The organism is Fulvivirga sp. (assembly GCF_040218215.1).
Classification (GTDB): Bacteria; Bacteroidota; Bacteroidia; order Cytophagales; family Cyclobacteriaceae; genus Fulvivirga.
Genome location: NZ_JAVJQL010000024.1, coordinates 1 through 57671, shown reverse-complemented (window position 1 = coordinate 57671; position 57671 = coordinate 1). Strand labels below are relative to the sequence as shown.

The following is a 57671-nucleotide window of genomic DNA, read 5'->3' as shown; positions in this document are numbered from 1 at the left end:
AAAACAAAGAATCAAATGCTCATTATTTTTGGAGCATCGGGCGATTTGACTGCCAGAAAGTTAATTCCAGCCATCTTTCAGCTTTATAAGGACAGGGACCTTCCTGAGAACTATGTCATTCTAGGGACCAGCCGAAGTGAGATGTCAGACGGGCAATTTAGGAATAACGTTTGTCTGGAGAGTGAGCATTTTAATGATGAAGATAAAGGGCTAATCCAGTCTTTTGCCGATAAAATATTTTATCAGTCTATTGAGGGGTATGAGGATGATTACTCTGCATTAAGTGACCGAATTCACAAATTGAATATTAAATATAGAACAGAATGCAATTATATTTTCTATCTGTCAACCCCGCCAAAAGTTTATAAAAATATAGCCCAGAAGCTAGGTCAGGCTGGCCTCAATGATGAGAGTGAGGGTTTTACAAGACTTATAGTAGAAAAACCTTTTGGCTATGACCTAAAAACTGCGCGGGCACTTAACAAAGACCTGCAGGAGTATTTTAAAGAATCTCAGATTTATAGAATAGATCACTATTTGGGTAAAGAGACTGTCCAGAACTTATTGGTGACAAGGTTTTCTAATAGCATTTTTGAACCGCTATGGAATAGAAACTATATCCGTCATGTGGAGATTACCAATGCAGAGAGTATTGGCGTGGAAAAACGTGGGGGCTATTATGACAAGTCTGGAGCCCTGCGCGATATGTTTCAAAATCACCTGTTGCAGGTGGTGTCTCTTGTGGCTATGGAACCTCCTTTGGAAGCCACTGCTGAAGAGATCAGAAATGAAAAAGTTAAGGCTTTGAAGGCCTTGCGCATCATGAATGATGAACAAACCCTTTATGATAATACCATTAGAGGTCAGTATGGCGCTGCTGAAATTAATGGAGAGAAGATAAAGGGTTACCGTGAAGAGGAGGGGGTAGATCCTGAATCATTGACGGAGACTTTTGCAGCCATCAAATTTTACATTGACAATTGGCGCTGGAAGGGTGTGCCATTTTATGTGCGCACCGCTAAAAGAATGCCCACCAAGGTTACGGAAGTGGTGATACATTTTAAATCTACACCGCATAGTCTTTTTTTAGGAGCAAATAGAGATAATAAACTTATCATCAGAATTCACCCTGATGAAGGTATTATGATGAAATTCGGGGTGAAAGTACCTGGTCAGGGTTTTATTGTTGAAGAGGCCAATATGGATTTTTATTATTCTCAGCTGACCCGAAACAGGGTAATGGGTGCCTATGAGAGGTTATTGCTTGATGCTATGCAGGGTGATGCCACACTTTACGCCAGAGGCGATGAAGTTGAGGCAGCATGGCGTTTTGTTGATCCTATTTTGGATTATTGGCAAAATGGCAAAGATGTGAGAATGTATGGCTATGCAGCAGGAGTCTGGGGGCCTGAAAATTCTGACGAGTTAATTGAAGGAGAGTATATTTGGCGAAACCCAGGCCCTAATTTGGCCGATGATCCCGGGTTCTGTGTATTGTGTTAGATTATGGAGATAAGAGCATATAAAGATAAGCAAGAGGTAGCCCGGGAGTTTTCTGAATTCCTGGTAGAAAGGATAGCCTCTCACAAAAACTATAATGTTGCACTCTCAGGTGGCAGCACCCCTAAAATTGTGTTCGACTATCTGGCACAGCATTATGCAGATATTCCTTGGGGCAATGTCCATTTTTATTGGGGCGATGAGCGCTGTGTGTCTCCAACAGATGCTGATAGTAACTATAAGATGACGCTTGATCATCTACTCAGCAAGATTTCAATTCCTAAAGAGAATATTCACCGTGTATTAGGCGAGAATGATCCTGAAGGTGAAGCTAAAAGATATGGACAGCTATTGGTTGAAAAATTGAAAACCGCAAATGGTATACCTCAATTTGATCTCGTTATTTTAGGTATGGGCAGTGATGGTCATACTGCATCAATCTTTCCTCATGAAATTGAGCTATGGGATTCAGAAAAAAATTGTGTTGTAGCCATTCATCCTGACTCAGGTCAAAGGAGGGTTTCTTTAACAGGGCGGGTGATCAATAATGCTAAGGAAGTGGCCTTTTTAGTTACTGGTGCAGATAAAAAGGAAAAAGTTACTTCCATATTGGCTAAAGATGGGGCAAGTAAAAACTACCCAGCTTCATTAGTTGATCCAAAATCGGGCAAGCTCTATTGGTTTATGGATGAGGCTGCCAAAGGTGCTTAAAAGAGATTGCGGATAATTTTCTTGAGCATGATAAAGCCCTAAAGAAAATTTCCGCAATAACAGTATTTGTGTGTTGCACCAAGAATCAATATCCTACTGCGGCACCTTCACCACTCGAAGAATCAGAGGCGCCTTTAAAGATGCCATCTTCATAGATAATGCCCATAAGCTGGCCTAGCCGGGAAATGCCCCTAAGATCGTGTCCCATGCTTTTAAGGGCTTCTCTGGTGTCAGGAGACATCAATAGTTCTTCATACATTATTCTATCAGGCAGCCATTGGTGATGGATTTTCATTGCTTCAATCGCATTGTCTATTTCCATTTCAAATTCCAATACATTTAGCACAGTTTGAAACACGGTGTTGATGATAGTTCGGCCCCCAGGGCTACCGATTACTAAATATGGTTTTCCATCTTTTGCCACAATAACCGGAGTCATGCTTGAAAGCATGCGCTTCTCTGGTTCAATTAAATTAGGCTTAGTGCCTATCTGTCCAGAGGAGGAGGTGATGCCAGGTTTCGGGTTGAAATCCCCCATTTCATTGTTGAAGATGAAGCCCAATTCTTTATCTACCATGCCAGACCCATAAGCGTATTCTAAAGTATAAGTCAATGAAACTGCATTTCCATCTTTGTCCATTACAGACAGGTGTGTGGTGTTATCCCCTTCAGGCATTTGCCCAAAATTGGAAGAATCACTTTTGGTGGCTTTTGTCATATCAATGTCAGCCACTAGTTCTTTTGCCAGTGCTTTATCTAATAAAAAATCTATTGGCATATAAGGGTTAAAATCAGGATCGCCCAAGTGTTTTGCCCTGTTAGCATAGGCCCTACGCATGGACTCGGCCACAAAATGTACATAAGGTGTAGAGTTAAACTCAAGCGTGTCAAAGTTCACCTGCTCCATCATATTCATCATAGAAATGAGTGTAACACCACCCGAACTTGGTGGGGGCATGGCGCAGATTTGATAATCTTTATAAGTACCAACAACTGGTTTTCTTTCTATGGCTTCATATTTTGCCAAATCCTTTTCTGTAATAATGCCGCCATTTTCTTTCATGAAAGCCGCTATTTTCTTTGCCACTTCACCTTTATAAAAACCATTATGCCCTTTATCCCTTATAATCGATAATGTTTTGCCTAATTCTGGCTGTCTCCACACTCCACCTGGCTCAACTATGGCATCACTATGATTATTAAAAAAATCTTGCATCATTGGGTATTCTGTGGGCTTGGATTCAAAATATTTGGCAGCATTGTATAATGACCAATTCATTATAAAACCATTTGTTGCTAAATCTATAGCAGGCTGAACAACTTCCTTCCACGGCAGTTTACCGTATTTTGAATGTGCCTTATATAAGCCTGCTACTGTGCCAGGCACTCCTATGGCCTTGGCTGAAAAATGATTTGAGTTCTCAATCAAATCGCCATTTTCATCCAGAAACATATCATTAGTAGCCTTTAGTGGCGCCTTTTCCCTAAAATCAAAGGTTGTTGCTTCTCCATTGGCATCCATATAGACTAAGAAACCACCACCTCCAATGTTGCCTGCAGATGGGTGGGTTACTGCCAGCGCAAAGGCTGTGGCGACCGCACCATCTACGGCATTTCCGCCTTTTTTCAGAATGTCCCTTCCAGTTTCAGAGGCAACGCTACTCGTGGATACAACCATCCCATTTCTGCCGTAAGTCTGTGCTGTTGAGAATTTGGCAGTAGAAAATAGACAGAGTAATAATAACAAGGAAGAAAGTCTGAGGCTCATATTAAATTGTAATTAGTTCTGAATTAATGATTTACTAAAATGCAGTATTATGGTTAGAAAACATTGATACCAGAAGGAAATTGGAATGAGATTCGGATAATATAAGTCATTTATGAACGATTCTGATATCTTTGGTTTAGATAAAATTATAAAACATCTAGTTTTACCCAATGCACACATTAAGATTGAATCGCACAGCTCAAATAATAGTAGTATTGTTAATAACGGCATTTGTTTGGGGATGTAAATCAAAGGAAAGTGATAAAGAAAAGGCTTTGGTAATTCCTCCATTGAACGCTGAGGTGGTGGAGTACAATCCAGCTACAATTGATGATAATTATGTGTTTGCCGTTGAAGGTGGAGGGCAAGCAGCTTATTTGCTTGATAAATCTGGAAATAAAGTTCATGAATGGAGGTTTGATTTAAAGCTTGGTAACGATGCTCAACTTTTGCCAACAGGTCAGGTTCTGGGAATATTTAAATCTGAAACTGCTACTATTAAGTTTGGCGGAGGTTATGCTGGTGTAATCAGACTAATCAATGCCGATAGTTCTGTTGAGTGGGAATATGTGTATGAGTCTCCGGAATACCTTTCTCATCATGACGCGGAGTTGCTTCCAAATGGAAATCTTATATTTTTAGCTTGGGAGAAAATACCTGTTGAAACAGGACAGGCAGCTGGTGTTAATGCTGATTATGATATATATCCTGAGAAAATATTGGAGGTTGACCTTCAGTCAAAGGAAGTAGTTTGGGAATGGCATAGTTGGGATCATATTGTGCAAGATGTTAAAGAAGGTGTTGGTACTTATGGTAATGTAAATGAAAATCCGAATAAGATTAACATCAACTACAACCTTAGAAAAGATGGTGATATTATGCATGCCAATGGTCTTACTTATGACCAGACCAATGACTTACTTTATGTTAGTGTTAACTTTTACAGTGAGGTTTGGGTAATTGACCATAGTACTACCACAGAGGAAGCAGCAACCAATCAAGGAGGAAAATATAATAAAGGTGGAGATTTAATATACAGATTTGGCAACCCCGAAACTTATAACAATACCGCAGGCAAGAAGATTTTTGACCATGTGCATTTTCCCAATCTGCTTGGCGAGGGAGTTCCAGGCACAGGCAATATTTTGGTATTTAATAATGGATTAAAGGCTAAACAATCAGAAGTGTTTGAGTTAAAGATGCCATCAGAGTTTAAACTAACTCCTGATATGAATAATGAGCCTGAGATTGTATGGAGTTACACAAACCCTGAATTATCTTATGGTAGAATTTCAGGTGCTGACAGGTTAAGCAATGGCAATACACTAGTATGCGAGGGGGACTATGGTTTCTGGGAAGTTACCCCTAAAGGTGAGATTGCCTGGAAATATAAAAACCAAACCACAACCTATTGGAGAGGGTATGGTTTTAATCAGGATGCTGATGCCATTAAAAGCCTTAATCTGAAAAATTAAAGCAGCACCTTACACTTCACCTCAGGTATTTTCATCATTTCCTCAATCATGTTATTGCTTGGGTTTACCTTATATTTTCTGGACATCATTTCGATGGCTATTTTTTCTTCCTGATCGATAAGGTTAAGGTGTACCGCTAGGTCTCCTTTATGAGCATTACAAATTTCTTCAATTTGATCGATGACATTGGCATTGACTTCTTCAGCATTAATGTTGATCATAATGCCTTTGGTTTTCTTGTCCCGAAGCTCGCTTAGTAACTCAATACTATTGAGTTTTAACTCCAACCTTTGATCTCCCCATTTTTGTTGCACAACACGTCCCTGCATGAACAGAAACCAGCCCTGCATCATGTACTCCTTGAATTTGATGTAATCATCACCAAAGAAGAAAAAGGTGAAGTTGCCATTGTAATCTTCAACAGTAAGTGTCCCAAAGGGTTTTCCGCCTTTTGTAGTCCTATGGGCAAATGAGGATACAATACCAGCCATTCTTAAATCCTTATTTTGCAATGCCTCAACTTCGTTTAACTGGCTTAGCTCTACATTGCAAAAGTTATCAATCTCAAACCTGTAATCATCGAGTGGGTGTCCTGAGATATAAAGCCCAACAACCTCCTTTTCAATATTCAGTTTTTCAAACTCACCGAAAGGCTCAATGGGGTCAATTTTAGGCCTGGGTGTTTCTACTCCCGTATCGCCTCCAAACAAACTGGCTTGAGCGCTATCTGCCTCAAGCTGCATTTTGTTGGCATACTTAATGATCTTCTCTATTAAAGGCTGATCGCCTTCAGAGGCATGCAAGTATTGTCTTCTGTGATATTCTTCAAAACAGTCAAAGGCACCTGACATGGCAAGACATTCGAAGGTCTTTTTGTTGACTGTACGTAGATTCACGCGCTCAGCGAAATCGAAGATATCTTTAAATGGCCCGTTGGCCTTTCTTTCTTCAATAATAGCTTCTACAGCGGCATCACCACTCCCCTTAATGGCAGCCAATCCAAAACGAATTTCACCATCTTTATTTACAGCAAAGTTTTTAAAGGACTCGTTAATATGAGGCCCTAATACCTTAATGCCAAGACTACGGCATTCTTCCATAAAGAATGTTACTTTTTCAATTTGGCTCTGGTTATGGGTAAGTACTGCCGCCATGTATTCAGCAGGGTAGTGGGCCTTAATATATGCCGTTTGATAGGCTACTAAAGAGTAGCAGGTAGAGTGGGATTTGTTAAACGCATAGGCAGCAAATGCTTCCCAGTCTTTCCACACCTTTTCTAATACATTAGGATCATGGCCATTGTTTTTGCCACCCTCAATAAATTTAGGCTTGAGTTTTTCCAGCAAGGCAAATATCTTCTTACCCATGGCCTTACGAAGCACATCGGCATCACCCTTAGAGAACCCTGCCAGTTTCTGTGAAAGTAACATCACTTGCTCTTGGTAGACCGTAATTCCATAGGTCTCAGCAAGGTTTTCTTCCATGTCAGCGATGTCATAGGTGATGGGTTCTTCACCATGCTTTCTGGCAATAAAGTTTGGAATGTATTCCATCGGCCCTGGTCTGTAAAGAGCGTTCATGGCAATTAGGTCAGCAAATTTATCTGGCTTTAAAGCACGCAAATGCTTCTGCATACCCGGAGACTCAAACTGGAATGTGCCGTTGGTTTGACCACTCTGGTATAGTTTGTAAGTCTTTTCGTCATCAAGCGGAATGGTATCTATATCTATATCTAGCCCATGCCTTGCCTTTATGATTTTAAGCGCAGACTTTATGATCGTCAAAGTCTTTAGACCTAAGAAGTCCATTTTAAGCATCCCCGCATTTTCCACCACACTGTTGTCAAACTGGGTGATGAGCATTTCTGAATCCTTGGCGGTAGAAACAGGAATGAATTTAGTTAAATCATCAGGGGTTATGATCACTCCGCAGGCATGCGTACCTGTATTTCTTACTGCACCTTCCAGTACTTTGGCCTGATTTAGCACACGTGCTTTTAAGTCAGAGCCTTGTCTGAAGGCCTCAAGTTCTTTTACTTCTTTAAAAGCTTTGTCCAAGCTAGTGCCGGGTCGTTCCGGAACAAGTTTAGCCAGATCATTAGCTTCATTTAACGGTAGTTCCATTACCCTGGCAGCATCCCGAATAGAGGATTTGGCGGCCATGGTACCATATGTAATAATTTGTGCTACCTGGTTTTTGCCGTACTTATCTATTACATACTGAATTACTTTATCCCGGCCCTCATCATCAAAGTCAATATCAATATCGGGAAGTGATACCCTGTCAGGATTTAGAAAACGCTCAAAAAGTAGGTCATATGCTATTGGGTCGACATTGGTAATGCCTATACAATAAGCAACAGCCGAACCTGCTGCCGAACCCCTTCCCGGGCCAACAGAAACACCCATCTCACGGGCCTTTCTGGTAAAGTCCTGAACAATCAGGAAGTATCCCGGGTAACCGGTATTCCTGATAGTGTCTAACTCAAAATCGAGACGTTCTGTTATTTCTGGGGTAAGTACGTCATAACGTTTTTGTGCACCTTCATAAGTCAGATGCCTGAGGTAGGCATTTTCCCCACGTTTACCACCGTCTTTTTCATCTTCAGCATCTTTGAACTCTTCAGGAATATCAAAGGCAGGAAGTAAAACATCCCGATCCAATTTAAAGCCTTCTATTTTATTAACCAGCTCAGCGAGGTTTTCGATAGCCTCAGGAATGTCGCTAAAAAGCACTTTCATCTCATCCTGACTCTTGAAATAGTATTGGTCATTCGGAAAACCAAACCTAAATCCTCTACCTCGGCCAATAGGAGTGGACTTCATCTCGCCCTCTTTTACACATAATAATACATCATGTGCTTCACTGTCCTCCTGATTCAGGTAATAGACATCATTAGCGGCAATTACTTTTACATCATATTTTTTTGCAAACTGTAGGAGAACTTCATTAACTCGATTCTCTTCTTCAAGATTGTGCCTGATCAGTTCTACATAAAAGTCTTCTTTAAATAGATTATGATACCAGACAAAGGCTTCTTCAGCTTGGTGCTCACCTACATTAAGAATAAGGGAAGGGATTTCAGAATATAATCCACCGGTAAGCGCTATAACATCTTCTGAATATTGTTCAATGAGCTGCTTATCAATACGCGGATAAATACCGTAAAGACCTTCAACAAAGGCCAGTGAACTTAATTTGGCCAGGTTATGATAACCATTTTTATTTTTGGCTATCAATACCTGATTGTACCTTTTGTCGGGATTATCTTTAGTGAATTTTAGCGTCAATCGCTCTTCAGCTACAAAGAATTCACAACCTACAATAGGCTTTATTTCGTTGTTGTTTGCCTCGCGTACAAATTTGAACGCACCAAACATGTTGCCCAAGTCAGTAAGACCAACCGCAGGCATGCCATATTCCTTTGCTTTAGCTACAATGCCTTTAACGTTAGGCACGGCCTGAAGTACTGAGTACTGACTATGAACATGAAGGTGAACAAAAGGGGCATCTATTTCCTCAGCAGCTTCTGTGTCACCACCAAAATCAGCAGTGCTTTTATCATCCTTTTTAGCAAAGTTGGCGTCATCTAGCTTTGGAGGTTCATAAGTTATGTCAGCAACTGCAATCCCGCCAAGTGGCTCCACAACATTTTCTTTGATAAGCCCGAAGAAACATTTGGCTGTAGCATCAACATCATAGGCGGCATCATGGGCATCGCCAAAGCCAACACCAAAAAGTTTTTCATGCAGCTCTATAAGTTTTGGAGATTTGAATTTACCTCCAATCCCACCCGGTAGCTGACAAAATTCTTTGGATACTAATGAGGTGTCAACCTGTGCGTGATCTACCAGGGACTGGCCAATTTTTTCCTGTTCTAATCTGAAAAATTCGGCTCCTACTATTTTGTTATCAAAATCTACATTATGGCCTACAACTACCTCAGCCTTATCAAGGTCAACTTTAAACTTCTCTAATACTTTACCTAAATCATGGCCTTCTTCAAGTGCGCGTTTGGTTGATATACCATGTATTTTTTCTGAGTTAAAGGGGATGGTAAACCCTTCTGGTTTGATAATGAAGTTACCATTACTGAGTAGCTTACCGTGATTATCATGCAGTTGCCATGCTAGCTGGACAAGCCTTGGCCAATTTTCAGAATCTGATATTGGGGCGCTATAGCTATGCGGTAAACCTGTGGTTTCAGTATCAAAAATAATATACATCTGGTAGTGGTTGTAGTGGTTTGTCAGGTAAGATTTTAAAGAAATGATCTGTACCCTGACGGAAAATCAAATATCGGAAAAGTAGCTGGTTTAGCTTGTATGATTTGATGGAAAATGGAGATTAATTTTCAGCTATGTCAGTCAACATCAATATCCTCTTAAACCAATATCTGAACATATCTTTTGAGTTAATTCTGTATAGATTATTTATACTCTTAAAACGTAAAAGTCACAAAAGGTGATAAATATTGGATTGTTCAATTGCTCAAACTGAACCAGCCATAAAAATATTGGTAAGATATTGATTGCGAATATTTCTATAGATGTAAAAATCAGAGTCAATACTCGCTATTTCTTTGTAGTTCATCACTTCCGAAACAACAATAAGTGAAGCATCGGCCAAGTCCATAGGCACATCATCAAATCTGGCAATTAGCTCTGTGAAGCGGTAGAGGTGTGAGTGGTCTAAATCAAATAATTTAAGCCCACCTCGTTCTATCCAGGTTAGAAAGTTAAGTTGCACTCTGATGTTAAAGTCCAACATGTGGCTTACTTCAGTTACCACTGGCCAGGTTGTCCATAACTCCCCTTCAAACTCCTTAATGAACTGCATGGCTTTTAGGTGGTATTTGTCACTCCTGTCAAACAGGGCTATCAGTGGGCCCGCATCAATGAGAATGCTTTTCATTGAGCTTTTTCTTTATTTTGGTTTTATAGGTGGTTGATGCTGTAGTATCACCACTTCCATCTATGCCGAACAAGTCTTTGCCTAGCTCGTATGGCGAGTCGTCATTTTGATGTTTGCTCAAATAGGCAACAAGGGCCTCCTTTACAATAGAAGACTTTGTAATATTTTTTTGTTGACTATATGTGTTTAGCATCTTTTCAATTTCTTTATCCAGTCGAACATTAAGCATGATCTTACTCCTATTATTGTATTACAAATGTATTACAATTTTACTTTGCTAGCAAGTGTTTAGCGAAATTTGTGCAACCACAATCAGTAAATTGCCTATGATACTGCGCTAGAAACCGGAGTTCGATTAATAAAGCGACCATCATACCGGAAAATAAAGGGGTACATTTTAAAAACCTTTATTTATCCGGCCGGCCTGCTGGCAAAGGCAGGTATCTCTTGACAATTAGGAAGAGATCATGGACAATATTCTTCATTTGAAAAAAGAAATGAATCCCGAAAATTATCGGGACGAGGTGATGTTTCAAGGGAAATAGCATGTGGATTATTAATCAAACTCAGGCCAGAATGTGAACAAAAACGGCTAACCGGTTACAACCGATAGAGTAGGTAGATTGGTTGAAAATTAATGGATTAATTTTCCTCTATTTCATCAATATTCAAGTGTTTGAACCAATAGATGAGTGCAGTGACTGAAGGGACAAAGAAAAGCCACAGGTACCATCTCCATCTGGCTCCCCGGCTGAGGGTTTCATTTCTGGATATTTGGTAGGCAAAGATGATGAATGTGGTGATTGTGAAGAAGAAGAGGTGCCTGACATCAGTTAATTCCGGATCATTAAACCCAGTATAAAAAATGATAAAAATGAGGGTAGAAGGTAATCCTAATAATAGATATCTAACCATTATTTGACGGCAACGTAAACCACTTTTTTAGTTTCGAAAAATTCTTCAGAGAAATAATCTGACAGTTCAAAAATCTTGGTTTTTAACTTGGCCTCTCTTAGCTCATCTTGTAAATCACCACCTTTTAAATATAGGATACCATTGGATATTCGGTGATTTCTCTCCTTTTTGAACTTGTTTCTTACCCAGCGATAAAATGGCTGTAGGCGCGTTACCGCTCGACTAACGACAAAATCGTACTTGTCTTTAATTTTCTCTGCGCGTATAACTTCAACCTTCACATTTTGCAACTCCAACGCCTCAGCAATGGCACTTACCACTTTAATTTTCTTCCCAATAGAGTCAATTAAATGAAAGTTGCAATCAGGAAAAAGAATGGCCAGAGGAATACCGGGGAAACCCCCACCGGTGCCCACGTCAAGTATGTCAGTGCCAGGCTTAAATTTAATCACTTTGGCAATGGCCATTGAGTGTAGAATGTGCTTCAGATATAGCTCATCAATATCTTTTCTGCTGATCACATTGATTTGAGCATTCCATTCCTCATAAAGACCTTTCAGTGCTTCGAATTTGGATTGTTGATCAATAGTAAGATCAGGGAAGTATTTTAGGAGTAGGGCAGTGTTAGACATAGTTGGTTGCAAAGCTAGTAATAACCAACCATTTACCCTTACAGATTAAATATGCTCTTTCTTGTTTTTTACAAGGTCGTACATCAATTCACGGGCCCGGTGCAGCTGAGCTTTTACTGTTCCGAGAGGAGCATCTAGTTCTGCAGCAATCTCATCATAAGATAGTTCATCAAAATACCTCAACTTAACCAAACGCTGATATTTGGCAGGCAGCTTGGTCACAAACATCTGAATTAACTCAATCTTCTGACTTTTTATGGCCACTTCCTGAGGATTTAAATTTTGATCTTCTACGTCAAATCCAACCGCATCACCATTATCATCAGTAAATGAGGTGTCAATACTCATAGTATTCAATCGCTTTTTACGGATAAAATCAATGGCATTATTGGTTGCAATTCTAAAAAGCCAGGTACTGAAGGTAAAATCCTTTTTGAACTTGTGAAGATTTTTGAAAGACTTGGCAAAGGCTTCAATGGTTAAATCTTCGGCATCATCTACATTTCTGACCATTTTAAGCACCATATGATAGACCGGGCGTTTGTATCGATCCATAAGCATAGCATAAGCCTGCTCATCACCTTCATTTACCGCCTGATCTATCAGTTTGAAATCTTCGAGTGCCTTATCAGAAAATTGTTTTTTTAGCTCCATCTAACCCTTTTTGTGAATAGTGCCCTTATGCCAATGGAAAGATAGTAAAAGACGAATATAAAATCTAAAAACACAAGCCCCCAAAGGTCAAACCTCACACCAAATTTTTTACATGCAGTCATAAACGTTAGATATAACAGCAAGGTTCGTAGTATAAAACCTGACAGCAATATATAAGGTTCCATTAAAAGTACACCAGAAAATATAAGGGCAGTCCAAAAACCTAAATGTGTCAATGAAATCAGACCTAACATAAGTTTGTATTTGAACTTATAGTGTTTACCAACAGAAATGTGCCTGATTTTTTGTCTGAAAAAGTCAGACCAGGATGTTTTGGGTATTGAATATATTAATGTCTCACTACCCAAACTAACAGATGTATTTTTGCCTGATGCATGTTTATTAACAAACAGGTCATCATCACCACCAGTTATGTCTATGTGGCTATTGAATCCCTTATTTTTCAAGAAGAGCTCTTTTCTATAAGCAAGATTTCTGCCCACACCCATATATGGCAGGCCAGACAGTGCCAGTGAAATATATTGGATGGCAGTGTTTATGGTCTCAAACCTTATAAATGCATTGAGCAATCCTTTTTGCTTTTGATACAGCGATACTCCAAGGTTTATATCTGTGGTATCTACACCAAATTGACTTGTCATACTTTGAACCCACTGATCACTTTCTGGAATGCAATCTGCATCAGTTAGTAATATAATTTCATTTTTAGCAGCTTTTATTCCCAATGTCAAAGCATACTTTTTAGGATTCATTTTGTTGGGAGTATCTTTAACTGTTACAACTTTTAGAAGAGGCTGGGATTTATTCTCTTCATATAAATAGTCGTAAGTACCGTCATCAGATCGGTCATCAACGATCACAATTTCAAAATCATTATGACCTTGACTATATAACTTTGGTAGAAGCGTTTTCAAGTTATTCAGCTCATTTCTGGCAGCTATTACCACAGAAACAGGTTGATTAGATCCTTTCTTTGATCTCTGCCTGCTGGAAAAAGCTTTCAGAAATATTAACAGAATTATGATCTGAAGGGTTAAAAAAATAATAAAAACGAGAATCGAAGGAGCCAAAAACATAAAGTTGCTATAGAAATTAAAAGGCACAAAGATATGTCGAAAATCCACAATGCAAATTCCTTATTTATGTAAACGGATATTGCCTACCTACTTAATATTATTCGATTAACTTTGCGGAGTTTTTGAATACCCTATGAAGTTTAAATTAGAAGTAAAAGACGAAAAAAGTAAGGCCCGTACTGGTACCATCACCACCGATCATGGTGAAATAAAAACACCAATATTTATGCCTGTAGGTACTGCTGGTTCTGTTAAGGCTGTGCATCAGCGTGAGCTTCATGATGATATTGCTGCACAGATTATCTTAGGAAATACCTATCATCTTTTTCTTCGTCCTGGTTTGGATATTATTGAAAAGGCAGGTGGTCTCCATAAATTCAATGGCTGGGAAAAACCTATTTTAACTGACAGCGGAGGTTACCAAGTATATTCTCTAGCAGGTACCAGAAAGATAAAAGAAGAGGGTGTTACTTTTCAATCCCACATTGATGGATCAAAGCACATTTTCTCGCCTGAATATGTCATGGATATCCAAAGAACCATAGGGGCAGATATTATCATGGCCTTTGATGAATGTACACCTTATCCTTGTGAATATGACTATGCTGAAAAGTCTATGCATATGACGCACAGGTGGTTGAAAAGGTGTTGTGATAGGTTTGATAGTACAGAGGGCAAGTATGGTTACAGTCAAACCTTGTTTCCTATTGTTCAGGGGAGCACTTACAAAGATTTAAGAAAGCAGTCTGCAGAGGCCATCGCCTCATTTGAGCGGGAAGGCAATGCCATTGGCGGTTTGTCAGTAGGTGAGCCTGCTGAAATGATGTACGAAATGACTGATCTTGTTTGTGAGATATTGCCTACGGATAAGCCTAGATATTTGATGGGAGTGGGTACTCCGGTCAATATTTTAGAATGTATAGCATTGGGTATAGACATGTTCGATTGTGTGATGCCTACCAGAAATGCACGTAACGGAATGCTTTTCACCTCTGAAGGAATAATTAATATCAAAAATAAAAAGTGGGAAGATGACTTCTCACCAATAGATTCAAACCTTGGCGGTTATGTTGATACTTTTTATTCAAAGGCCTATTTGAGGCATTTGATTATGAGCAAGGAAATTTTAGGCGCGCAAATTGCTAGTATACATAATCTTACTTTTTACCTTTGGTTGGTAGGTGAGGCCAGAACTCAAATAGAAAATGGCACATTTGCATCCTGGAAAAATGAGATGGTAGAAAAGGTGACCAGAAGACTTTAATAAAATATATAACAGGAGATAGGCATTGAAATTACTTGACAGATACATTTTAAAACAGTTTTTAGGTTCCTTCATTTTCACGGTGCTGATTATAGTTTCTGTGATTGTGGTTATTGACCTTACTGAAAAGACTGAAAAGTATGTAAAGGCCGAGTTAACCACGGGGCAAATTGTTGGTTACTATATGGACTTTATTCCCTGGATAGCCAATTTCATCACACCCTTGACCGTTTTTATTGCCACCGTATTTGTTACTTCCCGTTTAGCAGGTCGAACTGAAATCATTGCCATCTTGAGTAGCGGAGTATCTTTTATTAGGATGCTTTACCCTTATTTTATCGGATCTGTAATGATTGCTGTCCTCAGTTTCATCCTTACCGGATGGATTATCCCTAATTCAAATAAAACAAAACGTGAGTTTGAGCTTGAGTATTTAAAGGGGCGATACTTCTTTGATAAGACCAATATACATATGCAGGTAGCAAAAGGTAAGTACCTATATATGAGAAGTTATAATAACCAGTCCAACATGGGCTATAATTTTACCTTAGAAAGTGTAGATAGCACTAAGCTGACAGAGAAGCTTTCAGCAAGCAGAATTACCTGGAATGAAGAATTGCAGAAATGGACCCTGATGAATTGGAGTCATCATACTATTGATGGCGACAAAGAGGTGATTACAGAGGGAAAATCAATGGACACCACATTAGTTATCCATCCTAGTGAGTTTGGCAACCTTGAGAAAAATTATGAGGGCATGACTATACCCGAGTTGAATGATGAAATTGACAAGCTGACCTTACGGGGAGCAAGTAATGTTGAATTTTATCAGGTTGAGAAATATACACGATTCACTTCACCATTTGCGGTATTGATATTAACCTTTATGGGTGTTATTGTGTCTGCTCGAAAGAGTAGGGGTGGCACGGGTTTTCAAATTGCTCTTGGCTTTTTATTGTCCTTCCTGTACATCTTCTTTTTTATTATGACCAAAAGTATTGCCGAAGCAGGCGGAATGCCACCAATAATATCCGTTTGGATACCAAATATTATCTTTGGCGGAATAGCTTTGCTCATGTATAAATACGTTCCGCGCTAATGGCAACCACTATCGACTATGTAAAACTCCATTTCATTGTATGGATTTGGGGGTTTACCGCCATATTAGGTTTATTAATAACCATTCCGGCTGTTGAAATAGTTTTTTATAGGACGCTTATTGCCTTTTTTACCCTTGGTGTGGTTTTATATTTCAGAAAGACCAATTTTAAAATCGGTAGAAGAGAAGTCTTCAAGATTTTAGGTACAGGAATTATCATTTCAGCACATTGGATATTGTTCTTTGCGGCTGCACGGGTTTCAACGGCTTCAGTTTGTCTTGCGGGTATAGCCACATGCTCTCTCTGGACAAGTTTCATTGAGCCATTGATGAACAAAACCAAGATCAAGGCCTTTGAAGTTGTGCTGGGATTAATAGTTATAGTTGGACTATATGTTATTTTTAGATTTGAATTTAATCATGCTGTCGGGTTAACCATGGCGGTGATCTCAGCATTTTTATCAGCTCTTTTTTCTGTTATCAATGGGAAGTTTACTAAGAAGCACAACCCTTATATTATCACCTTTTATGAGATGCTCGGAGCCTGGTTAGGAACAGTTTTGTTTCTGCCATTTTATCAAATGTACTTCACCAAGGGTGAAGGAATTAACCTGGTGCCAGTAGGTATGGACTGGTTGTGGTTAGCCATCTTAGGCATTATCTGTACTGTTTATGCCTTTTCTGTCTCTGTAGAAATTATGAAAAGGATCTCGGCTTTTGTAGTAAATCTAACGGTAAACCTTGAACCAGTTTATGGTATTGTATTGGCAGTTCTCATATTTAAAGAAAAGGAACAGATGCAGCCTGCTTTTTATTTAGGCACATTGATTATATTACTATCTGTATTGGCCTATCCCCTGCTAAACAAAATGCACAAGCGTAAGGCGCAGCCATTGGATAATTTAAGGTAGCTGACCTTTCCACGCACAGTTAGCCAGACTAGCAACTTCCTTATCAAATATTCCAAAAACTGCTGATCCTGAGCCAGTCATGCTGGCATATAGCGCTCCATGATTATATAAACTTTCTTTGACTTCTTCAACTTCCTGGAATTGGTAAAAGACGGATTTTTCAAAATCATTTTTAATATTAGTTTTCCAGTCTGATATTTTTTTACTCAGATCAGCCATAAGATTCTGATTATTGTCTTTTGGAACAACTCCAGCGTATGCCTGCTTTGTACTTATGTGGAGATCCGGATAGATTAATTGCAGATACATTCCTGAAATATTGAAATCAATAGGTTCAAATATATTGCCCGTACCTTTTGCAATAACAGGCTTATTCTTAACAAAGAAAGGACAATCACTACCTAGTTGAGAGGCATATTTTTCAAGATGATCATCAGTCAAGTTCAGCTTGAACATTTGATTTAGAGCCTTCAAAGTAAAAGTGGCATCAGCTGAACCTCCGCCTAATCCGGCTCCGATAGGAATGATCTTATGTAAATGAATCTGGACAGGAGGGATATCGAAGTCATTTTGGAGCAACTGATATGCCTTTAAACATAGATTGCTGTCTGCATTTCCAGGAATGGGAATACCTGTGGAGGTAAAACTCAACTGATAAGAAGGCAGTATTTCTAAAACATCACAGAATGGAATAGGGTAAAAGCATGACTCTAAATTATGATAGCCGTCATCTCTTTTAGAAAGAATACTGAGCCCGATATTTATTTTGGCATTTGGAAAAACAACCATGCTTATAAAATTAAAAATCCCAAGCCAATATGATCTGACTTGGGATTAAATATGATGTATAATGTATTATTTCGTTAACTCTCCAATGATCTCTTCAGTAATACCTGACGAAGAGAACCCTCCGTCATGCATCAAGTTCTGCATGGTCACCATTCTGGTGTAGTCAGAGAACATCATAATGATGTATTTAGCACAATCTTCCGCACTTGCATTTCCTAGTGGTGACATTTTGTTCGCATAATCAAGGAACACATCAAAACCACCTACTCCGCTACCTGCTGTAGTCATTGTTGGTGATTGTGAAATAGTATTTACCCTAACATGGTTTTTCTTAGCGAAACGATAACCATAGCTTCTCGCAATTGATTCCAACACTGACTTAGCCTGAGCCATGTCCCCATAATCAGGGAAAGTTCTTTGTGCGGCAATATAAGTTAACGCTAATATTGAACCCCAGTCATTCATGGCATCCAGCTTATCTGCCGTTTGTAGTACTTTATGAAAAGACAAACCTGAAATGTCCAGTGTCTTTAAAAACCAGTCGTAGTTAAGATCATGATATTCTTTTCCTTTTCTCACATTTGGGCTCATTCCTATAGAGTGCAAAACAAAGTCAAGTTTGCCACCTAGTATCTCCTGAGATTTTTCGAAAAGGTTAGTTAAGTCTTCAATTGAAGTAGCATCGGCAGGTATTACTTCAGCATTGCACATTTTAGCCAGCTCATTAATTTCACCCATTCGCATGGCTATAGGGGCGTTGGTAAGAACAAATTCAGCACCATCTTCATGCGCCTGCAATGCAGTTTTCCAGGCGATTGATTCCTGATTTAACGCGCCAAAAATGATTCCCTTTTTTCCTTTTAATAAGTTATAACCCATGATTTGATAGTTTTCTTTGTTTATAATGCAATTATACAAAAATTATTTACCGATGAACCCGACTTATCAGGAGAGTACCGGCTTACCAGTGAAATCAGAAATGAACTGCCCGAATTTATTGGTGAATACTTCGATGTCCCTATACTTTGAATCTATAGAAAAAAGGTCAATCTCTTTGCCTCCAGAAATGGCCGTAAGTGCATAGTTATAGGTAATTGGAATCTCCAGGTCAGGACTTACAAAATCGTCAACCTCCACACGCTTAAACCTGAACTTATCAATATTTGAGAAGTCTAGTCTTTTATAAGGCCCTGTAGGGCTATTCATTATATTAATTTGTTTTAATTGTCTTGAAAACAATACCTTGAAATACTTTTTTGAGTAGAAGCTAAGAAAGGGGGTGGCGGCAAATATCAAACCCAGCAAAGCACCACCAATGGCAATTGTATTTCCTGAAGTACTCCCCATTATCAAACAATAAGTTACTAGCAAGATACCGCATGCGGAAAGTAAAATGCGGGATACAAAGTTGTTGGAAGGGGCACCAATAATGGTGATTTCATTGTCTCCTCTAAATTTAACCATGTATTCATGCTCTTCTAGCATTTTGTTAAACTCATCTTCAAGGAGCTGTCTTTTTTTCATAAATGAATGTGACTAACCAAATTGGAGTGTCAATATAGATAATTATTAAAAAAATAACCACCTACCCATTTGTTATGGTCTTATTTCAATATTTTTGGAAATCTACTTTATATACTGTATCTGTACAAGAATTGATTGTATTATATGAAACATAGTGCTGGCAGCCCCATCGGGATTTTTGATAGTGGTATTGGAGGGTTAACGGTTGCACATGCTATAAGACAACTTCTTCCAAATGAATCCATAATTTATTTTGGCGATACTGCCCACCTTCCATATGGTGATAAATCTGAGGCGGCAGTTCAGGCATACAGTATTAAAATTGCTGATGTGCTGTTGAATAAGGGTTGCAAGGTCATAGTCATTGCCTGTAATTCTGCCAGTAGTGCTGCCTATGAGTTATTGAAAGAATATACCGGAAAGCGCGCCAAGGTTATCAATGTTATTGATCCCATGGTTAAATTTTTAAGTGACAACTATCAAGGGAGAAAAATTGGTCTTATTGGTACAAAGAGGACAGTTACTTCAAATGTTTACTTCAAGAAGATCAAACAATTGAAAAAGGATATTGATTTGGTTTCATTAGCAACACCGCTACTTGTTCCTATGATAGAGGAAGGGTTTTTTAATAATGCCATAAGCTCAGAAATAATAGAAAAGTACTTGGAAAATAAACTGCTGGATGATATATCTGGGCTTGTATTAGGCTGCACACATTACCCCTTAGTAAAAGAACAAATTAGCAAATACTACAATCATAAAGTTGATATTCTGGACTCATCACAAATTACGGCTACTTATTTAAAGTTGTTTCTGGAAAATGAAGGCCTTCTAAATGAGACTAAAAATGAGGAGGATCATTTTCTCGTATCCGATTATACCGACTCTTTTGAAGCATCAACAAAAATATTTTTTAAAGAGAAGGTACATCTTGAGAAACATCTCTTGTGGGATTAGCTAGGTTTGCTAAATTTAATTTTTGAAATTTCCGATTGAACGGTTCTAGATGTCTACAATAATTTTCTTTCTTCCTTATTTGCTTATAGTGGTGATATTCGCTGTTTATGGAGAAAGAAAAATTTCTGCTTTCATACAGGATCGGTTGGGGCCAATGGAAGTGGGGTATTATGGCATCCTTCAATCCATTGCTGATTTGTTGAAACTTATACAAAAGGAAGATATTGTACCCAGGGCTGCAGATCGCAAACTATTTCTAATTGCTCCAATTTTAATCTTCGTTATAGTTTTTACTGGGTTTTCTTTACTACCTGTTACATCAAGCTGGCATGGTGCTACTGCCGAAACGGGCATTTTCTTTCTTTTGGCCATAGTATCGCTTGATGTTATAGGTATAATCATGGCAGGCTGGGCATCAAACAATAAATATGCATTATTAGGCGCTGTCAGGTCGGCTGCGCAGATCATAGCCTATGAGGTGCCGTTAACACTATCTGTACTTTGTGTTATTGTACTTACCCAAACATTAGACCTTCAAACCATATCCTATCAGCAGGGTATTTGGATCAATCAGGTAGAACCAGATTCCGTCAATTACTTGTTTGGTCTTAAATCATTAGGAATAGACATTACCAATGTTGGTGGCATTTTAAGTTGGAATGTAGTGAGAATGCCTTTTCTGTTTTTGGTATGGGTTATTTTCTTCATAGCCAGTTTGGCAGAGTGTAATCGTGCGCCATTTGATTTGCCAGAGGCGGAATCAGAGCTGGTGGCTGGGTTTCAAACTGAGTATTCAGGCTTTAGGTGGAGCATCATCATGCTGGCAGAATATGGAATGATGCTTTTGGTCAGTATTCTTGGCGTAATACTTTTCTTTGGCAGCTGGAATTCACCTTTCCCCAATATTGGGCCTTTTAAATTGGCAGAGTGGACAGGTGGCTTACCTGGAGAGCTTTCCGGGGATATACTAAGTGCCTTTTGGCTTATTAGCAAAACAGCATTGATGATATTTTTACAAATGTGGATAAGATGGACATTTCCGAGGGTAAGAATTGATCAATTGATGTCACTAGGCTGGAAATATTTAACACCCTTTGCACTATTCTTTTTATTACTCTGTGGTGTGTGGAGATTATTGATGATTTAAGTATCTTGAAACCGAATTGAAAAAAAAATACTACATACACATAATAATACTGGCTTGTCTTTTGTCTGTTGGCCTTACCAGTAATGCTCAGGATACACTTCAGCTTAATAAACTGCAAAAGCAGTATGAACAGGGGAGTGATAGCGTTAAGCTCAGCATTCTTTTTAAAATAATACGTTCACCAGAACTGGATAATATAGATACTGCCCTGTCTTTGTCATTTAAAGCCTTGGATATGGCCACCAGGATGCAGGACAGTCTGAGTATGGCACTGGCAATGAGGTCTATCGCAACCTATTACAATATTCTTTCAAAAAATCAGGAAGCCTTAAAGTATGACATTGAAGCTTTGACCCTTATTAAAAAATACGGTAAAGCTTCTGAAGTGTCAAGATACCTGAATAACATAGGTGAAGATTATTACAATCTCGATCTTTACAATGAGGCCTTCGATTACTACAGCCAAAGTTTAGATGCGGCTAAGGATGCTGGAGTGGAACTCGCTGAAGTTATAGCCACCTACAACATGGGTAGGGTTTTAAGAACAATGGGGCAAAATGAAAAAGCAAGGGAGTATATCCTTGATGCTATGAAATTGAGCGAAGAAATAGATGATTTGCCCGGTATTGCTTATGCAAAACATGATTTAGCACTAATTTACATTTCAGAAAGTAAGTTTGATGAGGCCTTAGCGGAACTGGAACAGGCATATGTTCTAAGTGACAGTTTGAGGGAAGATGTGCTGACACCACAAATCCTTGTGAAAACTGCTACTGCCTATGATCATAAAGGGGATTATCGCAATGCACTAAAAAATTATGATAAGGCACTTGACATATATAGAAGTCAAAATAACCAGAGTGGTGTTGGCGAATCTTATTATGGTAAAGGAAATGTGACATTGCACATGGGTGATGTTAAAGGAGCCAAAGCCTACTATCAACAATGTGAAAAAATTGCCGATAACTTAAAGGATAATGAGCTAATGATTAATTGCTACAGTGCATTGTCCAATTTGTATGAGCGCGATGGGGATTATCAAAACGCATTACAATACTATAAGAAATTCAAACAATTGGAAGACAGTATCTTTAGTGAGACAAAGAAAGAGCAGTTTGCCCAAATCCAGATCAAGTACGAGACCGCAAGGAAGGATATTGAAATTGAATTGCTTAACCAAAAAGAACAGCAACAAATAGCCAAACTTAAAAACGAAGAATTCATCAGAAATATACTTGTTGTTATTCTGGCATTTACTGCCGTACTACTTTTTTCACTTTATAAGAACAATGAAAAGAGACGCAAAATCAATGAACTACTGATCGAGCAGCAAAAGGAGATAAAATCTAAAAGTAAGGAGCTGGCCGGTTTACTTGAGATGAAAGATAAATTCTTTTCCATTGTCTCGCATGATTTAAGGTCTCCGATTAATGCCCTGGTAGGTATTCTTGACATTTTGCACGAAGGAAACCTAACCCAGCAGGAGTTGAAAGATGTCAGTCTTTCCTTAAAGGTAAGGTTAGACAACACCAGAAAGCTTTTGGACACTTTGCTGGATTGGGCGATGCTCCAGATGAACGAGATTAAAATTCAAAAGGAAAATATAGAATTAAGCAAATTGGTTGAAAGTAATCTTGCTTATTTTAGAGAGGTAGGAGATAAAAAAATTGATTTCATCAATACTGTTAAGGAAGGTCAAATGGTATCTGCTGATAGAAATATGCTTGACCTAATCATCAGAAACCTTGTTTCTAACTCCATAAAATTTACCGATGAAGGGGGTAAAGTAGAAGTTACAACCGAATTTGGTCCAAAGAAATCTTTAATTGTGATGATCAAAGACAATGGAATTGGCATGTCTACTGATCAGATGGATAAACTTTTTGATACCAATACTTTATATACCACCAGAGGTACTGCTAATGAAAAAGGCACTGGCCTTGGCCTAAGACTTTGTAAAGAGTTTGTAGAGCGGATGGGTGGTAACATCTGGGTTGAAAGCGTGGAAGGGAAAGGAAGCACCTTTAAATTTACCATAAACAGGGCTTGAACTGCCTAACATTTCATATTTTCACGCTTAGAGAATTTAAGCACCTGTTTTTTTATGATTTCAACCTACTGGCAAAACATAAAATCAGCATTTACAACTTCACTGTCGGGATTAAAAACAACGTTAAAGCATTTTTTTGAAGCCCGTCATGTTCATAAGCCTGTTGGTATAAACAGTCCGGATTACTTTAGTCAGGATAAGGGCATAATGACCTTGTCATATCCGCATGAGAGCCTACCAATTCCTGACAATGGGCGGTATAAACTTCATAATGAAATTGATGACTGTATTGTTTGCGATAAATGTGCCAAAGTTTGCCCTGTAGACTGTATTGATATTGAACCTATAAGAGCAATTTCCGAAATAGGTAAAACTTCTGATGGTACCTCAAAAAGAATACATGCCGCCAAATTTGATATTGATATGGCTAAATGTTGCTTTTGCGGGCTATGTACCACGGTTTGCCCTACAGAGTGTCTGACAATGACCAAGTCATTTGACTTTAGTGAATATGATGTTGATGATCATACTTATTCTTTTGCTACAATGACTCCTTTGGAAATTCTTACTAAGAAAAAGGAACTAGAGGAGTTTGAAGCTACTAAGAAAAAGACGCAGGTGGCCACTGATCCTGCTAAAGCAGAGAGTAAAACTGAGTCAGAGCCGACTGATGAACAGAAGAAACCTGCGAAACCTGCGTTTAGGCCTCGTCCAATGATTAAGAAGAAGAAAGATGGAGATGCTTGAGGTCATGTTCTACATAATTGGTGCTTTGGCCTGTATTTCAGCAGGGTTTATTTTGTTTACAAAAAACATTCTATATGCAGCTTTTGCTTTGGTGGTTACATTACTATGCATCGCTGCACTCTATATTTTTTCTAATGCTGAGTTCATAGCCGTCTCACAAATTATGATTTATGTAGGGGGAATTATTGTGCTTATTATCTTTGGAATAATGCTCACTGCTAAAATCAGGGATGAGAAAGCCGTGGTAGGAAGCCATAATAGGTTTTTAGCATTGGTATCTGCCGCATCTGTTTTCGTAATGTTAATTTCTGTAATAGGAACTATCAACTTTACTCAATATCAGACAATAACAGGTTCAAACCTTCATAAGATAGGTGAGGGTATTATGACAGATTATTTATTGCCTTTTGAACTCATGGCAGTATTGCTTTTGGTAGCGCTAATAGGGGCAACAGCTATTGCCTCTAAAAAGGAAGGAGGTACCAGTTGATGCCCATTGAATTGTATTTCTACTTGAGCGCCTTTTTATTTGCCGTTGGTTTGGGAATAGTCATCACAAGGAAGAATGCCATTTTTGTATTGATGGGTATTGAGTTGATGCTCAATGCAGCCAATATTAATTTTGTAGCCGTCAGTCAGTCAGAAAGTGGTTTGTTAGAAGGGCAGTTTTTCGCACTCTTTGTTATCGTTATAGCTGCTGCAGAGGCTGTCGTTGGGCTGGCCATTGTTTTGAAGGTATATAGCTACTTCAAAACAATTGATCTTGATAAGGTAAATGAATTAAAAGGATAGAAGGCATTGGATAGGATAGAACTTTTACCCTGGACGACACCAACAATTGTAGGACTAGTAATTTTCTTGCTTCCATTATTATCATTCTTAATCTTAAGTATAAGTGGTAAATCTTCAGAAGTATTGGTTAGCAGAATTGCTTGTGGAATAATGCTGATTGCAACGCTGGCATCCATTCTAATAGCAGCTAATATTGGTACTCATACTATCCACACTCGCCTTAAATGGTTTGAATGGCAAGATGTATTGTGGACATCAGGTATTCGCATCGATTTTATTACTGGAGTAATGCTCGTTATCATTAACCTGATATCTTTCTTGGTGCATTTGTTTTCATTAGAATATATGAAACAAGATGAGGGGTACAAAAGGTATTTTGCCTTCCTTGGGCTCTTTACTTTTGCAATGCTAGGTATAGTTCTAACAGATAACCTGCTTGTTATTTTTATATACTGGGAACTGGTCGGTCTTTCTTCATTTTTACTGATCAGTCATTGGTTTAATAAGGAAACCGCTGCCAGGGCAGCTAAAAAAGCATTTATTACCAATAGAATTGGGGATATCGGTTTCATCATTGGACTTGGAATACTTTGGACACAGTATCAATCCTTTGACTTGTCAATACTGGCCAATGAATTCAGCAAAAGTGTATTTATCGGAAACTTATGGTCGAGGCCTAAGGTCGTGCCGATGCTCATTTCATGGCCAACACTAGCTGGTCTGGGACTCTTTCTCGGAGCTGTTGGCAAGTCTGCTCAGTTTCCACTACAGGTCTGGTTACCTGATGCTATGGAGGGGCCTACTCCAATTTCTGCATTAATTCATGCTGCTACCATGGTGGCAGCCGGGGTTTATTTACTGGCAAGGATTTTCTTTTTACTAAATGCAGATGCCCTGGTAGTCATAGCGTTTATTGGTGCCATAACGGCTTTCATGGGAGCTGTAGCAGCTTTAACCCAAAACGATATTAAAAAAGTGCTGGCCTTTTCTACTATTTCACAACTTGGCTATATGGTTATGGGCATTGGTGTAGGAGCGTATCAGGCAGCTACCATGCATTTATTTACACATGCGTTTTTCAAAGCAGGCTTGTTTTTGGCCGCTGGTTCTATTATTCATTTTCTCCACAAGGCAAATCATGATCTTGATGCACAGGATATGAGAAACATGGGAGGATTGAGAAAAGCTTTGCCTATAACTTATATTGCATTTCTGGTTTGTAGCTTAAGCTTGATAGGTGTTCCATTTTTCTCTGGATTTTTAACCAAAGATGCCATTTTATTTGAAGCACTTGAGTGGGCAAATTATAAAGGGTTTGCTTTATATGGCCTGATTCCAATTTTAGGTTTCACTACGGTTTTACTCACCACAATTTATGTGTCTCGTCAGTTGATACTTGTATTTTATGGTTCTTTTAGAGGAGGCGACATTGAAAAAGTTGTTGAAAGTTCACTGATCATAAAAGTAGTGCTTTCAATTCTGGCCTTGGGATCGATAGGTTTTATGTGGTCAGTTAATCCTTTTTCTTTTGATAGCGCCTGGATGTTGAATTTCTACTTTTCCCCTAAGTCAATTTATAGCCATGCTATCCAGATTAATGAAACCGTTAACTTTCATGTGATAACGGTAGTAGTTTCAGTCAGCCTCATTGCCGTAGGTATGTTCTATTCCTATAGAAAGTATTTCAATAAACCGGTTAACAATACACAAGAGATTCAACCTTCATTTCTTCATAGGTTATCTCTAAGCAATTGGTTTTTAGACAGTATTTATAGCAAGATTATTTTAACCCCACTTATGGTAATGAGTAAATATGCCGCACAGTTTGAGGCTAAAGTAATAGATAGAACGGTTAACCTATTCGGAATTATTGCAACCGTCTTTTCTCACATAGTCGGATGGTTTGACAGGGCCATTGTAGATGGGGTTGTACACATCACTGTATTTACTACAGGAAGAATTGGAGTGTTAACAAAATCAGTACAGGGAGGAAAAGTGCAGCAATATATTTTGGCTGCGGTAATAGGTTTATTAATTATTATATTTTTGCTGGCTTAATATGCAAGACTACTTGTTGTCTATATTGATATTCTTACCGCTGCTGGCAGCCCTTGTCATAACTTTTATGCCAGGTCAATATGCGGCTCAGTTTAAGAAAATAGCTTTAGGGGTTAGTGTAATCCAAACACTAATAGCCGCTTGGGTATATTTTAAATTTCAGGATTTAGCAGGAGTAACTGATGCAGGCACTTTTCAGTTTGTGGAGCGTACCTCATGGATAAACCTTAATTTGGGTAGCCTGGGAAGGCTCAGTGCCGAATATTTTATTGGCGTTGATGGCTTGAGCATCACCATGGTACTGCTTTCAACGGTCATATTGCTCATAGCAGTAATAAGTGCATGGAATACTCAGGATAGAGCTAAAGGCTTTTTTAGCTTGTTACTTATCCTTAATGCGTCAATTATTGGTTGTTTTGTAGCCCTTGATTTTTTGCTATTCTATCTGTTTTTCGAGTTTATGCTCCTGCCGATGTATTTCCTTATCGGCCTTTGGGGTGGACCTAGAAGAGAATATGCCTCGATAAAGTTCTTCTTATACACATTGCTGGGTTCAATTTTCATCCTCATTGTGATGATTGCCCTGAACCTGTCGACCATTGATCCGGTTAAAACTGCAGTAGAGCTGCACTTGGTAGAAGCTGTTGAAAATGTTACACCTGGCATTATTACCGAAGTGCAAAACATGCTATCCCAGGGTCAGGTATTGGATAGCCAGATGGTGCATACCTTTAATCTGGTTTCAATGACGGATGCTAAAAACCTGATTCCCGGATCAATTTTAGACTTGGGAGTTGCGAAAATTATATTTGGCTACCCAGCGAGGTTTGTAGCATTCTTGCTGATTTTTATTGGCTTTGCTATAAAGATTCCGGTTGTGCCGGTACATACCTGGCTGCCAGATGCACATGTTGAGGCACCTACTTCCATTTCTGTTATACTGGCAGGAGTGCTATTAAAGGTGGGTGCCTATGGACTGTTGAGAACGGGCATTTTAATATTCCCGGAAGGAGCATTAAATTATGCTTGGCTTATTGGTCTTCTTGGGGTGATATCCATTTTGTATGGCGCTATGAATGCGCTGGCAAGCAAAGACCTTAAAAGACTTATTGCTTACTCATCAGTATCACACATGGGGTTTGTATTACTTGGTTTTGCAGCCATAACTGCCGAAGGTTTGGGTGGTAGCATCTACCAAATGGTGAGTCATGGTATTATATCAGCTGGATTGTTCCTGATAGCAGGAGTTATCTATGACCGTACGCATAACAGGATGATAGAGAATTATTCTGGACTGGCCCATGTCATGCCCAAATATACCGTGGTGGTGGTGATATTCTTTTTTGCTTCATTAGGCTTGCCGGGTTTCTCAGGCTTTATTGCAGAGATTTTTGTTTTACTGGGAGCATTTTCTTCCATAGTCATCTCAAAGTGGCTGATGGTACTGGCTTCTTTTGGTCTGGTACTTTCTGCAGGTTATTACCTCTGGACTATACAGCGAATGTTTTACGGCAAATTTCACCTCAAAGGTGATATTGACAAGAGTGTTTTGGTTGATATGAATAGGCGAGAGTGGATCATGTTCATTCCGCTGATTGTATTAGCTGCGCTTTTGGGTATTTTTCCTCATTTTATTCTGGATCTTATCAACGCTTCAGTTGAAACTGCCTCGGGTTTTATATTTGAAACCGGGCTGGAGAATCTAAAAACAATTCAGAAGTAGGTGGAGGGTTTAAGCTTAAAATTGGAATTGATCCTTCAATACTTTCAGGTTATTCTGCCTGAGCTTTTTCTGGTATGCCTACTCGTGCTTTTGGTGTTGGTTGATCTGATATTAAAAGAGAAAAAAGCCCTTTTAATAACCCTCACATTCGCTGGTGTCTTGGTAGAACTTTACCTGGTTACACATCAATACTTTGACACAACACAGCCGGTCTCAGGGTTCTTCAATTTAATTTTACTTAATAGCTACTCGGCTTTCTGGAAAATGCTATTGTCAGTCTCAACCTTAATAGTCATATTAATTTTGACTATTAACAAAGAACAAAAGCGGTTGGCAGAGTTCTTAACGCTGATTCTCACCATTTTAATAGGCTCCAACCTTCTGATCATGTCTTCGAACTTGCTCATGATCTTTTTGAGTGTGGAGATTATTTCCATTGCCTCCTATATTATTACCACATTTGCCTTTAACAGGGCAAGTGCAGAATCCGGGTTAAAGTATTTACTCTTTGGAGCAGCAGCTTCAGCGGTTATGCTTTATGGTATGTCATTGCTCTATGCCCAAACGCTTACTTTGGAGTATCCATCACAGCAGTTTTTAGATGCATTGTTAGAGGCAGAGGCGCTGCCAGTAATAGTCAGCTTTATACTGGTGCTCGCAGGGTTGTTTTTCAAAATAGCCGCCTTTCCATTTCACATCTGGGCACCCGATATCTATACCTCAGCGCCTACCTCAGCGGTGGCTTATTTTTCTGTCGTTCCTAAATTGGCGGGCTTTGCAATATTAACCAAGGTGGTGCTCGTGTTTAATCTATTTGGTCAGGCACCCATTAACTGGATTACCTTTTTAAGTATTGTGGCAATGATTACATTAACAGTAGGTAATTTCTCAGCCATCTGGCAGTCTAATGTCAAGCGTATGCTGGCCTATTCATCAATTGCCCACACGGGATTTTTGTTAGCGGGTTTTGCGGCTTTCTCAGAAACAGCCTTGCAGCATGTGCTGTTCTATGCTTCTGTTTATCTTATCATGAATTTAGGGGCTTTCTTATTGGTTCATTATTTCGAAGTGAAGCACAACTTCACCAAAGTGGAGGATTATAAAGGTTTGATAAATACCTATCCATTTCTATCTATTATCTTTTTGATATTCATGATTTCATTAGCAGGACTGCCACCAACGGGAGGTTTTACGGCTAAATACCTTGTTTTCTCTTCTATTTGGGACAGTTATAACACCACTGAAAATCAATGGCTGATCTATTTATTGATTTTTGGTTTAGTCAATACGGTCATATCTCTTTTCTATTATCTTAAAATCCCTTTCTACATGATCTTTCGCTCAGGTGCAGATGGCGGGGTTGTATATAAAAATAATCTATCGTTGGAGAATTTTTTGGGAGGGTTATTGGTTTTAGCGATATTGTTGATATTCTTTAAACCGGACTGGTTGATGGGAATGATTAATAGTGTTAGCTTTGCCTTTTAATTCCAGTGCATGAGTGATAGCATAAAACATGAATGTGGTATAGCCATGGTTAGGCTCAGAAAACCACTTTCTTACTACATCGAAAAGTATGGCTCACCAACCTACGCCATGAACAAGATGTACATTTTGATGGAGAAGCAGCGCAACAGAGGACAGGATGGCGTTGGAATTGCAAACATCAAGATTAACCAAAAACCCGGACTGCGATATATCAGCAGGTACCGCTCTATAGAACACGAACCAATCAAGGGCATATTTGAGAAAATTGGCCGCAAGTACAGAAAGGCCAAAAAAGAAGGTGGCGATTTGTACTTTGACGAAACCTGGATGAAAGAGAATTGTGCTTTTACAGGTGAAGTTTGGCTTGGTCACTTAAGATATGGAACACATGGCAAAAACAGTGTTGAAAACTGCCACCCATTTTTAAGACAGAACAACTGGAGAAGTAGAAACCTGGTGGTAGCCGGTAACTTTAACATGACCAACGTTGATGAACTGTTCGATATACTGGTAAAGCTTGGGCAGCACCCAAAAGAAAAGGTGGATACTGTTACCGTAATGGAGAAGATCGGCCATTTTCTTGATGAAGAGAACAACGAAATTTTTAGAAGATATAAAGAAGAATATACTAACAAAGAGATCACTGAATTAATTGAAAGTGAGCTTGATTTGGTAAAAGTACTTCGCAGGGCATGCAAAGATTTTGATGGAGGTTATGTGATGGGCGGAATGGTAGGCCATGGTGATGCGTTTGTAGCGCGTGATCCATCTGGTATCCGTCCTGCTTATTATTATGCTGATGATGAGGTGATTGTAGTTGCTTCTGAAAAACCTGCTATAAAAACTGCCTTTGATATTGATTATAAAGAGATAAAGGAAATTGAGCCTGGTCATGCCTTGATCATTAAGAAGAATGGAGATTATAGTCAGCATCAGTTTATAAAACCGTTGGAGAAAACGTCTTGTAGTTTCGAGCGCATTTATTTCTCCAGAGGTACTGACCCTGATATATACCAGGAGCGAAAGGAGCTGGGGAGATTATTGGTTCCTCAGATTCTCCAATCTATCAACTACGATTTAAAGAACACTGTATTTTCATATATTCCAAATACTGCCGAGACGGCCTTCTTAGGCATGATGCAGGGCATGGAAGATTACCTTACTGCCAAGCAGAAGGAAGTTTTTATTGATGGTAAGCCTTTTGTTGGTGAGCGTGAAGACTTCTTGTCTTTCAGGCCCAGGGTAGAGAAGATAGTTATTAAGGACGCCAAGTTAAGAACCTTTATTACTGATGACTCTCATCGTGATGAAATGGTGGCCCATGTCTATGATACCACCTATGAAGTGGTAAGAAAGGGTATAGATACATTAGTTGTTCTTGATGATTCAATTGTGCGTGGTACTACCCTTGAAAAGAGCATTCTTACCATGCTCAACAGACTAGAGCCTAAGAAAATAGTAATTGTTTCATCTGCTCCGCAGATCAGGTTTCCGGATTGCTATGGTATCGACATGTCCAAGATTAGTGAATTCGTGGCGTTCAGAGCCATGGTGAAGCTGTTGAAAGACAGAGGTCTGGAATATAAGCTGGAAGAGGTCCGTGATAAATGTCTTTATGCACTGTCAAATAAGGAAGCGGTAAATCATGTAAATGAACTTTATGAGCAATTCACACCAGAAGAAATATCGGAGAAAATTGCTGAAATAGTAAAACCTGAAGCCATGACGGCAGATCTGGATGTTATTTACCAAACGGTGCCGAACCTTCATAAAGCATGTAAAAATCACAAGGGGGATTGGTATTTTACTGGCAATTTCCCAACAAAAGGAGGGATGCGTGTAGCCAACCAGGCATTCGTCAATTATATGGAAGGTAAGCTGGTTAGAGCTTATTAATCACTTAAGAGATATTGAAAACGAATGGCATCTGAGAAGATGCCTTCGTTGTTTTATGTAGAATATTCAACCTTCTCAGTGTCATGCGATCAGGACTCTACTATGTTCGCCCATTATTAATTGGTTTGAGTGCTTACCGCCCAATAGTTACCTGCATAATCATAAAATGAGCCTCTTGTGTCTGGGTCGCCTTGCTTGTTCATTGGTTTTTCAATTATCTCACAACCATTCTCAATAGCTTTTCCAAAAGTTTTAAAAACATCGGGCACGTAAATATGAAGCATTGTCCGGTTAGCCTCATAGCTTTCCGTACTATCACTGATCATAATCACAGTGTCATCTAATTGTAATTCAATATGCGCGATTTTTCCGTTTTCGTGGTCAAATCTCCTCAAAGTCTTAGCGTTAAAAATTGCAGTTAACAAGTCCACTAATTTTTGAGCATTGTCAACAATCAGGTAGGGGGAAAGTGAATTGTAATTGTCAGGTTTGTATGTTGCCATTTCTTTTGCTTTTGTTGTTTGTCATACGCCAAACTGCCTCAAATGATGGTCAGTATGTTTAAAAACCAGAATTCCTATTTGTTCCGTTGTCATTTTACCAAAAAAACCGTGGATGAAAGCCGGATTGTTAAAATGCTCATATTCATTAACCAATGAAATCCATTTATCTTTTTCAGATGCTAGATTGCCGTTGATGTCTTTTACTTTAAATGGGGCTGAGGTGGGGATGTTCTTATCAAATGGTTTTTCATCTTTTATCATTCTCTTTAAAGCAAATTTGCCGAATATCTTACCAAGAAATTCCTGTTTGTATATGTGGTTGCCCTTTCCGAGTATCCATTCGTTCCAAAACGTATTATGCCTGACCATTTGGTATACATTCATTTTGCCCCACACGGGCTTACTTCCTTCCTTTACTAAACCAATTCTTAAGATCAGTTCCTCTCTTGTAGCTGCATCAAATATTGTTTTCATTGTCAAAATTGTTTATTGGTTGCAATGAAAAATAGTTGCCCGAATCATCTTTGAACAGAGCTTCCGTTCCATAAAACTCTTTTGTAGGTGCTTTAATGAATTCCACCCCCTTTGCTTTAAGCTCTTCGTAGGTGGCGAAAATGTCGTGGCAGGTTAATACTCCACACCCAAACACACCTGCTTTGATAAGTCTGATTAAGCTTTCCGCAACATTTTCAGGAAACATTTTGCTGACTTTTACAGGGAATAAAACCAGTTGTAAATCGGGCTGTTCTGGTGGCGATACTGTCAACCAACGTGTATCCGGGCCCATTGGAATGTCATCGACCAACTTAAACCCCAGCTTGTTAACATAAAAGTCATAGGCACTATCCTGGTCTATAACATTAATGTTAGTAATTGTCATTTTTGTAATCATTGCTTTTTTCTTTTAACTATTAAATTCAACGCAAAATCAGCAATGATTTAAACTTTTGCTTCTTCAAAATTGCTATTCTCAGTCCAACCGTGCTGAAATGCATAGCACCCCGGCACAAAGGCAAGAGGTCTTTTTGTAATTTGTTCTTTTATCATCTTCTGTCTTCCCAAATATTCTGAAGGTGATAAGCCAACGGTTTTGGAAAAAAGTCCGCTGAAGGAGGAGAGGCTATCAAAACCAACAGCATAGCATACTGCTGTGACAGGAATACCATCCTTTAGCAGTCCCTTTGCTTTTTCAATTCTCACATATTTTAGATACTGATGTGGGGTCTTTCCATAAGCAGATTTAAACAGGCGTATAAAATGAAATTTCGAAAAGTTGGCCTCATCGGAAATGTTGCTAAGGTCAATTTTTTCAGAGTAGTATTGGTCAATATAGAGTTTCGCCTGAACGATACGCCTGAACAAGTATATTTTTGGATATTGTTCTACTGCCATATTCTTGTCTTCTAATTAATATTTAGTGATATACCATTTTATAATGACCACTCGCTCCTGAGCTTGATTTTTTAATTGCTTTAAAGCTATCTGATCTCAACTCACTTTGCAAATGGCCCAGTTAGCTTATGGATGATTAACCTTCTCTGATCGCACAAGGAGGATATTGAGATATATTGTTGTCAGAATATGGTTCTTTGGAATTTGCAATCACATAGGTATTTAAACTCAATTATTAAAAGGATCGCAAATCTGGGATAGCGGGGTCGCTTGCAGTTGACGTTGATTGTAGGAGAACACTCGTTCTGGAAACGAACGCCAGCTGGGGTCACTTTGAGCTGACCTGATCGGTTTTTTATCCTTTCGTTGTTAAATCCAGCAAACCACACAAGGCTGCTCCTGAAATGATCGTCCAGGAGATCCAGTCTTTGAATTCGTTTTTCTTATTCATTAAAAACAATAGATGAAGAATAAAATGTACAATTAAAAAGTAGTCAAAACCTATCCTGAATTGACCATTGCTAGTTTGTGTTTCTATCAGAATCCAATAAAAAAGTGGGATGTGAAGGAAGATAAATGCAATAAGCCCGGCTTTATCATTTAAGAATGCAAGCCCGGGAAAAATCCTCCACTCTTTGCATCTAATGGCATCCATTTCATGCATTAAAATAAATGCAATCCCAAGCAGATAGAAATTAACCATTTATTTGCCTTGTTTTTTTATCAATTGGTTTTCTTGCTTCATTGCCAGCTTAGCTAGACTTTGTCAATGTCAATAAAAGTATCTGATTTAAATACGCTTTGCAAGCCTTCAGGTCAATGCACTCGTTTTGGAAACGAGCGCAAGCTGAGCGGACGCAGCGATAGCAATTCTGATCTCATATGCAGTGTTGTGTGCTTTTATTTTTCATTTATTCTGTCCAAAAGACCGATTGTGTCAGCTTTGTACAAATCAAAATCAACCTCTGTCTCAGTCATATTCAAAAATTTTATAGTCTTTTTGTTTAAACCAAAATATGGTGTTGAAGAATCTGGGTTTATATCAATATCAATTACGAATTGAATTCTTGTTTCTAAGTTAAGTGAATTTTTCAGTCTGTTGATTATATCAATTTTCGGTTCAAATATTTCAATTAATCTCTCTAAATGTGTTTCTAAATCAATATCATTTCCAGCATCAATTCTATATTTCCAAGAAGTCGATTTAGGAACAGGTTCTTTTTTGATCATTAATGACGTTGGTTCGAGTCCCATAATCTTTGTCACTTCTGCTGTATCAAAAAAATCAGCATCAAATGAGAAATACAAGTAGTTGTTACATTCATTTCCACTATATGTTAACTTTTGCCACATATATTATTCAGTTTTTAAAGATTGTGGAGCACCTGCTTGACCAACAATATCTCCACCAAATTTGATTAAATCATAAAGACGCATTACTGACCAATTTAATTCATCCTGATTACAATAGTAGCCTTCAATTTTTCTGTAATCCTTATAATCAGAAATATTGAATCCTTCTTCAATGTCATTATACCAGATTACTTTCTTACCACAAATTGCGACAACCCAAAATCCACCACCTTTATTTCCGAATTCAGGCTCTTGCCATTTTTCGGGTTCGATTTTGATCAGCTGCCAAAAATTCCATAAATCTCCATTAAGCTCAATTTCAGTTTTCTGAATTTCACCTAAGAGTTCGATTTTCGATATGGGAGTCCATTTTTCCATTTTGTGCTAATTGCTTACAACACCTCGCTAATGACCCGTTTATTACTATTTATATTCGATAACGAGACAAAAGGTGCTGTTATTTTTTATTACCAAGATATACCATAACATTTGGTTTACAAATATATTCCCACTCATGTATTTCCTGTTTGAATTGCTATTAGGTTATGCTACCTTGTTTTTCATATCAATCAAAACCTTAAACCCATGTCATACCCTAAATCATTCTATTTTTCCTGTCTATTATTGCTGCTGTTTGCAATTCAGAGTTGTACCAAAACGGAGCCCGGGTCAAAGCTAAATTTTGAATTTACCTTTGATCAAAACCTGGTTGAAGGTGACCAGACCGGAAGACTTGTTCTTTTGCTCTCAAAAACAGATGAGCGTGAGCCAAGATTTTCTCTCACCGATGGCCCGGATACACAATTAGGCTTTGGCCTCGATGTAGAAAACTGGAATGGCCAAAATGCTTTAACTTTTCAAGGCGATACTTATGGCTACCCCATAAAAAATATGGGTGATATGCCAGCAGGCAAGTACTATGTGCAGGCCATACTCAACAGGTATAAGGAGTTTAACCTGTCCACAGGACATAAGGTAATGCTGCCGCCAGATATGGGTGAAGGCCAGCAATGGAATAGAAAACCCGGTAATATTTATAGTAAACCTATGGCCATTGAAATTGGTACTAGTGGTGGTGATTTTAAAATGAATCTCGATCAGATTATTCCTCCTATTGAAAGTCCTGAGGACACCAAATACATCAAGCACATTAAGATGAAGAGTGACCTGCTGACTAAGTTCTGGGGCGAGGACACCTATTTAGGGGCCCATGTTTTATTGCCCGAAGGTTTTGATGAGCACCCGGAGGCTAAATATCCTTTGATGATTTTTCATGGTCATTTTCCTTCGGACTTTAGCGGTTTTAGAACGTCTCCGCCAGACCCGGACATGAAGCCTGAATACAGCGCGCGCTTTGGCGTTGATGGTTATAACATAATGGTGCAGCAAGAGGCCTATGACTTTTATAAAAAATGGACAGGCCCTGATTTTCCTAGAATGATCATTATTGAAATTCAACACCCAACACCTTATTATGATGATTCTTATGCGGTAAACTCTGCCAGCCAGGGCCCTTATGGTGATGCCATTACTTACGAGCTGATCCCGCATATTGAAGAGCAGTTCAGAGGCATTGGCGAAGGCTGGGCCAGGTTTTTATATGGCGGTTCTACGGGCGGTTGGGAGGCCCTGGCCGTTCAGGTGATGTATCCTGATGAGTACAATGGTTGTTTTGCTGCCTGTCCTGATCCGGTAGATTTTAGAGCATATACTTCAATGGATATTTATAGCGAGGATAATGCCTATTACTACAGCAGCGACTTTAAAAGGCCATTAAGGCCAGGTCACAGAAACTATCTGGGAAGGGTGGATGCCACTACTGAAGATATGAATTTGAGAGAGTTGGTCTTAGGCACCAAAAGCCGTTCAGGCCAACAGTTTGACATTTGGGAGGCTACTTATTCGCCTCAAGGCGAGGATGGCTATCCGGTAAGACTTTGGGACAAAAAGACTGGTGAGATCAACAAAGAAGTTGCTGAGTATTGGAAGGAGAATTACGACCTGAGTCATATCATCAAAAGGGATTGGAAGACTTTAGGTCCTAAGCTGGAAGGTAAAATCCATGTGTATTGTGGCGATATGGACAATTACTACCTTAATAATGCGGTATATTTAATAGAAGAAGTTTTGGAGGCTACCGAAGAGCCATATTATAACGGTGAGGTAGACTATGGTGACAGGGCAGAGCATTGCTGGAATGGCGATCAGGAAAATCCTAATCATATATCAAGGCTTCGCTATAACACCATGTACATTCCTAAAATCATAAAACGAATTGAGGCCAGTGCTCCAAAGGGTGCTGATTTAAAGAGTTGGAGGTATTGATCGGAATTATAAAAAAAACGTTAATCGTCATTCTGAGTCCTCATCCTATTAAAAATTTGACGAAAGAGGGTGTGAGAATCTCACGATCGAGGAGATTCCTACGGCTTTTAATGGAAAATCATTAAAAGCCTCTGAATGACGATTTTTTTAAGGAAGATAAAAATCAAATACCGTGTCGTTCATGCACTTGAAGTGGCCTTTGGGGCATTTGTCATATCCGATTTTTGAGCATGGGCGGCAATCGATTTTATTGTTTTCAAACACAGTAAACTTAGTGCGGTAGGGGTACATACCAAAGGATGGTATGGTATTTCCCCAAATGCTAAAAACCTGCTTTTTGAAGGCTGCAGCAATGTGCATTAGTCCGGTATCATGGCTAAACACATAAGTAGCTTGTTTTACCAATGAGGCCGATTGATTAAGGTTGTACTTGCCACAGGCATTATAAATGATGGTCTTTTTATTCAACCTTGTCAGCCCTTCTTCTAAATGTTCCGACTTCGCTGTTTTCTGGAAGAACTTTTCAATTTCATTGGCATTCTCAACATCATCAGAGCCACCCAATAAGACAATGGGTTTATTTATTTTGTCGCAAAGCTCAATCATGCGCTTTAAGGGCAATCTTTTGGTGCCGTGTTGAGCGCCTATTGCATAAGCTACATACTCTTTCCTGTGTGTTTCAGGAAGCCATTCCATAGGCACTTCATCTGCCGCAGGTATGAAATAATCCAGCCCCAATGCATCCATTTTTACACCAAGGTCTGACACCGTATCCATGTATCTATCGACAATGTGCCTATTGGGGAGCTTATCAATCTTCAGGTTAACCTTTAGCCATTTCTCCCAGTTTAGTTTTTTAAAGGTGTGGCTTTTAACCCCAAGTCTGGCTTTGATTATTCTGGTTCTTAGGTTGTTGTGTAAATCAATAACTGCATCAAACTTCTCTTTTTTCAGCACACTGATAATCTGCCCCAGACTGCCTTCCAGATAGTGTGCTTTGTCTATGTAAGGGTTGTTGTCGATGATCGATCGGAAGGATGATTTGGTAAGATAATGCACCTCACAATCTGCCAACTGAGTTTTGAGATTGCGCACAACGGGCGTAGTAAGTACAATGTCGCCAATGGAAGAAAAGCGGATGACTAATATTTTCTTTGGACTCATATTAGCTCACCATGCTTAATGCGTTGGCTTTTCTTTTAGTGAAGAATTCATCGATTTCTTTTAGCGAAAGGCTGTTCAAGTTATTCACTTTTGTCAAACCACCTTTTCTGCCTACTTGTAGTCCATAATACATATCGGCATAACCCTCTATTTTATGCGCATCAGGATTGATACTTAACATTACCCCTTTTTCAATGGCATAGTTGATCCAGCGCCAGTCAATATCTAGACGCCACGGGTTGGCATTGATTTCAATGGCTACGTTGTTTTTAGCACAGGCCTCTATAATTACCGCATGATCTACCGGATAGCCGGGCCTTTTCAATAGCAGTCTACCAGTCATATGTCCTAGAATGGTCGTGAAGGGATTCTCAACAGCTTTCAAAACTCTCTCAGTCGCTTTTATTTTATCCATGCTCATAGCAGAGTGGATGGAAGATACAATGAAATCGAAACTCGCAAGTACATCGTTGCTGTAATCTAAGCTGCCGTCTGGTAGAATATCACACTCAATGCCTTTGAATATTTTGAAGGGCGCCATATTAGCATTGAGTTCATCAATCTCTACTTGCTGGTCAGCAACCCTGTTTTCGTAAAGGCCATTGGCATAATAGAAAGAGGATTTACTGTGGTCTGTAATCCCAAGGTACTCATAGCCCAAACGCTGACATTCCTGAGCCATTTCTGCTAAAGTATGTTGGCCATCACTATAGGTAGAATGGTTATGAAGAATGCCTTTTAGATCTTCCATTTCTATCAGTTTTGGAAGTCCGTCAGCCTTGATTTTATCTAAGTTGGTGGTGCCCTCTCTAAGCTCAGGAGCAATATAAGGTAGGTCGGCTAACTCATAGGCTTCCTTCTCTTCCTTGATTTTCTTAAAGCCCAGCAGTGCTTTTAGCGATTTGCCATCCTTTACTTCCTGAGCCAGGTGCTCTGGCGAACCTGTGGTTAGAAAAAGCTGTTTTTGAAAATCATCTGCTCCGCAAAAGAGGAATATGACGTCTGACCTTTCATACTTCGCCCTAACTGAAAAAGGACTCGATTTTTTAGTATCAATTTCCAAACCTTCAATTTTGGATAATATATCACTAAGGTGTTCAAAATCATCACTGCCTAGCAGAAAAGTCAGTTCATCTACTATCTCCATTTTTCTACGGAATGACCCTGTAGGAGAAACTAAAACATTGTCATCAATTGCCTTAATACTGTCCATGAAATATTGACAAACAGGTTCAGCCTGTGCGTATAACAGCTTGCCTTCATTCTCTCTTCTAAGTAAGATGGCGGCTTTAATGTTTTCAGCAGTTTTTGCTCCAAAGCCTTTCTGCTTAGCAAGCTCACCATTTTCAGCAATTTCAAAAAGCTGGTCAATGGAAGTGATGTCCATCTCCTGCCACAGCTGTTTGATCTTTTTAGCCCCAACACCTTTCAATTCCATAATCTCCAATATCCCTTCAGGTGTCTTGCTTTCCAGCTCATCATGTAGCGTAAGCTGACCTTTGGTATTGATCTCGTCTATAGCAGAGGCAATGCTTTTGCCTACCCCACTTATAGCTTCAAGGTCTGCTTTGGTTTGATTTTCCAGTGCCCCATCAAATCTTTCCAATTGGAAAAGGGCACTGTTGTAGCTTTTTATTTTAAACTCATTTTCGTCATGCAGCTCCATAAGGGCTACTGTTTTCTTTAAGAGTTTGATGATTGTTTTATTATCCAATTTATAAATCTTGTTAATAACTGATCAATTAAATGCAGCCGTCCCCTTATTTGGGGGAAGCGATTCTCCCAAATAAAAACAATTTTGCAGATGATTGTTAACCTGTAACTGCATATCAATTGTTAATATTGATTTTATCCAGATTTATGTGGCAGAATACTTTCAATTATAGAGAAAGTACTCTTTAACATAATGACGAAAAATTTCTTTTTCAGGGAAATTTTTGCCAGGATAACCCTGACAAAGAGAAACTTTCGTCAGCCCTCTGGGCAAATTATGCTTTAATACATAATTTGGGTTATGTAAATTTAAGAAAAAGGAATTCACGAATAAGAAAAACGTATTTGCAAATGAACTATTGGTTAATGAAATCTGAGCCTAATACTTATGGATGGGCTGACTTGGTAAAGGATAAAAAAACATTTTGGGATGGTGTAAGAAACTACCAGGCCCGAAATAATATGAAAGAAATGAAAGTTGGCGATTTGGCGTTGTACTATCATAGTGTGAATGAGAAATGTGTGGTAGGAATTGCCAAAATAGTGAAGGAGTATTATCAAGACCCAACTACAGATGATGACAGGTGGGTAGTAGTGGACATTGCACCTGTGCAGGAACTCAAGAATCCGGTGACTTTAGCCATGGTTAAAGCTGAAGAAAGGTTGTCAGAGATGGTGCTGGTTAAGAATTCAAGGCTTTCTGTTCAGCCGGTCAAAAAAGAAGAGTTTGATTTAATAATAGGAATGGGCCATTAATAATGAGATACTGTTTTTTTCTTTGTGGCTTCTTTTTAGTTAATGTGGCTTTCGGTCAGGTGAAGCAGACGCACATCTATGAACTGGAAAAGAAAAATACAGATGATTTTTTCACCGTACTCCCAGCTGGTGAAAAAGGAGTAGTCATCTTCAGGGATACGGATGATTATAAAAAAGGAGATAAATGGCAGGTGGTGGCCCTTGATACTACCCTTGTCGAAAAATGGAATATAGAACTTTCAATTGACACCCGATATGTCTTCAAAGGCTACGAACTGAAAAATTCCACCGTTTACTTTTTGTTCAGAAGAGGGGAAATGGAAAAGAATGACTATCATTTGATAACTATTTCGATAGACAATGGTGAGGTTGAACGCTACGATATTAAGAACGAAATAGCCCTAACCCTTAGTCACCTGGAAATGCTTTCCGACAGGATGATTCTGGCGGGATATGTCAATTTTAGTCCAACATTGGTAACCTATGCAATGGGCGGTGAAAGTTTTGAGGTTGTCCCTGGGTTTTTCAAGGATAGAAGCACCATAGTTGATTTAAGAAGCAATGAGAATGGCACTTTCAATTCAGTTACGCTAGAAAAGGATTATGCTGCCAACTACATTAAGCTAAGAACCTATAGTGATGATGGAGAGTTGCTGTTTGAGCGTGAGGTTGAGTCTGATGATAAGCACTTTGTATTAAGTGCCAAATCAAGTGGGTTTATAGATGGTAATTTTGCTATTGCCGGAACCTACTCATTTCGTAGGTCCTACTATGCGGCCGGTATTTATTTGGCGATTGTCAAACCAAAAGGGCAAGATAATATTATTAAATACCACAGTTTCGCTGACCTGGATCATTTTTTTGATTATATGAAGCCGAAGCGGGCGGCTCGTGTAAAGGCACGGTTGAAAAGAAGGTCAGAAAGGGGTAAGGAGTTGAATTACACCTCCAAGCTGCTGCTTCATGAAGTGAGGAAATCGAAAAATGGCTACTTGCTGGCCGCGGAAATCTATGATCCCGAGTATATAGAACGCAACCAGGGAACATATTATGGTGGCGTTGGTTTTGACAATCAATCGATTAGAAACAGAAGCAGGGCAGCTCAGAGTTATGCCAAACAACCCAGTAGGCTTCAGAATGTTGAGGATGCCGATCATTTCAAATACCTGGAATCAATAGTTGTAGAGATAAATAAGGAAGGGGATATCGTTTGGGATAACAGTATGAAGATTGAAGATGTAGAAACCAACTCATTGGAGCAGGTGGTGCAGTTAACACAGTCGGGTGATTTGGTAAACATGCTCTACAAGGCTGAAGAGGAAATAAAGTACCAATCCATTCAACAAGAAGAGATTGTAGAGGTTAATAAAGAACCACTAAAGTTGCCTAACGAATATGACAAGATTAATCACACTTATGATGGTTCAGGACGAAGTGAATATTGGTTTGGCAATAATTTTATTGTGTGGGGGTATCATAAAGTGGAAAACAAAGTAGAAACAGAAAGTAGAAATAGAAATGTCCTTTTCATCAACAAAGTGGTTTTTAAATAGGAGCGTTTTTACGCTTTTATTTATGTTCATTGGGTTTTTTGGCTATTGTCAGATAACTCAACCGGAGCGCTTTGAGGTTGACTCAAAAGGAGCAAACTTTGAAGTTATATCTGCTAAAAGTGATGGCGTTTTTCTGGTTAACACCATCCTTGATCTTGCTAAAAAGGAGTTTTCATGGCAGGTCTTTAAGCTAGATACTGCCTTCAACCTTGAATGGAACAGAACTTATATCGTCCCTCAGAGCCAAGAGTTATTGAGCAAATATTACAACGATGGCAAGCTATATTTCCTTTTCAGAAAGAATGAGGTAAAGAACAGAAACCTTGAGCTCATTTCATTCGATCAGCAAACGGGTCAGGCCGAAAGCTTTGTGATTAGAAATTATATCCCTTTCGTTTATTTTGATTTTAAAGTGCATAATAATGCTGCGGTGGTTGGCGGGTATTATAATTTCAGGCCAATAGTTATACTCTTCAATCTTCAGGAAGGCATTCCAATTGTGTTGCCAGGCCTTTTCGAAGACCGTTCAGAACTGGCTCAAATCAACATGAACAAGAATGCCACTTTTGATATTCTTTTAACCGGGAGGAATATTTCAAAGCAGACTACCTTATTTCTATATACCTATAATTATGAAGGCCTATTGGTAAAGAAGACAGACCTTAAGCCAGAAAACAAAAAGGAATTATTGTTCGGCAGATCAAGAACGTTACCTGGTGGTAGACAAATTATAGCGGGTGTTTATGGCCGGAGTATCTCCACCGACTATTCCAGGGGTGTGTTTATGGCTGATGTAGATAACGGTGAGGAGCAAAGCATTTCTTACTATAATTATGCAGACCTGAAAAACTTCTTTAACTATATGCGCGCTAAAAGGGAAAAGCGGGTGCTGGAAAGGATTGAAAGACGGAAAATTAAGCAGAAGAAACTCAGGTTTAATTATCGGTTGTTGGTTCATGACCTCATACCCCAGGATGATCATTATATACTTTTAGGTGAAGCTTTTTACCCTAAGTATAAAAATGTAAGTGGCAATTATTACGGGTCAGGAACAATTATGTGGACAACTTCCAATGGTATACTTAAAAATTCAAGGATTTTCGAAGGTTTCAAATACACCCATGCCGTGGTTCTGGGTTTTGACAAAGAAGGGAAGCTGCTGTGGGATAATAGCTTTGAGATAAATGATGTTCTTTCTCAGACGCTTGATCAATATGTACATGCCAGCATAAGCGATGATAAGATTGCGCTATTATATGTTTATGAGGATTTTATAAGATCCAAGATCATAAGTGAAGATGAGGTGTTGGAAGGCAAAGAACTAACCCCTGTAGCTTTAAAGAATAAAAATGATGTGGTCAAAGAGGGTAATACGGAACTTATGGGGATAGAATCATGGTATAATAATGTTTTCTATATTTATGGTACGCAAAAAGTCAATAATCCGGGTGTTGGTAATATTCCTGTACAAAGAGAGGTGTTTTTTATCAATAAGGTGATTTACAAATGAGATAATTATATATTTGCATCAGTTTGACAATGCAAAAGAAACTAATACTCGACTCCAACCTCCTCAGCATAACAGTCAATAGACTTTGTCAACAACTTATTGAAAATCATGGTGATTTCTCAAAGACGGCAATACTAGGTATGCAGCCCCGTGGCATTCATTTGGCCGAAATGATTCATCAGAAGCTAGAGGAGACTACGGGCAAAAAGATAGACCTTGGTTACCTGGATACTACTTTCTTCAGAGATGATTTTAGAAGACGGGAAAGTCCTGTGGCAGCCAATGCCACTAAAGTCCCATTTATTATAGAAGACAAAAAAGTTATTTTAATAGATGATGTGCTTTACACTGGCCGTACCGTAAGGGCAGCCATGGATGCCATGATTGCCTTTGGAAGACCTAGAAAGGTGGAGCTCCTGACTTTGGTCAATAGAAAATACTCAAGACAATTACCCATTGAGGCTGACTATATAGGTATTGATGTCAACACTTTAGATACCCAGAAAGTGTTGGTTGAACTTGAAGCATTGGGAAGTAAGAAGAATAAAATTTGGTTGATAAATAAGGATAAACAATAATGTCACAACTCAGTCAGAAACACCTCCTTGGCATAAAAGACATTAACCGTAAGGATATAGAACTCATTTTCGAGACCGCAGCTAATTTTAAGGAGGTGATTAACAGACCGATAAAGAAAGTGCCTTCTTTACGCGATATCACCATAGCCAATGTATTTTTCGAGAACTCAACAAGAACCAAATTATCTTTCGAGCTGGCAGAGAAAAGACTTTCTGCTGACGTAGTAAACTTTTCTTCTTCCAATTCTTCAGTTAAGAAAGGCGAAACGCTACTTGATACTGTCAATAACATTCTGGCCATGAAAGTGGATATGGTGGTGATGAGGCATAGCAGCCCTGGCGCCCCTCATTTTCTGGCAAAAAACATAAAGGCTAACATTGTAAATGCCGGGGATGGCACCCATGAGCATCCTACTCAGGCTTTGTTAGACACCTTTTCTATCTACCAGAAGTTTGGAAAACTTGAGGGGTTAAAGGTGGCTATTATTGGGGATATTCTGCACTCAAGGGTAGCGTTGTCTAACATATTTGCCCTACAGAAAATGGGGGCTGAAGTGATGGTATGTGGGCCTATTACCCTATTGCCTAAACATATTGCCTCGTTGGGAATAAAAGTGGAGCTCGATGTCCGTAAGGCACTGCAGTGGTGCGATGTGGCCAATGTGCTGAGAATTCAATTGGAACGGCAGCATATAAAATACTTCCCGTCTTTAAGAGAGTATTCGTTATACTATGGCATCAATAAGAAATTGCTGGATAGCTTGGATAAGGAAATTACAATTATGCACCCAGGCCCGATCAACAGGGGTGTAGAACTTAATTCTGATGTCGCTGATTCTGATCACTCTATAATACTGGAGCAGGTAGAAAACGGAGTGGCTGTAAGAATGGCTGTTTTATATCTGCTGGCAGGTGTCCATTAAAATGTAGCTCATGCTCGCATTTTTAGATGTCTTATTTTTTGTTGTTCATATTCTGATTATTGGCTTCAACCTGTTTGGCTGGCTTATACCAAAATTCAGAAAAGCCCATCTTTGGCTGGTAGCGGCCACCTTGTTTTCATGGCTGGTGCTTGGTATTTGGAAAGGGTGGGGTTACTGTATTCTTACTGACTGGCACTGGGATGTTAAACGGGAATTAGGAGAAAGGAACCTCCCCAACTCCTTTATAAAATACCTCACGAACAATATTTTAGGTTTCGATTGGAGCAACAACACGGTAGATATAATAACCCTTGGCACTTTTATTATTGCTATTACCCTTTCGATTAGAGTTAACTTCTTTACTAAAAAATAAAACTGCCCTGAGGGTTAGCTCAAGGCAGTCATTGGTTAGAAAAAACTATTTTTCATAAAACCAAGTGCTTCTGTTCTGAGTTGATTGAAGACTGAAGTTGATTTTAAATTCTTAACCATTGGCAGTTTAGTAAAATTTAATTTGGAAGTCAATGTTAAAGGTGTTTAAAATTTGGCATTTAACATTATTTAAGAAATTTAATATTGATATAAATAGTAAAATGCATTTTAAATGTTTGATTTATAAATAAATACAGAATTAAATACCTATTTATTTATCGGGAAATGTAAGCACTGGTAATTTGATATGCTGTACAACTTCTTTCGAAACACTGTCATGACTTAGCCAGTCAAAGAAATTGTATTTTCTTGGCATAATGGCGAGTAGGTCAGGTCGGTTTATCTCAATGTACTCTTTAAGCCCTTCCCATATGGAGTGGTTTTTTATGGTCATAAAATGATGATTGACCCCCAGAAAATAGTCATTGAGTTTTGCAGATTCATAGGCCTCCTTAGATGCCCGCTCCTCGGAATATTTTTCAATATGAAACATTTCGATTTCGCTACCATAGGTGTAGGAAAATTCTAAAATTATGTCAAGAACTGAAGTGTGGTCTATGTGCTTGTAATCAACACCAAAGCCTATTTTTTTGAATTCTTCATATTGGTAATCTGGCGGTATTGTCAATACTGGTACAGGACTACTTGACACTATTTGATAAGAAAAGGTGCCAGCAAGTTCGTCATAAGGACTCCGAATGCCATCAGTACCCATTATAATCAGATCAATGTCAAAAGTATCTGCCGCCCAGAGGACGGCATCTTCTTTATCTTTCCCTGTCACTATTATATCTGTCATAATATTGACCAGCCGAGGATCATCATTAATTAGTTCGGAAATTTTTTTAATCTGTGGTGACTTTTCAGCATTGTTAATATCGACCGAATTGGTCTCTTCATCCATCGCATTTAAAATCAGTAATGTAGCCTCAAATTTTTCCGCTAAATGCCCGGCATAACGCAGCGCATTTAGTGAGCAGGATGAAAAGTTTACGGGCAGCAGTATTTTTTTGATTTTCATGACCTTATGGTTTACTTACAGGGTAAGTTCAGAAGGTTACAGTAAAAATGAGATGATAGGTGTCAGTATTGAAAGTGATATTGGTCAGGGCAAAATCGCTGTTATCAGCAGCGCTTATTGGGGTATTTCTTCCACCAGTATTTCATTTCCTTTTTTGTTGTAATAGGTGCAGCTCATCTTGTCCATACAAATTTCCCACTTCTCAATCCCCGTTTCGGCACACATTTTAATGAAAGTAATAAAGTCTGTTTTACCTTGTTGGTGTGCTATTAATTCCGCTTTGAAGTACTCAACCTGTGTTGTTTCCGCAACCACTAAAGGATCATACTTTGCAGGCACTTTGACCGTACGGCTGTCGGCACCATGATAGTCAATATGTCCGTCTGAAACGTATGCTTCATAATGTGTAACCCCCAACGACTTTATTTCTTTGATGTAAGCAGGGAAATCAGCACCCGATTTTACTTTGCTGTGAGCAGCTTTAATTTGTTCTACTGTAAACATTGTCCTTTTTTTTTAAATTGTTAAACGATTTGAATTACGATGTCAAAGGTGCAATCCCTGAGATGACGGTAATTGTAAAAAATCGTTTTTCTAAAGAAACCGCTTAAATTGTTCGGGTGTCTGCCCTGTAAAATGTTTGAAATCTTTGATGAAATGGGCTTGGTCGAAAAAATTGTTTTCGTAGCAGATTTCACTCAGCGTTTTTGTTTCGTTCAAGTTGTCGAGAACAGAGTTGAAACGGATAATTGAGGTGAATTTTTTTGGTGTTGTCCCAACAACTTTTCTAAACCTTTTCTCAAATGGGCTTTGGCTGATACACAGTGTTTCGTTCAATTCTTTTACCCTTATGGTACCTTTGCTCCGATAAATTAGTTTGACGGATTCAATAATAAGTTTATCAGCCTGAATATCTTTCAGTTGCGACAGCAGAAAGTGTTCAACAACTTTTATTCTTTGATGGTCTGTTAAAACAATGGCTAATTTTTCTTCTACCTCATTTACACTGCTTTTTTTAAAAATATTGTCAAGCGAAAGGCTCAAATTAAAAAGCTCATTGGCGGGATTTGAAGTAAAATGAGTAAATCCAATTTCGGTAAAATAAACCAGGATAGTGCCTATGTGAGCAGAATTCCTAAAAACTTTGTAGCTGTCAGAAATGCCTGTAATTCCTGCCGATGTCAGCTTGTTTAAAGTGTTGTCTTTAATTGAAGCGAGTTGCCCTCTATACTGAAATCCGATAACAAGCCCGGCAGAAGGAAGAACTTTGTATTCACTTTCTACATCATTTTCCGATACCACATAATATTTTATGTAGTCCTTTAATTTATCTGTAGGAAAATGCTTATCAAATTTCATTTCTGTTTTTCAGTGACGAGGTTGTTAAAATTACACATACCTCATGGCTAAAATAGGTATTCGCCCAGATTGATTTGCAGTCAAGCTAGTGAATTCTGTGTTTTGAGCCAAGCCTGCCTGACGGCAGTCAGGTTGCAGATACTTCGGCAAAGAACTTTCTACACCCCAAGTTGCCCGAGTTTGCTCAAGTGAACCCAGTTGTTGCCATGCTGGGCATGGCGTTAATAATACACCTCTTCCGCCATGCTTTGCATGGCGTGAACGGAGGTTAGTTTATTACCAAAAAGTAAATAATAATTACTGGAATATTTGTTATAAGGTTTGCTATCAGAATTAAATTGATCAAATTCCATGTTTCATTACTGATCTTAATTCCGAAAAGATATGCAGGAGTTTCAACTAAAACGTTACTAAGGAATAGGCAAATCAGTCCTATTAGCATAGCAAATTTGTCATAGTTGTTGTATTCATAACTGTCTGGTCTTGCAGTTGCACCACCAATTAATTCGGGTACACTTAGGACAATTACTGAACCTATCAGTACTGATATTAGATTTGCTAGAACAACTCTCAAAAGAAGTCTAGACCCATAATATCTTCTTTTTATAAAATAGTATTCCACTACAATTGCAAGGACATTAATTATTACAACATGTAAAAAAGTTGCTCCTAATATTGGAGGCAAACCATTTAATAGAATCATTTGAGTTCTTAAATTGCCGATAACATCTGTGTGACGGGGTTGTCAAATATCATCTTCTAAAATAACCATTTAAATAATGTGACAAGTCCAACAACAGCAGAAATCACAAGAATTATTGCTATGAGTCCACAACCAATTGGTACTAACTTGTCTACAAATGTCGATTTATATTCTGATTTCGGCTTTAATTTTTGTTTGTCTGCAATTGGTTCAACATACTGAATGAATGTGTCACTGTTTTCGTCCACCCAATCTTCGTCATAGTTGAATGCAATAACATTTTTCTCAGGGTCTGACAACACATTATCAGTTTCTTTCGCTGATTTTAATAGTTCAACGGCAAATAATTCAAGACCTTCTTTATTAGCTCTAATGAAACTTTCATCTGATCCACCACCATATTGTGAAATTCCGAAAATTCCTTGACGTTTAAGATCGTCTTCGTCAAATTGGTTAATGATTTTTTGCAGTTGCTCTTTTGTCATCATTTAATATGTCTTATTTTATTGTTTGGTTATGGTCCATTAAAGTGAAGCCTAACGTTAAGTGTATGAATCTGTAGCCGCTAGTTGTTCCCAGTTGTCGCCATGCTGGACATGGTGTCAATAGTAAACCTCTTCCGCCATGCAAAGCATGGTGTGAATGGAGCTACTGGATTGACGGTATGTACTATATTTTAATTAATTCTTTCAATAGTTCATTCTCAGCATTTTGCCAATCTTTCCAGCTTTGATGTGAGGTATCTGCATCCATGGGAATTGAGCTTGCTATCCTTTCCATTCTGATTGAATGGCTTTTCAAAACGCTCATTATTTCTTCTGGATTGCTATTAAGTTCTCCGCCAAGACTAGTTGAATACTTTTCTAAAGTTTTACCAATATTTACACGGTTTTTCGTCAATGAGATTTTGTTTGGCCCTCCCCAGTTTTCATTTTCATGCTTATCGTCTTGACCATCATCTTCCCAATTACAAATTGCACAAATCTCGTAATTCCCTCTTTCGTCTATCGAAGGATATCCGCACCCAGGACACGTATTCAAGTCAATATTGTTAGCAGCTAGATACAGGTCAAACATTTTTCTTCTATCTCGATACTCTTGAATATATTTTTTGTCAAATTCATTTAATTGATAAGTGTTTTCCGTTTCCATATCTACGTTGTCCTTGACTTCCGACTTCTGTTTTATGCAAGCAGTTAAAAAGAGTCCAAATAAAATTATAACTATATGTCTCACTAAGTAGAGGGTATTACAACCAACAATTCACTAAACACACCCATAGGTGCTTGTTATTTTTTATTAGCAAGATATGTCATTGAAGTTGATTTGTAAAAAACATATGTCTTAAATGTTATCTAGCAATCTCTTCAAATGCAAGTCACCATATCCATAGATAGGAGCACGCTTACAGAATTCCCTAAAAACCGGGGCGAACTCTTGAGTTTTGAGGTCTTTTATTATTTGAGTTAATAGTATTAGAGGCTCCCCACGGCTATCCTTAGTAGGTATGCTCCTGATATAGGCATTTATTGCATTCAATATAAATGGATATTCATCATTAAAAAGCACGGCCATTTTATTGAGATGATCAACACCTTTTGTTTTAAACATCTCCCACAATGATGCTATCTCTTTTTGGTGATCAAGCTTTAACCGGTTGTTTAAAGCCATTTCTAACTCAGGCTGTTGCAGTCCTCCAAATCCGTATTGTGTATGCTCTTCCGGTCTGACCAGCCACAGGTTGTGCACACCATTTTGATTTAGCAGATGAACACAGAACCAAAAGTTAACCTGACAAAACACATCATCTTCAAACCAAAGGTTGACTTCAGCATGTTGAGGGAGCCTCCTTATTTTTTCGATTTCAGGAACTGTCTTTTCAAAGTAATCTTCTTCCTCATAACCTTCATACTGACTTATAAATTTGGCCCTAAACTGATAAAAGGAATCTAAGTCATCTCCATACTCATCTCCATCCACAAGGCATTCCCTGGCAACAATTAATTCGTCCGTAAGCCAATCTTCTACCTGACTTTTTAAAGCATCACCATTTAGTATATGAACAGTTTTTTGTGTCATTAACCCAAAACTAAAAACAACAACCAAATAATCAGCTGAACGGATACTCCCATTATCAAAGTAGCCATGCTATAAACTTTCAGTGTAGTGCTGGTGTCCATATTGGAAAACCTGCTGATGACCCAAAAGTAGGAGTCATTGGCGTGGCTAATGACCATACTGCCTGCCCCCATGCTTAAAATGGCAAGGGTAATGCCCATGGGTGAGTCAAGCCCGAGACTGGTGAAAAGAGGAGTAACCAAAGAGGCCGCTGTAATAACGGCTACTGTGGTAGAACCTTGAGCAGTCTTGAGGGTTGCTGCTATTAAGAATGGGAAGAAAATGCCCAAAGAGAGGCCGCTTAGCATTTCTCCTAAATTGCTGCCTATTCCTGTGGCTTTAAGCATGGCACCAAACATGCCCCCGGCAGCACAAATGGCCAATATCATTCCGGCTTTGTCTACACCATCAGTAAGCCAGTGTTTGAAATCTTCTTTATGTTTGACTTTAATTAAAACAGTCGATACTACCACCGCAATGCCCAATGCCATTACCGGATCTCCAACAAATGAAATTATTTTTAATAAGGCACCGGCACTCATTTCTGAAGTGGTATAATTAAGCTGCAGCATGGCATTCAGTCCTATCAACATAATGGGTAATACTACCGGGATGAATGACAATAAAGGAGAAGGAAGATCATTATTATCATGTTCTACATGATTAGGGTCTTGCTCTGAATGATCCATTTTGTTGCCTCTCCAAACACTCCACAGATAGCCAATCAGTACTGTCGGAATGGCCAGCAACATACCCCAAAGCATGACGCGGCCTAACTCACCACCTGCAGTGCCCACAGCGGCTGTAATGCCAGGGTGTGGAGGCACCAGACAATGAACAGCATATAATGATGTGGCCAATACGGCTGCCATGACAGGCATTTTGAAATGTGTTTTCTTAACCAAAGAATGATTCAACCCACTGAGGATTATGAAACCAGAATCGCAGAAAATAGGGAAGCCCATGATAAAACCTGTAAGTGCTATGGCAGCAGGCGCATTTTTTTCAGTCATCCTTCTTAAGATGCTATTGGCCATGCTGGAGGTGGCTCCTGTCTTTTCCAGAATAATACCGAGTGTGGTACCCAGAATGATTAAAAGGCCTATTTTCTCCATGGTAGACCCAAAACCTTTCTTCAACATCTCTACTAATTCACCAATGGGCAATCCACTGAGCAACCCGACACCAAAAGCGGCCAATAAAAGCGCAAAAAAGGCATTCATTTTTTTGTAGGCCGTGCTCCAAACAATAAAAGCTATGCTGGCAATAAGAAGGAACAGTAGATAGAAAGGTGAGGTCATTGTTTAGATTTTATTGAATTAATGCGAACATAACGTCCATTACATTGGTCTGTGTTGGCCCTGTGATGATCAGGTCATCTGTTTGTTTAAAAAGGCTGTAGGCATCCTGATTTTTATGATATTTATTGATATCTAGTTTTTGCTCTTTAGCTTTTTGCAAAGAGCTAATATCAACTACAGCTCCTGTGGCATCGGTCGGGCCATCAGTTCCATCAGTTCCGCCACTTAAGATGGTAATATGGCTGGTAGGCTCTGAAAATTGCCGCAAGGCTGATAACGCAAAGTGCTGATTTCTGCCGCCTTTGCCTTGTCCTGTAATCATCACAGTGGTTTCGCCACTCTGTAGTAGACAGGCTGGTTTAGGGCCATCGTAGTTAATGGCTTTTTCCATCAGTTTTGACGCTTCTTCCACGGCATCTCCTGTAATTAATTCAGAATTCTCTTCTACATAATACCCTAAGCCCTAAGCCGTTGCTTTAGCAGCATCCAAAGCCACTTGATTATTACCTATTACCTTACTTTTTGAATTGCTTAACTGAGCATCACCCGGTTTCAGGGTTTCTTCAATATTTCCTTCAATTCCCTGATCAATATGGTTGATAATCCCTTGAGGCACTTTGTCTATCAGCTCGTATTTAGATAGAATGACCTTTGCATCTATAAATGTTGATGGGTCTGGCACGGTTGGTCCGCTGGCAATGGCGCTGATGTCATCACCCACCACATCGCTAATGATTAATGAATAAACTTTAGCCTTTGTATGTCTAAGCAATTGCCCACCTTTAATTTGAGAAAGATGCTTTCGCACCGTATTCATTTCCTGGATATCAGCTCCCGATTTGAGTAACAGATCAAAGGTCAGTTGCAGATCTTGCATGGTTAATTCTGAAGGCACATCGCACCAGAGCGAGGAGGCGCCACCGCTAATCAGACAAATGACAATGTCATTCTTTGAAGTCTTTTTTAGTAACTCAATAGTCTCTCTTACTGCTATATCGCAATTATCATCAGGCACGGGGTGCGCGCTTTCTATTATTTTAATATGATTGGTTGGCAATGAATGATGGTATTTTGTTGTAACAACGCCATCAGTAATAATATCACCTAAAATTTTTTCAGTTTCCACAGCCATGGCAGCGGCAGCCTTGCCAGCACCTATAACATAAAGGTTCTTAATCTCTTTTAGAGGAATCTTATCACCAAGGATAGTCAGATGCTGTTCTTCTAGCTTAATATATTGCGGCAGCAAATAGGAAGGCTGTACGGCCTTAACTGCTGCTTGAAAAATTTTAAGTGCATCTTGTCGTGCCGACATGTATTAAGGTTAGATCAATTAAGTCCAATAAAAATGCCTTTTAATTGTTGGAATAGCAAAGGAATGGTCGGATCAAACCAGTCGTCATGCCGGAAAATAAAGGTTTAACTTTTAAGAGCCTTTATTTATCCGGTATCTTGTTATTGAAGCTTTTTAGGAGATCACGGATAATTTTATTCATCTGAAATATATGAAGATAATTTCCGATGACGAAAAGGTGTTTACTTCACCCTCTCATAAACCTCAACTTTCTTGAAGAAACCCTTATTAAATAGTTGTTGAAAGGCCTTTTTATCCGGGTTGATAAGAAAGGAATCGTCAGTAAGTTTTTTAAATGAAGTGATGGAGTAGAAGTCTTTCAATTCACCATCAAAATTTCCTTTCTTATCTTCTACACCTTCAGGCTTGAAATTACCAACAGCAGATACCTGCAAGTCACCATTTTTGAGTTTTTCTATGAGATAGGCATTCCAGTAATTTTTATTTTCTTCTTTCTCATTGAGCACCAAAAGCTTTCCAAACTTTTTGAGCACCAGAACCTCTGAGAGTTTTTTAGCCATTTTGACTCTGATATCATAATGAATGGAGTCGTTGTTTTCTGTAAAAGGAATTCCGTAATCTATGGGCACCTCATCATCATACAATAGACCATTTGCAATGCGCATAGTAGGTATCGTATCTAAACTGGCTGCCGGCAGACTTTTCTTAAAATTCTCTGGGTAGATGAATTTGTCTTTTTCTACAAATAAGGTGTCTGTTTGGTCACCATCTTTAACGAAATATGACCCCTGAAATGATTTTGGAAAACCATCCAATGCAGGATCACCACTGGGCTGTGGCTGTTCAAAATAAATGGTAGTGCAACTGGAAAATGCAATTGCTGCTAAAATCAGAGGTGCGAGTAGCTTCATAATCAAAACATTAGTCCATAGATACTATTAAAACTAACGAATTTCAGTCAGCATTTATTGAGATCTGTTATTCAGGAATTTTATTGCTCTTGCTTCTTAATCTCCTTTAATGTTACTATCATCGAAAACATTAGTAGGACATTGGACACTGGCCCTAAATACCAAGTGCCTTTATTAAAATCGGCTTCAAACAAATTAAATACAAGTAGAATAACACTTGCTGCAAGAACAAAATAGGCTCCTCTTTTACGATTTGTATTAGTCATTTTGCTTCATTGAAATTACTTCATGAAGTAACCAAGTATTTGGATCAACTTCAACCTTAGACACTTTTTGTGCGATTCTTAATTTAGTGGTGGTGGTGAGGTCAGTAATGTCAAGTGTTTCTATCCTGCTTGTGCCATCATTAAAAGTCATTTTGATATCTACCGGGAAAGTAAATGCTCCTGATTTCTGTGTTTGCTTGATTTCAAGATCCAGAAATTCTCCAACATTTTTCCACGCCACTTCAAGCTGTGGATGCCCAGCCAGATATAGCCATTGCTTAAAAAATGATGCTAAATCCTGACCTGATACTTCTTCCATAACAGCCTGCAGGTCTTCAGATAGCGCATTGCTGTATTGATATTTTTCATAATAGGAGCGGATGCCTTTCCAGAAAAACTCATCACCCACTTTATGTCGCAACATGTGCAGCACCCAAGCACCTTTTTGATAGGTCAATGGTGACAGCAGCTGCAAATAATCATCTTTTACAGGATTGATGATAGGCACCATGTTCTTGGGTGAATACTCAATATATTTTTGCCTTTCAGACTTCATGCGCTCAACAAATTGGTCTCGGCCATATTGATGTTCCCAATACAGATCAGTGGTGTAAGTAGCAAAACCTTCACTTAGCCAAAGGTGGTGCCAGCTGCCCTCTGTGGCGGAATTGCCAAACCACTGATGGGCTATTTCATGTGCCAATGTGCCTTCAATACTGCCAGTTCCATTAATTAGGGTTTCACCATAAAATATATTTCCAGCATTCTCCATTCCACCAAACCTCGTTTTAGATTGCACATTGGCCAGTTTTTCAAATGGATAAGGACCAAAATGTGTAATAAAGTAATCGAGTATAGAAGCAGTTTTAGAAAAATCACTAAAACCCATTTCTTTATCCTGAGGGTAAATCCAGGCTGAGATGGGGATGTTTTTAAACTCACCACTATGCTCAACGGCAAACCTGGCGGTTCCAAAGACCATAACTTTGGTAGAAATGGGAGTGTCCATTTTATAATGGTACATCACCATATCATCATTAATATAGCTTTGTTCAATCAGCTGGCCGTTGCCAATGGTTTGGTAGTAATTTGGTGCAGTTACAATCCACTCTACCGTAGCCTTATCAGACGGATGATCTACCAATGGCAGCCAGTTCTTACCACGGTCGGGGTAGTTGTCGGCAAAGAAAGTGCGCTCGTTATATTTGTTTTTTGAGATATAAAGACCATCTGCAGGAATGCCTGTGTAGGTGATAGTGTAAGTTCTTTTTTCTCCAATCTTGGTCGAGTTAATATTGATAGTAAGGGCTTGACCTTCATGTTTAAAGTTTACCGTTTTGCCTTTCTCTGTAACTGAATTGATTACCATTCCTTTGCCATCGGCCTGCTTTTTTATAATGTCTAAATTGAAGCTGCTGACTGCTTGCTTAAACTGTATGGTCACTTCTGCTTTAGCCTCAATCCCGTCAGTGGCATCTGACAATTTGATATCAAACTTATAATGCTGCACATCAATGGTGTTGAGTCTTTCTAAATGATTTTGTGCCTGAAGTGAAATGGATAAGGCACTTGTGAGTATGAATAACAGTGCTGGCAATTTGTGTTTGAGGGTCATTGAGGGCTTGATTTGAAATTAAGTTGAAATATAGTCTATTGACGCACAAAACAATAACCGCTGGTCAAAATTGAACACCTCAAAACTAAAGCTCTTTGGAATTTGCAATTAAAGCTCTTCGGAATTTTCAATTCCGCAGGAGTGATCGTAGGATTTTTAATCCGCTTTTATAATCGGATCACAGATTCTATGATATGGATTCCAGATTACAAATCTGGAATAGCAGGAAATTTTTTCGCTAGGTTCTGCAATCAGTTGATTGCAGTTAAAACCTACATTCTCAATAACCAAATGTAATGTATCACCTTTTATTAAGTAAGTGCCTCTTTCGAAGTATTTGTTGTCTGGGTGATTTCCCTCCATAACCTCTTGATACAGAAAGGATGAGTCTTTTAAAAAATAGAGAGTTGTAGGGAAGTAGTCTGAATCAGTTGATGTATATCTTTCGATAATCTGAGAATGTCCAGCAAAGGAAATTAAGAACATGAATGAGAATAAGGATTTTTTCATTTTAATTCAAGTGCTTGTATAGGGGGATTTCAGATCCTAAGATATTGATTCCAGATTACAAATCTGGAATAGCTAAATGACACATATGCGCTGCCAGACAATGTTACATGCTGCTTTTTCCTTCTGGTTTAGCTAGTAATCCGAATATTGCAGTTGTTCCGAGGAGTATGAATGTTGGTATTGGCCAATAGTTCACATATGCCATTAAGCCTCCCATTATGATGTAGATGAAAGCAATT

57 protein-coding genes (1 of these 57 running past the window's edge) are annotated in these 57671 nt (G+C 38.8%); 23 read left to right on the top strand and 34 right to left on the bottom strand.

The genetic code is table 11. The annotated features are described in order from the left end of the window. Both zwf and pgl read left to right on the top strand, forming a co-directional pair. On the top strand, nucleotides 1-1503 hold the 3' portion of the coding sequence (gene zwf / locus RIB54_RS16680) for a glucose-6-phosphate dehydrogenase (RefSeq protein WP_350101947.1). The gene continues 6 nt to the left of window position 1, outside the view; the window shows 1503 of its 1509 coding nt (coding positions 7-1509); its start codon lies off the left edge, out of view; the stop codon is at nucleotides 1501-1503. 3 nt (nucleotides 1504-1506) lie between these two features. Then, the gene (gene pgl / locus RIB54_RS16675) at nucleotides 1507-2211 is read left to right on the top strand and encodes a 6-phosphogluconolactonase (RefSeq protein ID WP_350101946.1); all 705 of its coding nucleotides are present in this window, start codon (nucleotides 1507-1509) and stop codon (nucleotides 2209-2211) included. Nucleotides 2212-2296: 85 nt separating this feature from the next. On the opposite strand, the gene ggt is transcribed toward pgl, so the two are convergent. Beyond that, nucleotides 2297-3979, bottom strand: a complete 1683-nt coding sequence (gene ggt / locus RIB54_RS16670) for a gamma-glutamyltransferase (protein ID WP_350101945.1) — start codon at nucleotides 3977-3979, stop codon at nucleotides 2297-2299. A 170-nt stretch (nucleotides 3980-4149) separates the two neighbouring features. On the opposite strand from ggt, the gene RIB54_RS16665 reads away from it, so the two are divergent. After that, the gene (locus RIB54_RS16665; protein ID WP_350101944.1) at nucleotides 4150-5454 is read left to right on the top strand and encodes an aryl-sulfate sulfotransferase; all 1305 of its coding nucleotides are present in this window, start codon (nucleotides 4150-4152) and stop codon (nucleotides 5452-5454) included. Here the strand turns inward: RIB54_RS16665 and dnaE are convergent. From dnaE to RIB54_RS16630, 7 genes are all read right to left on the bottom strand, one after another. Further along, entirely contained in the window at nucleotides 5451-9680 is a 4230-nt protein-coding gene (gene dnaE / locus RIB54_RS16660; protein WP_350101943.1) for a DNA polymerase III subunit alpha, read from the bottom strand. The genes RIB54_RS16665 and dnaE overlap by 4 nt on opposite strands. A 265-nt stretch (nucleotides 9681-9945) precedes the next feature. After that, nucleotides 9946-10368 carry a type II toxin-antitoxin system VapC family toxin gene (locus tag RIB54_RS16655; protein ID WP_350101942.1) on the bottom strand — a complete coding sequence of 141 codons (423 nt, stop codon included), beginning with the start codon at nucleotides 10366-10368 and terminating at the stop codon, nucleotides 9946-9948. Further along, nucleotides 10349-10597: a YlcI/YnfO family protein gene (locus RIB54_RS16650; RefSeq protein WP_350101941.1), complete on the bottom strand. Its 249-nt coding sequence runs from the start codon at nucleotides 10595-10597 to the stop codon at nucleotides 10349-10351. Before RIB54_RS16650 ends, RIB54_RS16655 begins: the two co-directional genes overlap by 20 nt. A gap of 413 nt (nucleotides 10598-11010) precedes the next feature. Continuing rightward, on the bottom strand, nucleotides 11011-11283 hold the full coding sequence (locus RIB54_RS16645; RefSeq protein WP_350101940.1) for a hypothetical protein: 273 nt from the start codon (nucleotides 11281-11283) through the stop codon (nucleotides 11011-11013). Beyond that, nucleotides 11283-11915 carry a 16S rRNA (guanine(527)-N(7))-methyltransferase RsmG gene (gene rsmG / locus RIB54_RS16640; RefSeq protein WP_350101939.1) on the bottom strand — a complete coding sequence of 211 codons (633 nt, stop codon included), beginning with the start codon at nucleotides 11913-11915 and terminating at the stop codon, nucleotides 11283-11285. The genes RIB54_RS16645 and rsmG overlap by 1 nt, the downstream gene beginning before the upstream one ends. Before the next feature lie 45 nt (nucleotides 11916-11960). Then, the gene (locus tag RIB54_RS16635; protein ID WP_350063486.1) at nucleotides 11961-12569 is read right to left on the bottom strand and encodes an RNA polymerase sigma factor; all 609 of its coding nucleotides are present in this window, start codon (nucleotides 12567-12569) and stop codon (nucleotides 11961-11963) included. Then, nucleotides 12560-13537 carry a glycosyltransferase gene (locus RIB54_RS16630; RefSeq protein WP_350101938.1) on the bottom strand — a complete coding sequence of 326 codons (978 nt, stop codon included), beginning with the start codon at nucleotides 13535-13537 and terminating at the stop codon, nucleotides 12560-12562. The genes RIB54_RS16635 and RIB54_RS16630 overlap by 10 nt, the downstream gene beginning before the upstream one ends. A gap of 262 nt (nucleotides 13538-13799) precedes the next feature. Between RIB54_RS16630 and tgt the strand changes: the two genes are divergently transcribed. The 3 genes from tgt to RIB54_RS16615 are packed head-to-tail and all read left to right on the top strand — an operon-like array spanning nucleotide 13800 to nucleotide 16940. Then, nucleotides 13800-14930 (top strand): tRNA guanosine(34) transglycosylase Tgt, encoded by a 1131-nt coding sequence (gene tgt / locus RIB54_RS16625; protein WP_350101937.1) that lies wholly within the window; start codon nucleotides 13800-13802, stop codon nucleotides 14928-14930. A 25-nt stretch (nucleotides 14931-14955) separates the two neighbouring features. Beyond that, a complete protein-coding gene (locus RIB54_RS16620) occupies nucleotides 14956-16029 on the top strand; it encodes an LptF/LptG family permease (protein WP_350063483.1) in 1074 nt (357 codons plus the stop codon). After that, nucleotides 16029-16940 carry a DMT family transporter gene (locus RIB54_RS16615; protein WP_350101936.1) on the top strand — a complete coding sequence of 304 codons (912 nt, stop codon included), beginning with the start codon at nucleotides 16029-16031 and terminating at the stop codon, nucleotides 16938-16940. Before RIB54_RS16620 ends, RIB54_RS16615 begins: the two co-directional genes overlap by 1 nt. Here the strand turns inward: RIB54_RS16615 and ispE are convergent. From ispE to RIB54_RS16600, 3 genes are all read right to left on the bottom strand, one after another. After that, the gene (ispE, locus tag RIB54_RS16610; RefSeq protein WP_350101935.1) at nucleotides 16932-17729 is read right to left on the bottom strand and encodes a 4-(cytidine 5'-diphospho)-2-C-methyl-D-erythritol kinase; all 798 of its coding nucleotides are present in this window, start codon (nucleotides 17727-17729) and stop codon (nucleotides 16932-16934) included. The two genes, RIB54_RS16615 and ispE, sit on opposite strands and share 9 nt — an antisense overlap. Before the next feature lie 66 nt (nucleotides 17730-17795). Continuing rightward, nucleotides 17796-18608 carry an enoyl-ACP reductase FabI gene (locus RIB54_RS16605; RefSeq protein WP_350101934.1) on the bottom strand — a complete coding sequence of 271 codons (813 nt, stop codon included), beginning with the start codon at nucleotides 18606-18608 and terminating at the stop codon, nucleotides 17796-17798. A gap of 66 nt (nucleotides 18609-18674) precedes the next feature. Then, a complete protein-coding gene (locus RIB54_RS16600) occupies nucleotides 18675-19253 on the bottom strand; it encodes a hypothetical protein (protein ID WP_350063479.1) in 579 nt (192 codons plus the stop codon). Between the two features lie 144 nt (nucleotides 19254-19397). Between RIB54_RS16600 and murI the strand changes: the two genes are divergently transcribed. The 10 genes from murI to RIB54_RS16550 are packed head-to-tail and all read left to right on the top strand — an operon-like array spanning nucleotide 19398 to nucleotide 32111. Further along, the gene (murI, locus tag RIB54_RS16595) at nucleotides 19398-20210 is read left to right on the top strand and encodes a glutamate racemase (protein ID WP_350101933.1); all 813 of its coding nucleotides are present in this window, start codon (nucleotides 19398-19400) and stop codon (nucleotides 20208-20210) included. A gap of 49 nt (nucleotides 20211-20259) precedes the next feature. Next, on the top strand, nucleotides 20260-21357 hold the full coding sequence (locus RIB54_RS16590; protein ID WP_350101932.1) for a complex I subunit 1/NuoH family protein: 1098 nt from the start codon (nucleotides 20260-20262) through the stop codon (nucleotides 21355-21357). 16 nt (nucleotides 21358-21373) lie between these two features. After that, on the top strand, nucleotides 21374-23407 hold the full coding sequence (locus RIB54_RS16585; protein ID WP_350101931.1) for a tetratricopeptide repeat-containing sensor histidine kinase: 2034 nt from the start codon (nucleotides 21374-21376) through the stop codon (nucleotides 23405-23407). A 54-nt stretch (nucleotides 23408-23461) separates the two neighbouring features. After that, nucleotides 23462-24154: a 4Fe-4S dicluster domain-containing protein gene (locus RIB54_RS16580; protein WP_350101930.1), complete on the top strand. Its 693-nt coding sequence runs from the start codon at nucleotides 23462-23464 to the stop codon at nucleotides 24152-24154. After that, nucleotides 24141-24644, top strand: a complete 504-nt coding sequence (locus RIB54_RS16575) for an NADH-quinone oxidoreductase subunit J family protein (protein ID WP_350101929.1) — start codon at nucleotides 24141-24143, stop codon at nucleotides 24642-24644. The genes RIB54_RS16580 and RIB54_RS16575 overlap by 14 nt, the downstream gene beginning before the upstream one ends. After that, nucleotides 24644-24946: an NADH-quinone oxidoreductase subunit NuoK gene (gene nuoK / locus RIB54_RS16570; protein ID WP_350101928.1), complete on the top strand. Its 303-nt coding sequence runs from the start codon at nucleotides 24644-24646 to the stop codon at nucleotides 24944-24946. The genes RIB54_RS16575 and nuoK overlap by 1 nt, the downstream gene beginning before the upstream one ends. Before the next feature lie 6 nt (nucleotides 24947-24952). Then, nucleotides 24953-27004: an NADH-quinone oxidoreductase subunit L gene (nuoL, locus tag RIB54_RS16565; RefSeq protein ID WP_350101927.1), complete on the top strand. Its 2052-nt coding sequence runs from the start codon at nucleotides 24953-24955 to the stop codon at nucleotides 27002-27004. 1 nt (nucleotide 27005) lies between these two features. Continuing rightward, nucleotides 27006-28727, top strand: a complete 1722-nt coding sequence (locus RIB54_RS16560; RefSeq protein ID WP_350101926.1) for a complex I subunit 4 family protein — start codon at nucleotides 27006-27008, stop codon at nucleotides 28725-28727. 21 nt (nucleotides 28728-28748) lie between these two features. Then, nucleotides 28749-30215, top strand: coding sequence for an NADH-quinone oxidoreductase subunit N (locus RIB54_RS16555; protein WP_350101925.1), 1467 nt, complete (start codon nucleotides 28749-28751; stop codon nucleotides 30213-30215). Nucleotides 30216-30224: 9 nt separating this feature from the next. Then, a complete protein-coding gene (locus RIB54_RS16550) occupies nucleotides 30225-32111 on the top strand; it encodes an amidophosphoribosyltransferase (protein WP_350063469.1) in 1887 nt (628 codons plus the stop codon). A gap of 116 nt (nucleotides 32112-32227) precedes the next feature. Here RIB54_RS16550 and RIB54_RS16545 read toward each other — a convergent pair whose 3' ends face one another. The 7 genes from RIB54_RS16545 to RIB54_RS16515 form a co-directional block, all read right to left on the bottom strand. Next, complete coding sequence (locus RIB54_RS16545; RefSeq protein WP_350101924.1) at nucleotides 32228-32614, bottom strand: VOC family protein; 387 nt, start codon at nucleotides 32612-32614, stop codon at nucleotides 32228-32230. 21 nt (nucleotides 32615-32635) lie between these two features. Then, a complete protein-coding gene (locus RIB54_RS16540; RefSeq protein ID WP_350101923.1) occupies nucleotides 32636-33088 on the bottom strand; it encodes a DinB family protein in 453 nt (150 codons plus the stop codon). Then, nucleotides 33072-33506, bottom strand: a complete 435-nt coding sequence (locus tag RIB54_RS16535; protein ID WP_350063466.1) for a VOC family protein — start codon at nucleotides 33504-33506, stop codon at nucleotides 33072-33074. Before RIB54_RS16535 ends, RIB54_RS16540 begins: the two co-directional genes overlap by 17 nt. Before the next feature lie 47 nt (nucleotides 33507-33553). Continuing rightward, nucleotides 33554-34006, bottom strand: coding sequence for an AraC family transcriptional regulator (locus tag RIB54_RS16530; protein WP_350101922.1), 453 nt, complete (start codon nucleotides 34004-34006; stop codon nucleotides 33554-33556). 355 nt (nucleotides 34007-34361) lie between these two features. Continuing rightward, entirely contained in the window at nucleotides 34362-34709 is a 348-nt protein-coding gene (locus RIB54_RS16525; RefSeq protein ID WP_350101921.1) for a DUF6713 family protein, read from the bottom strand. A gap of 197 nt (nucleotides 34710-34906) precedes the next feature. Continuing rightward, on the bottom strand, nucleotides 34907-35359 hold the full coding sequence (locus tag RIB54_RS16520; RefSeq protein WP_350101920.1) for a DUF4279 domain-containing protein: 453 nt from the start codon (nucleotides 35357-35359) through the stop codon (nucleotides 34907-34909). Nucleotides 35360-35362: 3 nt separating this feature from the next. Then, entirely contained in the window at nucleotides 35363-35737 is a 375-nt protein-coding gene (locus RIB54_RS16515; RefSeq protein WP_350101919.1) for a hypothetical protein, read from the bottom strand. 207 nt (nucleotides 35738-35944) lie between these two features. Between RIB54_RS16515 and RIB54_RS16510 the strand changes: the two genes are divergently transcribed. Next, a complete protein-coding gene (locus tag RIB54_RS16510; RefSeq protein WP_350101918.1) occupies nucleotides 35945-37684 on the top strand; it encodes an alpha/beta hydrolase in 1740 nt (579 codons plus the stop codon). A gap of 147 nt (nucleotides 37685-37831) precedes the next feature. Here the strand turns inward: RIB54_RS16510 and RIB54_RS16505 are convergent, their stop codons facing one another. Both RIB54_RS16505 and polX read right to left on the bottom strand, forming a co-directional pair. Next, nucleotides 37832-38848, bottom strand: a complete 1017-nt coding sequence (locus RIB54_RS16505; RefSeq protein ID WP_350101917.1) for a glycosyltransferase family 9 protein — start codon at nucleotides 38846-38848, stop codon at nucleotides 37832-37834. Between the two features lies 1 nt (nucleotide 38849). Further along, nucleotides 38850-40562, bottom strand: coding sequence for a DNA polymerase/3'-5' exonuclease PolX (gene polX, locus RIB54_RS16500; RefSeq protein WP_350101916.1), 1713 nt, complete (start codon nucleotides 40560-40562; stop codon nucleotides 38850-38852). A 350-nt stretch (nucleotides 40563-40912) separates the two neighbouring features. Between polX and RIB54_RS16495 the strand changes: the two genes are divergently transcribed. Genes RIB54_RS16495 through RIB54_RS16470 form a run of 6 tightly spaced genes read left to right on the top strand, consistent with a single transcriptional unit; the run spans nucleotide 40913 to nucleotide 46254 of the window. After that, nucleotides 40913-41317 (top strand): EVE domain-containing protein, encoded by a 405-nt coding sequence (locus RIB54_RS16495; RefSeq protein ID WP_350101915.1) that lies wholly within the window; start codon nucleotides 40913-40915, stop codon nucleotides 41315-41317. 2 nt (nucleotides 41318-41319) lie between these two features. Beyond that, complete coding sequence (locus tag RIB54_RS16490; RefSeq protein WP_350101914.1) at nucleotides 41320-42870, top strand: hypothetical protein; 1551 nt, start codon at nucleotides 41320-41322, stop codon at nucleotides 42868-42870. 22 nt (nucleotides 42871-42892) lie between these two features. Continuing rightward, nucleotides 42893-44380 carry a hypothetical protein gene (locus RIB54_RS16485; protein ID WP_350101913.1) on the top strand — a complete coding sequence of 496 codons (1488 nt, stop codon included), beginning with the start codon at nucleotides 42893-42895 and terminating at the stop codon, nucleotides 44378-44380. A 29-nt stretch (nucleotides 44381-44409) separates the two neighbouring features. After that, nucleotides 44410-44958, top strand: coding sequence for a bifunctional pyr operon transcriptional regulator/uracil phosphoribosyltransferase PyrR (gene pyrR, locus RIB54_RS16480; RefSeq protein ID WP_350063457.1), 549 nt, complete (start codon nucleotides 44410-44412; stop codon nucleotides 44956-44958). Then, entirely contained in the window at nucleotides 44958-45881 is a 924-nt protein-coding gene (locus tag RIB54_RS16475) for an aspartate carbamoyltransferase catalytic subunit (RefSeq protein ID WP_350063456.1), read from the top strand. Before pyrR ends, RIB54_RS16475 begins: the two co-directional genes overlap by 1 nt. A gap of 10 nt (nucleotides 45882-45891) precedes the next feature. Further along, nucleotides 45892-46254, top strand: coding sequence for a DUF2784 domain-containing protein (locus tag RIB54_RS16470; protein ID WP_350101912.1), 363 nt, complete (start codon nucleotides 45892-45894; stop codon nucleotides 46252-46254). Between the two features lie 270 nt (nucleotides 46255-46524). On the opposite strand, the gene RIB54_RS16465 is transcribed toward RIB54_RS16470, so the two are convergent. The 14 genes from RIB54_RS16465 to RIB54_RS16400 all read right to left on the bottom strand — a co-directional run bounded on the left by RIB54_RS16465 (nucleotide 46525) and on the right by RIB54_RS16400 (nucleotide 57432). Then, a complete protein-coding gene (locus RIB54_RS16465) occupies nucleotides 46525-47334 on the bottom strand; it encodes a universal stress protein (RefSeq protein WP_350101911.1) in 810 nt (269 codons plus the stop codon). A 114-nt stretch (nucleotides 47335-47448) separates the two neighbouring features. Continuing rightward, nucleotides 47449-47838 (bottom strand): DUF1398 domain-containing protein, encoded by a 390-nt coding sequence (locus tag RIB54_RS16460; RefSeq protein ID WP_350101910.1) that lies wholly within the window; start codon nucleotides 47836-47838, stop codon nucleotides 47449-47451. Between the two features lie 90 nt (nucleotides 47839-47928). Then, nucleotides 47929-48693 (bottom strand): helix-turn-helix domain-containing protein, encoded by a 765-nt coding sequence (locus RIB54_RS16455; protein ID WP_350101909.1) that lies wholly within the window; start codon nucleotides 48691-48693, stop codon nucleotides 47929-47931. A 268-nt stretch (nucleotides 48694-48961) separates the two neighbouring features. Then, the gene (locus RIB54_RS16450) at nucleotides 48962-49396 is read right to left on the bottom strand and encodes a hypothetical protein (protein ID WP_350101908.1); all 435 of its coding nucleotides are present in this window, start codon (nucleotides 49394-49396) and stop codon (nucleotides 48962-48964) included. Between the two features lie 56 nt (nucleotides 49397-49452). Continuing rightward, entirely contained in the window at nucleotides 49453-49884 is a 432-nt protein-coding gene (locus RIB54_RS16445; RefSeq protein WP_350101907.1) for a hypothetical protein, read from the bottom strand. A 181-nt stretch (nucleotides 49885-50065) separates the two neighbouring features. Next, the gene (locus RIB54_RS16440) at nucleotides 50066-50548 is read right to left on the bottom strand and encodes a CPCC family cysteine-rich protein (RefSeq protein WP_350101906.1); all 483 of its coding nucleotides are present in this window, start codon (nucleotides 50546-50548) and stop codon (nucleotides 50066-50068) included. 192 nt (nucleotides 50549-50740) lie between these two features. Beyond that, nucleotides 50741-51475 carry a DUF1835 domain-containing protein gene (locus tag RIB54_RS16435; RefSeq protein ID WP_350101905.1) on the bottom strand — a complete coding sequence of 245 codons (735 nt, stop codon included), beginning with the start codon at nucleotides 51473-51475 and terminating at the stop codon, nucleotides 50741-50743. Further along, nucleotides 51475-52815, bottom strand: a complete 1341-nt coding sequence (locus RIB54_RS16430) for a GntP family permease (protein ID WP_350101904.1) — start codon at nucleotides 52813-52815, stop codon at nucleotides 51475-51477. The genes RIB54_RS16435 and RIB54_RS16430 overlap by 1 nt, the downstream gene beginning before the upstream one ends. Nucleotides 52816-52825: 10 nt before the next feature. Next, nucleotides 52826-53206 carry an MOFRL family protein gene (locus RIB54_RS16425; protein ID WP_350101903.1) on the bottom strand — a complete coding sequence of 127 codons (381 nt, stop codon included), beginning with the start codon at nucleotides 53204-53206 and terminating at the stop codon, nucleotides 52826-52828. 72 nt (nucleotides 53207-53278) lie between these two features. Beyond that, nucleotides 53279-54130 (bottom strand): glycerate kinase type-2 family protein, encoded by an 852-nt coding sequence (locus RIB54_RS16420; protein ID WP_350101902.1) that lies wholly within the window; start codon nucleotides 54128-54130, stop codon nucleotides 53279-53281. A 221-nt stretch (nucleotides 54131-54351) separates the two neighbouring features. Then, on the bottom strand, nucleotides 54352-55041 hold the full coding sequence (locus RIB54_RS16415; protein ID WP_350101901.1) for a hypothetical protein: 690 nt from the start codon (nucleotides 55039-55041) through the stop codon (nucleotides 54352-54354). Nucleotides 55042-55121: 80 nt separating this feature from the next. Further along, nucleotides 55122-55307, bottom strand: a complete 186-nt coding sequence (locus tag RIB54_RS16410) for a hypothetical protein (RefSeq protein WP_350101900.1) — start codon at nucleotides 55305-55307, stop codon at nucleotides 55122-55124. Beyond that, entirely contained in the window at nucleotides 55300-56922 is a 1623-nt protein-coding gene (locus RIB54_RS16405) for a M1 family metallopeptidase (RefSeq protein ID WP_350101899.1), read from the bottom strand. Before RIB54_RS16405 ends, RIB54_RS16410 begins: the two co-directional genes overlap by 8 nt. Before the next feature lie 156 nt (nucleotides 56923-57078). Continuing rightward, nucleotides 57079-57432 (bottom strand): hypothetical protein, encoded by a 354-nt coding sequence (locus RIB54_RS16400; RefSeq protein WP_350101898.1) that lies wholly within the window; start codon nucleotides 57430-57432, stop codon nucleotides 57079-57081. Nucleotides 57433-57671: the final 239 nt, after the last annotated feature.

What these genes read in the sequence shown, in the direction of transcription:
- pgl (WP_350101946.1), top strand. Translation starts at nt 1,507, where the DNA reads ATGGAGATAAGAGCATATAAAGATAAGCAAGAGGTAGCCCGGGAGTTT.
- ggt (WP_350101945.1), bottom strand. Translation starts at nt 3,979, where the DNA reads ATGAGCCTCAGACTTTCTTCCTTGTTATTATTACTCTGTCTATTTTCT.
- RIB54_RS16665 (WP_350101944.1), top strand. Translation starts at nt 4,150, where the DNA reads ATGCACACATTAAGATTGAATCGCACAGCTCAAATAATAGTAGTATTG.
- dnaE (WP_350101943.1), bottom strand. Translation starts at nt 9,680, where the DNA reads ATGTATATTATTTTTGATACTGAAACCACAGGTTTACCGCATAGCTAT.
- RIB54_RS16655 (WP_350101942.1), bottom strand. Translation starts at nt 10,368, where the DNA reads ATGAAAAGCATTCTCATTGATGCGGGCCCACTGATAGCCCTGTTTGAC.
- RIB54_RS16650 (WP_350101941.1), bottom strand. Translation starts at nt 10,597, where the DNA reads ATGCTTAATGTTCGACTGGATAAAGAAATTGAAAAGATGCTAAACACA.
- RIB54_RS16645 (WP_350101940.1), bottom strand. Translation starts at nt 11,283, where the DNA reads ATGGTTAGATATCTATTATTAGGATTACCTTCTACCCTCATTTTTATC.
- rsmG (WP_350101939.1), bottom strand. Translation starts at nt 11,915, where the DNA reads ATGTCTAACACTGCCCTACTCCTAAAATACTTCCCTGATCTTACTATT.
- RIB54_RS16635 (WP_350063486.1), bottom strand. Translation starts at nt 12,569, where the DNA reads ATGGAGCTAAAAAAACAATTTTCTGATAAGGCACTCGAAGATTTCAAA.
- tgt (WP_350101937.1), top strand. Translation starts at nt 13,800, where the DNA reads ATGAAGTTTAAATTAGAAGTAAAAGACGAAAAAAGTAAGGCCCGTACT.
- RIB54_RS16615 (WP_350101936.1), top strand. Translation starts at nt 16,029, where the DNA reads ATGGCAACCACTATCGACTATGTAAAACTCCATTTCATTGTATGGATT.
- ispE (WP_350101935.1), bottom strand. Translation starts at nt 17,729, where the DNA reads ATGGTTGTTTTTCCAAATGCCAAAATAAATATCGGGCTCAGTATTCTT.
- RIB54_RS16605 (WP_350101934.1), bottom strand. Translation starts at nt 18,608, where the DNA reads ATGGGTTATAACTTATTAAAAGGAAAAAAGGGAATCATTTTTGGCGCG.
- RIB54_RS16600 (WP_350063479.1), bottom strand. Translation starts at nt 19,253, where the DNA reads ATGAAAAAAAGACAGCTCCTTGAAGATGAGTTTAACAAAATGCTAGAA.
- murI (WP_350101933.1), top strand. Translation starts at nt 19,398, where the DNA reads ATGAAACATAGTGCTGGCAGCCCCATCGGGATTTTTGATAGTGGTATT.
- RIB54_RS16590 (WP_350101932.1), top strand. Translation starts at nt 20,260, where the DNA reads ATGTCTACAATAATTTTCTTTCTTCCTTATTTGCTTATAGTGGTGATA.
- RIB54_RS16580 (WP_350101930.1), top strand. Translation starts at nt 23,462, where the DNA reads ATGATTTCAACCTACTGGCAAAACATAAAATCAGCATTTACAACTTCA.
- RIB54_RS16575 (WP_350101929.1), top strand. Translation starts at nt 24,141, where the DNA reads ATGGAGATGCTTGAGGTCATGTTCTACATAATTGGTGCTTTGGCCTGT.
- nuoK (WP_350101928.1), top strand. Translation starts at nt 24,644, where the DNA reads ATGCCCATTGAATTGTATTTCTACTTGAGCGCCTTTTTATTTGCCGTT.
- RIB54_RS16560 (WP_350101926.1), top strand. Translation starts at nt 27,006, where the DNA reads ATGCAAGACTACTTGTTGTCTATATTGATATTCTTACCGCTGCTGGCA.
- RIB54_RS16550 (WP_350063469.1), top strand. Translation starts at nt 30,225, where the DNA reads ATGAGTGATAGCATAAAACATGAATGTGGTATAGCCATGGTTAGGCTC.
- RIB54_RS16545 (WP_350101924.1), bottom strand. Translation starts at nt 32,614, where the DNA reads ATGGCAACATACAAACCTGACAATTACAATTCACTTTCCCCCTACCTG.
- RIB54_RS16540 (WP_350101923.1), bottom strand. Translation starts at nt 33,088, where the DNA reads ATGAAAACAATATTTGATGCAGCTACAAGAGAGGAACTGATCTTAAGA.
- RIB54_RS16535 (WP_350063466.1), bottom strand. Translation starts at nt 33,506, where the DNA reads ATGATTACAAAAATGACAATTACTAACATTAATGTTATAGACCAGGAT.
- RIB54_RS16530 (WP_350101922.1), bottom strand. Translation starts at nt 34,006, where the DNA reads ATGGCAGTAGAACAATATCCAAAAATATACTTGTTCAGGCGTATCGTT.
- RIB54_RS16525 (WP_350101921.1), bottom strand. Translation starts at nt 34,709, where the DNA reads ATGGTTAATTTCTATCTGCTTGGGATTGCATTTATTTTAATGCATGAA.
- RIB54_RS16520 (WP_350101920.1), bottom strand. Translation starts at nt 35,359, where the DNA reads ATGTGGCAAAAGTTAACATATAGTGGAAATGAATGTAACAACTACTTG.
- RIB54_RS16515 (WP_350101919.1), bottom strand. Translation starts at nt 35,737, where the DNA reads ATGGAAAAATGGACTCCCATATCGAAAATCGAACTCTTAGGTGAAATT.
- RIB54_RS16510 (WP_350101918.1), top strand. Translation starts at nt 35,945, where the DNA reads ATGTCATACCCTAAATCATTCTATTTTTCCTGTCTATTATTGCTGCTG.
- RIB54_RS16505 (WP_350101917.1), bottom strand. Translation starts at nt 38,848, where the DNA reads ATGAGTCCAAAGAAAATATTAGTCATCCGCTTTTCTTCCATTGGCGAC.
- RIB54_RS16495 (WP_350101915.1), top strand. Translation starts at nt 40,913, where the DNA reads ATGAACTATTGGTTAATGAAATCTGAGCCTAATACTTATGGATGGGCT.
- RIB54_RS16490 (WP_350101914.1), top strand. Translation starts at nt 41,320, where the DNA reads ATGAGATACTGTTTTTTTCTTTGTGGCTTCTTTTTAGTTAATGTGGCT.
- RIB54_RS16485 (WP_350101913.1), top strand. Translation starts at nt 42,893, where the DNA reads ATGTTCATTGGGTTTTTTGGCTATTGTCAGATAACTCAACCGGAGCGC.
- pyrR (WP_350063457.1), top strand. Translation starts at nt 44,410, where the DNA reads ATGCAAAAGAAACTAATACTCGACTCCAACCTCCTCAGCATAACAGTC.
- RIB54_RS16475 (WP_350063456.1), top strand. Translation starts at nt 44,958, where the DNA reads ATGTCACAACTCAGTCAGAAACACCTCCTTGGCATAAAAGACATTAAC.
- RIB54_RS16470 (WP_350101912.1), top strand. Translation starts at nt 45,892, where the DNA reads ATGCTCGCATTTTTAGATGTCTTATTTTTTGTTGTTCATATTCTGATT.
- RIB54_RS16465 (WP_350101911.1), bottom strand. Translation starts at nt 47,334, where the DNA reads ATGAAAATCAAAAAAATACTGCTGCCCGTAAACTTTTCATCCTGCTCA.
- RIB54_RS16460 (WP_350101910.1), bottom strand. Translation starts at nt 47,838, where the DNA reads ATGTTTACAGTAGAACAAATTAAAGCTGCTCACAGCAAAGTAAAATCG.
- RIB54_RS16455 (WP_350101909.1), bottom strand. Translation starts at nt 48,693, where the DNA reads ATGAAATTTGATAAGCATTTTCCTACAGATAAATTAAAGGACTACATA.
- RIB54_RS16450 (WP_350101908.1), bottom strand. Translation starts at nt 49,396, where the DNA reads ATGATTCTATTAAATGGTTTGCCTCCAATATTAGGAGCAACTTTTTTA.
- RIB54_RS16445 (WP_350101907.1), bottom strand. Translation starts at nt 49,884, where the DNA reads ATGATGACAAAAGAGCAACTGCAAAAAATCATTAACCAATTTGACGAA.
- RIB54_RS16440 (WP_350101906.1), bottom strand. Translation starts at nt 50,548, where the DNA reads ATGGAAACGGAAAACACTTATCAATTAAATGAATTTGACAAAAAATAT.
- RIB54_RS16435 (WP_350101905.1), bottom strand. Translation starts at nt 51,475, where the DNA reads ATGACACAAAAAACTGTTCATATACTAAATGGTGATGCTTTAAAAAGT.
- RIB54_RS16430 (WP_350101904.1), bottom strand. Translation starts at nt 52,815, where the DNA reads ATGACCTCACCTTTCTATCTACTGTTCCTTCTTATTGCCAGCATAGCT.
- RIB54_RS16425 (WP_350101903.1), bottom strand. Translation starts at nt 53,206, where the DNA reads ATGGAAAAAGCCATTAACTACGATGGCCCTAAACCAGCCTGTCTACTA.
- RIB54_RS16420 (WP_350101902.1), bottom strand. Translation starts at nt 54,130, where the DNA reads ATGTCGGCACGACAAGATGCACTTAAAATTTTTCAAGCAGCAGTTAAG.
- RIB54_RS16415 (WP_350101901.1), bottom strand. Translation starts at nt 55,041, where the DNA reads ATGAAGCTACTCGCACCTCTGATTTTAGCAGCAATTGCATTTTCCAGT.
- RIB54_RS16410 (WP_350101900.1), bottom strand. Translation starts at nt 55,307, where the DNA reads ATGACTAATACAAATCGTAAAAGAGGAGCCTATTTTGTTCTTGCAGCA.
- RIB54_RS16405 (WP_350101899.1), bottom strand. Translation starts at nt 56,922, where the DNA reads ATGACCCTCAAACACAAATTGCCAGCACTGTTATTCATACTCACAAGT.
- RIB54_RS16400 (WP_350101898.1), bottom strand. Translation starts at nt 57,432, where the DNA reads ATGAAAAAATCCTTATTCTCATTCATGTTCTTAATTTCCTTTGCTGGA.